This is a genomic window from Glycomyces paridis (assembly GCF_004912155.1).
Classification (GTDB): domain Bacteria; phylum Actinomycetota; class Actinomycetes; order Mycobacteriales; family Micromonosporaceae; genus Glycomyces; species Glycomyces paridis.
In genome coordinates, this window is the sequence record NZ_STGX01000001.1 from 379121 (window position 1) to 435683 (window position 56563).

54 protein-coding genes, 1 tRNA gene and 1 other RNA gene (1 of these 56 only partly in view) are annotated in these 56563 nt (G+C 71.2%); 42 read left to right on the forward strand and 14 right to left on the reverse strand.

The annotated features are described in order from the left end of the window. The 9 genes from E9998_RS01700 to E9998_RS01740 all read left to right on the forward strand — a co-directional run. Positions 1-1690, forward strand: a 1690-nt coding sequence (locus tag E9998_RS01700; RefSeq protein WP_136527957.1) for a fibronectin type III domain-containing protein, incomplete at its 5' end; no start/stop codon positions are given. A 20-nt stretch (positions 1691-1710) separates the two neighbouring features. Next, positions 1711-2736: an AAA family ATPase gene (locus E9998_RS01705; RefSeq protein WP_136527958.1), complete on the forward strand. Its 1026-nt coding sequence runs from the start codon at positions 1711-1713 to the stop codon at positions 2734-2736. After that, positions 2733-4013: a DUF58 domain-containing protein gene (locus E9998_RS01710; protein WP_204745192.1), complete on the forward strand. Its 1281-nt coding sequence runs from the start codon at positions 2733-2735 to the stop codon at positions 4011-4013. The genes E9998_RS01705 and E9998_RS01710 overlap by 4 nt, the downstream gene beginning before the upstream one ends. A gap of 10 nt (positions 4014-4023) precedes the next feature. Continuing rightward, entirely contained in the window at positions 4024-6150 is a 2127-nt protein-coding gene (locus tag E9998_RS01715; RefSeq protein ID WP_136527959.1) for a transglutaminase TgpA family protein, read from the forward strand. 92 nt (positions 6151-6242) lie between these two features. Then, positions 6243-6458, forward strand: coding sequence for a DivIVA domain-containing protein (locus E9998_RS01720; RefSeq protein WP_136527960.1), 216 nt, complete (start codon positions 6243-6245; stop codon positions 6456-6458). Positions 6459-6467: 9 nt separating this feature from the next. Beyond that, positions 6468-6980, forward strand: coding sequence for a DUF4190 domain-containing protein (locus E9998_RS01725; protein ID WP_136527961.1), 513 nt, complete (start codon positions 6468-6470; stop codon positions 6978-6980). Between the two features lie 51 nt (positions 6981-7031). Further along, positions 7032-7445: a hypothetical protein gene (locus E9998_RS01730; protein ID WP_136527962.1), complete on the forward strand. Its 414-nt coding sequence runs from the start codon at positions 7032-7034 to the stop codon at positions 7443-7445. Positions 7446-7567: 122 nt separating this feature from the next. After that, positions 7568-9343, forward strand: coding sequence for an arginine--tRNA ligase (argS, locus tag E9998_RS01735; RefSeq protein WP_136527963.1), 1776 nt, complete (start codon positions 7568-7570; stop codon positions 9341-9343). A 144-nt stretch (positions 9344-9487) separates the two neighbouring features. After that, positions 9488-10888 (forward strand): hypothetical protein, encoded by a 1401-nt coding sequence (locus tag E9998_RS01740; protein ID WP_136527964.1) that lies wholly within the window; start codon positions 9488-9490, stop codon positions 10886-10888. A 181-nt stretch (positions 10889-11069) separates the two neighbouring features. Here the strand turns inward: E9998_RS01740 and E9998_RS01745 are convergent. Together E9998_RS01745 and E9998_RS01750 are read right to left on the reverse strand one after the other, a co-directional pair. Further along, positions 11070-11142: transfer RNA gene (locus tag E9998_RS01745), tRNA-Glu, on the reverse strand. A 217-nt stretch (positions 11143-11359) separates the two neighbouring features. Then, the gene (locus tag E9998_RS01750) at positions 11360-11986 is read right to left on the reverse strand and encodes a hypothetical protein (protein ID WP_136527965.1); all 627 of its coding nucleotides are present in this window, start codon (positions 11984-11986) and stop codon (positions 11360-11362) included. 331 nt (positions 11987-12317) lie between these two features. Here E9998_RS01750 and eno point away from each other — a divergent pair, with 331 nt between their 5' ends. The 4 genes from eno (at position 12318) to E9998_RS01770 (ending at position 15662) form a co-directional block, all read left to right on the forward strand. Next, positions 12318-13604 carry a phosphopyruvate hydratase gene (eno, locus tag E9998_RS01755; RefSeq protein ID WP_136527966.1) on the forward strand — a complete coding sequence of 429 codons (1287 nt, stop codon included), beginning with the start codon at positions 12318-12320 and terminating at the stop codon, positions 13602-13604. Positions 13605-13685: 81 nt separating this feature from the next. Further along, positions 13686-14213: an FtsB family cell division protein gene (locus tag E9998_RS01760; RefSeq protein WP_136527967.1), complete on the forward strand. Its 528-nt coding sequence runs from the start codon at positions 13686-13688 to the stop codon at positions 14211-14213. A 4-nt stretch (positions 14214-14217) separates the two neighbouring features. Then, entirely contained in the window at positions 14218-14745 is a 528-nt protein-coding gene (locus E9998_RS01765; protein WP_136527968.1) for a DUF501 domain-containing protein, read from the forward strand. After that, entirely contained in the window at positions 14742-15662 is a 921-nt protein-coding gene (locus E9998_RS01770) for a Ppx/GppA phosphatase family protein (RefSeq protein WP_136527969.1), read from the forward strand. Before E9998_RS01765 ends, E9998_RS01770 begins: the two co-directional genes overlap by 4 nt. A 49-nt stretch (positions 15663-15711) precedes the next feature. On the opposite strand, the gene E9998_RS01775 is transcribed toward E9998_RS01770, so the two are convergent. Further along, positions 15712-16377 carry a hypothetical protein gene (locus E9998_RS01775; protein ID WP_136527970.1) on the reverse strand — a complete coding sequence of 222 codons (666 nt, stop codon included), beginning with the start codon at positions 16375-16377 and terminating at the stop codon, positions 15712-15714. Between the two features lie 119 nt (positions 16378-16496). On the opposite strand from E9998_RS01775, the gene E9998_RS01780 reads away from it, so the two are divergent. Further along, positions 16497-17189 carry a TetR/AcrR family transcriptional regulator gene (locus tag E9998_RS01780; RefSeq protein WP_136527971.1) on the forward strand — a complete coding sequence of 231 codons (693 nt, stop codon included), beginning with the start codon at positions 16497-16499 and terminating at the stop codon, positions 17187-17189. A gap of 20 nt (positions 17190-17209) precedes the next feature. On the opposite strand, the gene E9998_RS01785 is transcribed toward E9998_RS01780, so the two are convergent. Then, positions 17210-18019 carry a PP2C family protein-serine/threonine phosphatase gene (locus E9998_RS01785; RefSeq protein WP_136527972.1) on the reverse strand — a complete coding sequence of 270 codons (810 nt, stop codon included), beginning with the start codon at positions 18017-18019 and terminating at the stop codon, positions 17210-17212. Between the two features lie 262 nt (positions 18020-18281). On the opposite strand from E9998_RS01785, the gene E9998_RS01790 reads away from it, so the two are divergent. The 9 genes from E9998_RS01790 (at position 18282) to E9998_RS01830 (ending at position 26363) form a co-directional block, all read left to right on the forward strand. After that, positions 18282-19610, forward strand: coding sequence for a serine/threonine-protein kinase (locus tag E9998_RS01790; RefSeq protein ID WP_136527973.1), 1329 nt, complete (start codon positions 18282-18284; stop codon positions 19608-19610). Positions 19611-19861: 251 nt separating this feature from the next. Beyond that, positions 19862-20365 (forward strand): PadR family transcriptional regulator, encoded by a 504-nt coding sequence (locus tag E9998_RS01795; RefSeq protein WP_030155315.1) that lies wholly within the window; start codon positions 19862-19864, stop codon positions 20363-20365. A gap of 119 nt (positions 20366-20484) precedes the next feature. Beyond that, a complete protein-coding gene (gene prfB / locus E9998_RS01800) occupies positions 20485-21600 on the forward strand; it encodes a peptide chain release factor 2 (RefSeq protein ID WP_136527974.1) in 1116 nt (371 codons plus the stop codon). A gap of 257 nt (positions 21601-21857) precedes the next feature. Continuing rightward, a complete protein-coding gene (gene ftsE, locus E9998_RS01805) occupies positions 21858-22538 on the forward strand; it encodes a cell division ATP-binding protein FtsE (RefSeq protein WP_091039738.1) in 681 nt (226 codons plus the stop codon). Between the two features lie 22 nt (positions 22539-22560). Further along, entirely contained in the window at positions 22561-23436 is an 876-nt protein-coding gene (gene ftsX / locus E9998_RS01810) for a permease-like cell division protein FtsX (protein WP_136527975.1), read from the forward strand. A 100-nt stretch (positions 23437-23536) separates the two neighbouring features. Further along, positions 23537-24793 (forward strand): M23 family metallopeptidase, encoded by a 1257-nt coding sequence (locus tag E9998_RS01815; RefSeq protein ID WP_136527976.1) that lies wholly within the window; start codon positions 23537-23539, stop codon positions 24791-24793. A gap of 61 nt (positions 24794-24854) precedes the next feature. Next, entirely contained in the window at positions 24855-25364 is a 510-nt protein-coding gene (smpB, locus tag E9998_RS01820; RefSeq protein ID WP_136527977.1) for an SsrA-binding protein SmpB, read from the forward strand. Positions 25365-25452: 88 nt separating this feature from the next. After that, positions 25453-25826, forward strand: a transfer-messenger RNA (tmRNA) gene (gene ssrA / locus E9998_RS01825). A gap of 87 nt (positions 25827-25913) precedes the next feature. After that, complete coding sequence (locus E9998_RS01830; protein WP_136527978.1) at positions 25914-26363, forward strand: DUF2269 family protein; 450 nt, start codon at positions 25914-25916, stop codon at positions 26361-26363. A 12-nt stretch (positions 26364-26375) separates the two neighbouring features. Here E9998_RS01830 and E9998_RS01835 read toward each other — a convergent pair whose 3' ends face one another. Both E9998_RS01835 and mca read right to left on the reverse strand, forming a co-directional pair. Next, positions 26376-26960, reverse strand: coding sequence for a YqgE/AlgH family protein (locus E9998_RS01835; protein ID WP_136527979.1), 585 nt, complete (start codon positions 26958-26960; stop codon positions 26376-26378). A 264-nt stretch (positions 26961-27224) separates the two neighbouring features. Continuing rightward, the gene (gene mca / locus E9998_RS01840; protein WP_136528066.1) at positions 27225-28076 is read right to left on the reverse strand and encodes a mycothiol conjugate amidase Mca; all 852 of its coding nucleotides are present in this window, start codon (positions 28074-28076) and stop codon (positions 27225-27227) included. Between the two features lie 215 nt (positions 28077-28291). Between mca and E9998_RS01845 the strand changes: the two genes are divergently transcribed. Then, positions 28292-28747, forward strand: a complete 456-nt coding sequence (locus E9998_RS01845; RefSeq protein ID WP_136527980.1) for a DUF4307 domain-containing protein — start codon at positions 28292-28294, stop codon at positions 28745-28747. A 141-nt stretch (positions 28748-28888) separates the two neighbouring features. Continuing rightward, the gene (gene greA, locus E9998_RS01850; protein ID WP_136527981.1) at positions 28889-29383 is read left to right on the forward strand and encodes a transcription elongation factor GreA; all 495 of its coding nucleotides are present in this window, start codon (positions 28889-28891) and stop codon (positions 29381-29383) included. Positions 29384-29456: 73 nt separating this feature from the next. Here the strand turns inward: greA and E9998_RS01855 are convergent, their stop codons facing one another. Continuing rightward, positions 29457-30731 carry an ABC transporter ATP-binding protein gene (locus E9998_RS01855; RefSeq protein WP_136527982.1) on the reverse strand — a complete coding sequence of 425 codons (1275 nt, stop codon included), beginning with the start codon at positions 30729-30731 and terminating at the stop codon, positions 29457-29459. Between the two features lie 364 nt (positions 30732-31095). Here E9998_RS01855 and ilvA point away from each other — a divergent pair, with 364 nt between their 5' ends. The 5 genes from ilvA to E9998_RS01880 all read left to right on the forward strand — a co-directional run bounded on the left by ilvA (position 31096) and on the right by E9998_RS01880 (position 34623). Continuing rightward, the gene (gene ilvA / locus E9998_RS01860) at positions 31096-32310 is read left to right on the forward strand and encodes a threonine ammonia-lyase (RefSeq protein ID WP_136527983.1); all 1215 of its coding nucleotides are present in this window, start codon (positions 31096-31098) and stop codon (positions 32308-32310) included. A gap of 3 nt (positions 32311-32313) precedes the next feature. Continuing rightward, on the forward strand, positions 32314-33003 hold the full coding sequence (locus E9998_RS01865; protein ID WP_136527984.1) for a uracil-DNA glycosylase: 690 nt from the start codon (positions 32314-32316) through the stop codon (positions 33001-33003). 23 nt (positions 33004-33026) lie between these two features. Beyond that, entirely contained in the window at positions 33027-33248 is a 222-nt protein-coding gene (locus E9998_RS01870; protein WP_136527985.1) for a hypothetical protein, read from the forward strand. 13 nt (positions 33249-33261) lie between these two features. Next, on the forward strand, positions 33262-33543 hold the full coding sequence (locus E9998_RS01875) for a hypothetical protein (RefSeq protein WP_136527986.1): 282 nt from the start codon (positions 33262-33264) through the stop codon (positions 33541-33543). A 312-nt stretch (positions 33544-33855) separates the two neighbouring features. Next, positions 33856-34623 carry an alpha/beta hydrolase gene (locus E9998_RS01880; protein WP_136528067.1) on the forward strand — a complete coding sequence of 256 codons (768 nt, stop codon included), beginning with the start codon at positions 33856-33858 and terminating at the stop codon, positions 34621-34623. Between the two features lie 335 nt (positions 34624-34958). Here E9998_RS01880 and E9998_RS01885 read toward each other — a convergent pair whose 3' ends face one another. Next, positions 34959-36266, reverse strand: a complete 1308-nt coding sequence (locus E9998_RS01885) for a protein kinase domain-containing protein (protein WP_136527987.1) — start codon at positions 36264-36266, stop codon at positions 34959-34961. 338 nt (positions 36267-36604) lie between these two features. Here E9998_RS01885 and chvE point away from each other — a divergent pair, with 338 nt between their 5' ends. The 3 genes from chvE to mmsB all read left to right on the forward strand — a co-directional run bounded on the left by chvE (position 36605) and on the right by mmsB (position 40623). Further along, complete coding sequence (gene chvE / locus E9998_RS01890; protein WP_136527988.1) at positions 36605-37678, forward strand: multiple monosaccharide ABC transporter substrate-binding protein; 1074 nt, start codon at positions 36605-36607, stop codon at positions 37676-37678. Between the two features lie 105 nt (positions 37679-37783). Beyond that, positions 37784-39337 carry a multiple monosaccharide ABC transporter ATP-binding protein gene (mmsA, locus tag E9998_RS01895; RefSeq protein WP_136527989.1) on the forward strand — a complete coding sequence of 518 codons (1554 nt, stop codon included), beginning with the start codon at positions 37784-37786 and terminating at the stop codon, positions 39335-39337. Beyond that, positions 39334-40623 carry a multiple monosaccharide ABC transporter permease gene (gene mmsB / locus E9998_RS01900; RefSeq protein ID WP_136527990.1) on the forward strand — a complete coding sequence of 430 codons (1290 nt, stop codon included), beginning with the start codon at positions 39334-39336 and terminating at the stop codon, positions 40621-40623. Before mmsA ends, mmsB begins: the two co-directional genes overlap by 4 nt. A gap of 264 nt (positions 40624-40887) precedes the next feature. On the opposite strand, the gene E9998_RS01905 is transcribed toward mmsB, so the two are convergent. The 3 genes from E9998_RS01905 to mce all read right to left on the reverse strand — a co-directional run bounded on the left by E9998_RS01905 (position 40888) and on the right by mce (position 44739). Further along, the gene (locus E9998_RS01905; protein WP_136527991.1) at positions 40888-42696 is read right to left on the reverse strand and encodes a DivIVA domain-containing protein; all 1809 of its coding nucleotides are present in this window, start codon (positions 42694-42696) and stop codon (positions 40888-40890) included. 174 nt (positions 42697-42870) lie between these two features. Next, a complete protein-coding gene (locus E9998_RS01910; protein ID WP_136527992.1) occupies positions 42871-44082 on the reverse strand; it encodes a coiled-coil domain-containing protein in 1212 nt (403 codons plus the stop codon). Positions 44083-44310: 228 nt separating this feature from the next. Further along, a complete protein-coding gene (gene mce / locus E9998_RS01915; protein ID WP_136527993.1) occupies positions 44311-44739 on the reverse strand; it encodes a methylmalonyl-CoA epimerase in 429 nt (142 codons plus the stop codon). A gap of 33 nt (positions 44740-44772) precedes the next feature. On the opposite strand from mce, the gene E9998_RS01920 reads away from it, so the two are divergent. From E9998_RS01920 to E9998_RS01945, 6 genes are all read left to right on the forward strand, one after another. Continuing rightward, positions 44773-45948, forward strand: coding sequence for an acetyl-CoA C-acyltransferase (locus tag E9998_RS01920; protein ID WP_136527994.1), 1176 nt, complete (start codon positions 44773-44775; stop codon positions 45946-45948). After that, a complete protein-coding gene (meaB, locus tag E9998_RS01925; protein WP_136527995.1) occupies positions 45948-46892 on the forward strand; it encodes a methylmalonyl Co-A mutase-associated GTPase MeaB in 945 nt (314 codons plus the stop codon). The genes E9998_RS01920 and meaB overlap by 1 nt, the downstream gene beginning before the upstream one ends. 42 nt (positions 46893-46934) lie before the next feature. Further along, positions 46935-49553 (forward strand): valine--tRNA ligase, encoded by a 2619-nt coding sequence (locus E9998_RS01930; protein WP_136527996.1) that lies wholly within the window; start codon positions 46935-46937, stop codon positions 49551-49553. Between the two features lie 110 nt (positions 49554-49663). Beyond that, positions 49664-51001, forward strand: a complete 1338-nt coding sequence (locus E9998_RS01935) for a bifunctional folylpolyglutamate synthase/dihydrofolate synthase (protein ID WP_136527997.1) — start codon at positions 49664-49666, stop codon at positions 50999-51001. Continuing rightward, a complete protein-coding gene (locus tag E9998_RS01940; RefSeq protein WP_204745194.1) occupies positions 50994-51398 on the forward strand; it encodes a DUF4233 domain-containing protein in 405 nt (134 codons plus the stop codon). Before E9998_RS01935 ends, E9998_RS01940 begins: the two co-directional genes overlap by 8 nt. Beyond that, positions 51395-51913, forward strand: coding sequence for a GNAT family N-acetyltransferase (locus E9998_RS01945; RefSeq protein ID WP_136527998.1), 519 nt, complete (start codon positions 51395-51397; stop codon positions 51911-51913). The genes E9998_RS01940 and E9998_RS01945 overlap by 4 nt, the downstream gene beginning before the upstream one ends. A gap of 4 nt (positions 51914-51917) precedes the next feature. On the opposite strand, the gene E9998_RS01950 is transcribed toward E9998_RS01945, so the two are convergent. Further along, positions 51918-52172: a hypothetical protein gene (locus E9998_RS01950; RefSeq protein ID WP_136527999.1), complete on the reverse strand. Its 255-nt coding sequence runs from the start codon at positions 52170-52172 to the stop codon at positions 51918-51920. A gap of 32 nt (positions 52173-52204) precedes the next feature. Further along, positions 52205-52378, reverse strand: a complete 174-nt coding sequence (locus E9998_RS25105) for a hypothetical protein (RefSeq protein ID WP_158299665.1) — start codon at positions 52376-52378, stop codon at positions 52205-52207. Between the two features lie 201 nt (positions 52379-52579). Between E9998_RS25105 and E9998_RS01955 the strand changes: the two genes are divergently transcribed. The 3 genes from E9998_RS01955 to E9998_RS01965 are packed head-to-tail and all read left to right on the forward strand — an operon-like array spanning position 52580 to position 56384. Then, the gene (locus tag E9998_RS01955) at positions 52580-54445 is read left to right on the forward strand and encodes an SCO2524 family protein (protein WP_136528000.1); all 1866 of its coding nucleotides are present in this window, start codon (positions 52580-52582) and stop codon (positions 54443-54445) included. 2 nt (positions 54446-54447) lie between these two features. Further along, on the forward strand, positions 54448-55392 hold the full coding sequence (locus E9998_RS01960; protein WP_136528001.1) for an SCO2523 family variant P-loop protein: 945 nt from the start codon (positions 54448-54450) through the stop codon (positions 55390-55392). Then, positions 55389-56384 (forward strand): SCO2522 family protein, encoded by a 996-nt coding sequence (locus E9998_RS01965; protein ID WP_136528002.1) that lies wholly within the window; start codon positions 55389-55391, stop codon positions 56382-56384. The genes E9998_RS01960 and E9998_RS01965 overlap by 4 nt, the downstream gene beginning before the upstream one ends. Before the next feature lie 19 nt (positions 56385-56403). Here the strand turns inward: E9998_RS01965 and E9998_RS01970 are convergent, their stop codons facing one another. Beyond that, on the reverse strand, positions 56404-56563 hold the final stretch of the coding sequence (locus E9998_RS01970; protein WP_136528003.1) for an SCO2521 family protein. 893 nt of this gene lie beyond the right edge of the window; only the last 160 of its 1053 coding nucleotides appear in the window; the start codon falls outside the window, past its right edge — the gene reads right to left on this strand; it ends in the stop codon at positions 56404-56406.

The window sequence follows — 56563 nt, forward strand, 5'->3', positions numbered from 1 at the left end:
TACCGAGCTGACCCGGATCGAACTCGACTCCGGGGGCGGCCCGATCGAGCTGTACCACCCCGGCGACACGCTGTTCGCCAACGCCGTCAACACCAACCAGGCCGTCGTCGTCTCCTCCGACGGCAACGCCCGACTCGCCGACAAGAACCGCGACGACATCCTCGGCGGCGACGCCCCGCCGGACGAGGACCAAGGCGGCGACGACGAAGGCGACGAAGAGGGCAACGAGGAGGCCGCCCCCGAGGTCGGCCCGCCCGGCGCGGTCACCAACCTCGGCGGCACCGTCGGCGACGGCCTCATCAACCTCTCCTGGGACGCCGCCCCGAACAACGGCTCGGCCCTGACGAAGTACGTGGTCGAAGGCGCGGGCGAGACCTGGGAGATCGCCGCGGGCCAGCGGGTCCTGGAGATCAAGGACCTGGAGAACGGCACCCCGTACACGTTCACCGTGACCGCCCACAACGCCGAGGGCGAGGGCGACACCGCGACCTCGCCGTCGATCACGCCGTCCGCCGAGGTCCCCGACCCGGTCGGCGCCGTCGAGGCGACCGCGAACAACGACGGCACGGTCACCGTCTCGTGGGACGAGGCGAACGGCCAGGGCAACGAGGTCAGCGGCTACCAGGTCGCGGCCGTCGCCGCGGGCGGCGAGCAGTCCGTGGTCGGCGAGGCCACCGGCACCACCTTCACCGCACCGGCGGGGAGCCTCGACTACGGCACGCAGTACGTCTTCGAGGTGACGACGCTGTCCGGCACCGCCGCCTCCGAGCCCTCCGCGCCGTCCGGTTCGGTCACCCCGTTCAACGTCCCCGACGCCCCGGGCGCCCCCTTGGCCGTGACGGCGAAGGACGCGGCCGGCGCCATCGAGGTGACCTGGACTCAGCCGTCCAACAACGGCCGCGACATCCAGAAGTACATCGTCAGGGCCGGAGGCAAAGAGGTCGAGGCCACCACGACCTCGGCCCGCATCGAGGGCTTCAGCAACGGCGAGACCGTCCCGGTCTCGATCGTCGCCGTGAACGAGGCGGGCGAGTCCGCCCCGGCCGAGACCTCCTCGAACACGATGGTCGCCCCGCAGGTCGCCATCTCCGGCAGCTCCAGCACCACCAGCGTCATGACCGTGAACTTCACGTACGACGACGGCGGCGGCCAGGCCACCTGCAAGCTCTTCCGCTCGACCGCGACGAGCGCCGAGGTCACCGAGCCGTGCGACGGGTCGATGAACACCCTCCAGCACTACGCCTCGACCGACCACAGCCTGCGCATCGAGATCACCAACCCGGTGGGCACGGCCAAGAGCGACACCGTGACCGTCCGGACCCAGAACATCAACGGCGAGGTCTTCTTCGGCTGCTCCGAGGTCGACAGCATCTACTGCAACGCCGGGTCCGAGGACAACGGCGGCGCCGACGGCGTGGCGATCATGTCCGGGCCCGGCTCCGGCAAGGCCCTCGGCTACGTCAAGACCGGCAAGGCCCTCACCGCGATGTGCTACACCACCGGCACCACCGTCACCCCGCGCGGCGACGAGCAGGACGGCTACCACGAGTACCACAAGGGCAAGGACTCGACGAACAAGTGGATCCGAGTGAACTACGGCGACAACGACGTCGCTTACATCTCGTTCGCCTGGTTGAACATCGCCGGCGAGGGCAAGAACTCCGTCGGCGCGCTGCGAGACTGCGGCTAGACGAATGAAGAAGGACGACCATGCACGACACCGAGCAGACACACCCGCTGCACGTGCCTAGGCGCCTCCAGCAGCCGGTGCAGCTCGGCGCCCAGCAGGCCGAGCAGTTCGCCGCCACGTTCGAGCGGCTCGCCGCGGCCGTCGACACCGTCGTGCTCGGCAAGCAGGAGGTGGTGCGCCTGGCGCTCACCGCCATGTTCGCCGAAGGCCACATCCTGCTGGAGGACGTGCCCGGGACCGGCAAGACCACGCTGGCCCGGGCCATCGCCGCCGCCGTCTCGGGCCAGTGGCGGCGCATCCAGTTCACGCCCGACCTGCTGCCGTCCGACGTCTCCGGCGTCACGATCTTCAACCAGGCCAGCGGCGCCTTCGAGTTCCACCCCGGCCCGGTCTTCGCCAACATCGTGATCGCCGACGAGATCAACCGGGCGAGCCCGAAGACGCAGTCGGCGCTCCTGGAGGTCATGGAGGAGGGCCGGGTCACCGTGGACGGCCACCCGCACCAGGTGCCGCAGCCGTTCCTCGTCGTCGCCACCCAGAACCCCGTCGAGATGGACGGCACCTACCGCCTCCCCGAGGCCCAGCTCGACCGCTTCCTCGTGAAGCTCTCGGTGGGCTACCCGGTCGAGGCCGCCGAGATCGAGGTCCTGCGCGGCACGCACCAGCGCTCGCCCGAGCACCTGCCCGCCGTGGTCGACACCGACACGGTGGCGCAGATGGCCGACCTCGCCAAGCAGGTCTACATCGCCGAGCCGCTGTACGCCTACCTCGTGCAGCTGGCGAACGCGACCCGCAACCACCCGCAGGTCGCCGTCGGGGTCAGCCCCCGCGGGCTCATCGCCCTGACGAAGGCCGCGAGCGTGTTCGCCCTCTCCCAGGGGCGCACCTACATCGTCCCCGAGGACGTCAAGGCCCTGGCCGGACCGGTGTTCGCCCACCGCATCCAGCTCGCCCCCGACGCGGCGATGCGCGGGGCCAACGGCGCCGCCGTCGTCGCCGACGCCTTCGACCAGGTCCCCGTCCCGCTGCCCGCCTCGGCGGCATGAGCGGGCCCGGTGCGACCGCCGGGCCCGAACCGGTCCCGGCGGACCGGCCCGCCCCGCGGGGGACCGCGGCCCGGCTCGCCGACCTCGCCCTGGCCGTGCCGGTCACCTCGCGCGGCGTCGGCCTCGCCGTCGCCGCGGTGGCGCTCCTGGCCGCGGGCTGGACCTGGGGCTACCCCGAACTCGCCGCCGTCGGCGCGGTCGCGGTGCTCGCCTGCGTCGCCGCCGCGTCCGTGATCGCCGCCAGGCCGCGCCTCGAAGTCGAGCGCGGCGTCACCCCCGACCGCGTCTCGGTCGGCCACACCGCCGAAGTGGCCCTCACGATCCGCAACACCGGGCGCTGGCGCTCGGTCAACGCCCGCACCGTCGACACGTACGGCGGCACAGCGCACACTTACGGCTCGCAAGCGTCGCCGAGGGGCGTCCCGGCCCGCCGCGTGGCCGTGCCGCTCGCGCGCCTGCGCCCCGGCAAGAGCGCCGCGGCGAGCTACCGCATCGAGGCCGAGCGGCGCGGCGTGATCGACGCCGGGCCGCTGAGCATCGGCAAGCGCGACCTCCTCGGCCTCGCCGCGACCGCCGGGAACTTCGGCCCCACGGCCCGGCTGTGGATCCACCCGCGCCTCCACCTCCTCGGCCGCACCCCCGACGGCCTCGCCCGCTCCCTCGAAGGCACCGCCGACAAGGTCGAGCAGGGCTCGCTGACCTTCCACGCCCTGCGCGAGTACGTCATCGGCGACGAGCTGCGTCACGTCCACTGGCGCACCTCCGCGCGCATCGGCAAGCTCATGGTCAAGGAGCACCTCGACACCTCGCTGCCCACCGTGGCCATCGCCGTGGACGACCGGCCCGACAGCTGGCCCGAGCCCGAGGCGTTCGAGGCGGCCTGCGAGGCCGCCTACTCGGTCCTCACCGCCTGCTTCCGCGCCGAGTACCACGCCGCGCTCGTGCCCGCCTCCGGCGCGACGGTCTCGGGCGCGGGCCGCGACTCCTACGGCGACCTCCTCGCCGAGCTCGCCCCCGACGCCGCCGACACCCTCGACGCCTATGTCGCGCGTCTCTCGGCCGCGAAGTACGGCGACACGCTCGTGTGGATCACCGGGACCGAGCCGCCCACCGACCGCCTCGCCGTCCTCAAGCGGGCCTACCCGACCGTGATCGCCGTCCACCTCGCGGCCGGGCTCCCCACCTCCGCCGCGCTCGCCGGCGGACTGCCGACCATCCGCGCGGCAGACGGCGAGCAGTTCGCCGCCGCCTGGAACAACGGCGGCACCCGGCTATGAACGGCACCCCATGAGACGCACCCGCTACCGACTCCGGGTCGCCGCCGTCGCGGCCGCCCTCACCCTCATGTGCGCCCTCGCGGGCGCCGTCGCCGCCCGCGTCTACCACGGGCAGCTCCTCACCCTCCTCGTCGCCGGGGCGGCCCTGGGCGCCTTCGCGATCGGCTTCGCCTTGCGCAACCGGCCCGCGTTCCTCGCCCCGAGCGTCTCGGCCACCGGCCTCGCCGCCTACCTCCTCGGCGCGATCGCGCTCACCGCCGACGGCACCGAGCCGCTCGGCACCGTCATCGTGGACGCGCTCGTCAACGCCGTGCCCCGCACGCTCACCGCGCTCATCCCCGTCGAGCCCGCGCCGGACACCGTGATCGTCCCGGTCTTCCTCACCTGGCTCGCCGCGACCCTCGCCTGCGAGTTCGCGATCCGCTACGGCCGCACCCTCCTCGGGTGCCTCCCGCCGACGCTCCTGTACGGCGCCGGGCTCTACCTCGTGGGCCCCAACGCCGCCGCCGGGACGCTCTGGGCGATCGCCTACTGCGTCCTGGCCGCCCTCGCGCTCGCCGTCACCGCCGCCCCGCCCGAGCGGCGCCCCGACCGCGACGCGAAGGTCGACGGCGCCGCGCCCTCGCGCACGCCCGCCCTCATGGGCGCGGTCGTCACCACCACCGTCCTCCTCGCCGCGGTCGCCGTCCTCGGCCCCGCGGTCGCCCGCCTCGTCACCGCGAGCCCCGGCGACCCCCGCGAGTACGTCGAGCCCCCGCAGCTCACCGACATCGACCTCAACCCGCTCGTGCGCATCGCCGAATGGGCGAAGTACCCCGAGCAGGAGCTGTTCCGCGCCGACACGAGCGCCGACGCGTGGATGCGCCTGGCCGTCCTCACCGAATACGACGGCACCACCTGGCAGGCCTCCGGCGACTTCCGTACCGCCGGCACCGTCATCCCCGGCAGCGGCGAGGCCACCTACACCGCGGACGTCGAGATCATCGAGCTCGGCGGCAAACTCGTGCCCGCCGCCGCCGACCCGACCGCCGTCACCGACCTCCCGATCGCCGTCAACCTCCACACCAGGTGCCTGCTCACCCCCGACGGCCTCGCCACCGGCTCGGCCTTCAGCGTCGACTCCGCGCTCGTCCAGGTCGACGCGGCCGCCGCCGAGAGCGCCCGGCCCGACCTCGGCGACGGCGCCACCGTCGTCGTCCCGCCCGGCACCCCCGAGGTCATGGCGACCATCGCCGACTACATCCGCACCGAGTTCGACACCCCTTACGAACGCGCCCAAGGCCTCGCGGACTTCCTCGCCGAGCACTACGCCTTCGACGCCGAGGCGCCCTCCGGGCACGACCTGCCCGCCCTCGGGTTCTTCCTCGGCGACCCGATCGCCCTCGGCGGCCAGCGCGGCACCAGCGAGCACTTCGCGGCCTCCTACGCGGTCATCGCGCGCCTCGTCGGCCTGCCGAGCCGCGTCGTGGTCGGCTTCGACGTGCCCGCGGGGGCCAGCACCGTCACCGCTTCCCAGGGCATGGCCTGGCCCGAGATCGCCTTCGACGGCGTCGGCTGGGTCCGCTTCGACCCGCTGCCGGCGGCCGGCTCGGTGCCGTCCCCGCCCGAGGACACCCTGGAGAAGCTGGAGGAGGAGACCCCCAGCGAGGAGGAGGAGTCCGGTGGCGGCGGCGAGGCCGAGGACTACAACGACGAGGCCCTCGAACAGGACGCCGACTTCGCCGAGGAGGCCGCCGCGGAGGACGACGCGCTGCCGCGCTGGGTCTGGTACGCCGCGGCCGCGCTGGTGCTCGCGTGCGTGCCGCTGGTGCTCAAGGCGCGCCGGGCGCTGCGGCGGCGCAGGCGCCTGTCGCGGGGGAGTCCCGCCGAGCGTGTGGCGGGGGCCTGGGCCGAGGTGCTCGCGGCGGCCGCCCGCGCGGGGGTGAAGGTGCCGGGCCATCTCAACGCCGAGGAGGCGGCCGCCCGGCTCGCGTCACTGGAGGCGGACATCGGCGCGCTGCCGCGTCTGGTGAACGCCGCGGCGTTCGCTCCCGAAGCGGTCTCCGAATCGGACGCGAAGGCCGCCACGGCGATCGCGAGCGGCTATGCCAAGCGGATCCGACACCAGGTGAAACGGTGGAAACGCCTCATTCTGTGAAATGCACCAATTGCTCATCGACAATTCCTGACAAATACACCTGGTGCCGGGCCGAACCCGTGGAGTGGTGGTGATCTGGCAGACTGTGACGTATGGAGAACCCCTTCTTCTCTGTCCGTTTTCGCGGATACGACCGAAGTCAAGTCGACCGCGCCGTTGCCCGGATCCGGAAGGCCACCGACGCCGGCTCGCCCCCGCACCCCGATTCGCTGACCAATCTCGGATTCCAGTTGACGTTGCGCGGCTACGACACCGGTGAGGTCGACGAGTACTTCACCGAGGTCGCGCGTTCACTGCGCGGCGGCTAGTCTGGGGGCGTGACCTCGCAGGACCCGTACCAACCTCACATGCAGCCGCCCCCGCACCCGGTGGGGCCGCAGCCGCCCGGGTACTCGCAGGCCCAGCCCCCTTACCCGTACTCCCACCCCCAGCCCCCCTACCCCGCCCGCCCGGCCCCGCCGGGCTGGCCCCACTTCGCCTTCCCCCCGCCCGTCCTGGTCGACGGCTACCAGCTGGTGCAGCCGCGGCTCAAACCCATTCCGTCCGGCCCGGCCATCGGTTCGCTGGTGGCGGGCATCGGCGGCGTCCTCGGTGCGATCCCCGGCCTCATCGCCGCGGGCTTCAGCCCCTGGACGGGGTTCACCTTCTTCATGTTCGCCGCGCTCACCGGCATCGGCTCGGTCGGCCTCGCCCTCTACGCGAAGCGCCAGATCAACGCCGCCCGCGGCGGCGTCTCCGGGCGCGGCCTGGCGACCACCGGCCTCGTGATCGGCATCGTGGCCTGCTCCTTCGCCGTGATCACCGCCCTCATCGCGCTGGCGGCCTCCTGAGGCGAGGCCACGACTCGTCCGACAAGACGGACGAATCGGTACAATATCGTCATGACTATCAGTGGGACTGAAACGCTGCTCGACGGACTCTCCATCGGCCACCTGCCCGACCGCCTCGGCACCGCCTCCGACTTCGAGTTCGAATGGGGCGAGGTCAAGTTCGTCCAGCGGGTCTGGGAGACCGAGATCGAGCCCGGCTCCTGGCGCGTCGACCTTCAGGTCCAGGTGCTGCGGAGCGACGCCCTCGCCGACCTCGTCTCGCTGCGCGCGTTCCTCGCCGAGTACCACGAGCGCGACGTCGACTGGGCCACCGAGCCGTTCGGGCAGGACGGCTTCAAGACCGAGCGCGAGGCCGCCCGCCTCCTCGCCCCCGGCCTCGCCGTCGAGGTCCGCGACCCCTTCGGGCGCCAGGGGCCCGGCCAGATCGACGCCGTGGCGGCCGCCGTCCACCGCGTCGAACGCTGAGGCGCCCGCGGCCCCGGCGCGACCGGGGCCGCGACCCGACCGGCCTTCCGCCCCGCCGCCCCGGCCCCTTTTCGACCTCGGATACCCTTACCTGCGAAAACATCCGCTCTTCGCGGGACCCGATGTCGAAGGAAGCATTCGTGAACGTCGAACCAGTGACTCCGCTCGTAGAGGCCGTCGAGACCGCCGTGGTCGACGCCCTCCGACGAGCCCTGCCCGAGACCGGCGGGCCGGAGCCACTGGTGCGACGAAGCGACCGCGCCGACTACCAGGCCAACGGCGCCCTCCCGCTCGCCAAGCGGCACGGCCGCAACCCGCGCGAACTCGGCGAGGCCGTCGCCGCCGCGATCGACGCCCCCGACCTGATCGCGACGGCCGAGGCCTCCGGTCCCGGCTTCGTCAACATCGCGATCACCAGTGAGGCCGTCTGGAAGCAGGTGGCCGCGCGCCTCGACGCCGACCGGCTCGGCGTCGGCCTCCCGCTGGCGGGCGAGCGGATCGTCGTCGACTACTCCGGCCCGAACGTCGCCAAGGAGATGCACGTCGGCCACCTGCGCACCACGATCATCGGCGACGCCCTCGCGCGCCTCGCCGAAGCGTTGGGCGCCACGGTGATCCGCCAGAACCACCTGGGGGACTGGGGCACCCAGTTCGGGATGCTCATCCAGTACCTGAGTGAGCACCCCGAGGCCGAATGGCACCGTGCCGACGAGGCCGACCCGACCGCGAACGTCGCCGTCCTCGACAGGCTCTACCGCGAGGCGCGCGCCGTCTTCGACGCCGACCCCGCATTCAAGGAGCGCGCCCGCGCCCGCGTCGTCGCCCTCCAAGGCGGCGACGAGGACTCGCGCCGCGTCTGGGGCGACCTGGTCGACGTCTCCGCGGCGGCCTTCGACGCGATCTACGAGCGCCTCGGCGTCGGCCTCACCGCGGCCGACCTCGCGGGCGAGTCGACCTACAACCACCTCCTCGACGGCGTCGTCGCCGAACTCGTGGAGGCCGGGATCGCCGTCGAGTCCGAAGGGGCCCTGTGCGTCTTCTTCGAGGACGTCACCGGCCCCGACGGCGAACCCGTCCCGTTGCTGCTGCGCAAGGCCGACGGCGGCTACGGTTACGCCGCCACCGACCTCGCCGCGATCCGCCACCGCATCGGCGACCTCAAGGCCGACCGCATCCTCTACGTCGTGGACGCCCGCCAGGCTCTCCACTTCAAGCAGGTCTTCGCCACCGCGCGCCGCGCGGGCTGGCTCTCAGGCGACGTCGAGGCCGTCCACGTGCCCTTCGGCACCGTTCTCGGCCCCGACGGCAGGCCCTACAAGACCCGCTCGGGCGGCACGGTCCGCCTCATGGGCCTCATCGACGAGGCGATCGCCAAGGCGGGCGCGGTCATCGCCGAGAAGCACCCCGCAGGGGAGGACCTCGCCGAGCTGGCCGCCGCCACCGGGATCGGCGCGGTCAAGTACGCCGACCTGTCCAACAACCGCATCAAGGACTACGTCTTCGACAGCGACAAGATGGTGGCCCTCACCGGCGACACCGGCGTGTACCTCCAGTACGCCCACACCCGCCTCGCCTCGATCCTGCGCAAGGCGGGCGCGATGACCGCCCCCATGGCCCCGGCCGCCCCGATGTCCCGAGAGGAGCGCGCCCTCGCCCTCCACCTCGACGCCTACGGCGCGGTCCTCGCCGAGGCGATGGCCGAACGCGAACCGCACCGCCTCTGCGGGTACCTCTACGCCCTCGCCCGCGCGTTCACCGGCTTCTACGAGGCCAACCCGGTGCTCAAGGCCGAGTCCGACGAGGCCCGCGACAACCGTCTGGCCCTCGTCCGCCTCGCCCGCGAGACCCTCGCCCACGGCCTCGGGCTCCTGGGCATCGCAGCCCCCGACCGCATGTGACGCGACGGAGGGCGCCTCCGGGCGCCCTCCGTCCTCTTCGGTGCCGCGGGTGTTGACCGCTCACACCGGGTCGGTAAGGTCGGTCTCCACGACCCTTTACCGTCTCCCGGACGGGCGGCGGCCGTTTGAAGGACGAAACCGGCAATGAGTAGACCTTCACCCCGCGCCAGCATCCATTCGCACCGGATACCCCGCCCTGCGGACTGGCGGCGCGTGCTCGTCGTCGCGGGCACCGCCCTCGGCCTCGTCGCGGCCACCACCGTGGGCGTCGCGTTCGCCATGTCCTCCGGCGGCGACAGCGGCGCCGGAGGCGGTGAACCGGCCGCCCGCGGCTCCGAGTCCGCCTCGCCGTCCCCCTCTGAATCGCCCGAGGCCTCGCCCGAACCCACCGAGGCCCCCACGACCGCCGCCGAAGCCGACGACGGCCTGTGCAACCGAACCGCAACCGGCGCACCGGAAGTCACATTGACCGAAGTGGACGCCAACGTCATCGGCAACGGCTCCGAAGGCGACACCGAACCGCTCCCGGCCGCGATCGCCGCCACGCCCTCGGGCACCTCCTGGCTCGCCTGGGACGGCACCGACGAGCGCATCCACCTCGCCCGCCTCGACTGCGACGACGCGATCGAGGGCGACCCGATCGACTTCGAGGGCGTCGACCTCCAGGACGTCATCGCCGACGCCGAGGGCGTCACCGTTCTCGTCACCCGCGAAGGCGACTGCGGCCCGGGCGACCTGTGCGGCGGCGAGTCGAGCCCGTGCCGCACCACCCACATGATCCGCTTCGACAACGCGGGCGAGCAGCAGTGGAACCGCCAGGTCACCAACCTCGGCGACGGCCTCGCCGGCTACGACGACGGCGCCCGCTTCACCTGGTGGTACCAGCACCACGGCCGCCTCGCCTCCGACGGCGAGCGCACCGCCGCCTACTTCGGCGTCGCGATCACCGTCGCGAACGGGGGCTGCGTCGACATCCACCAGGGCGACCGCATGCAGGTCGTCGACGTGGACGGGAACCTCGCCGACCACCCCGACGCCTTCGCGGTCGGGTGCAGCCACTCCTGGACCACCCGCATCGCCTGGAACCCCGACCGCGACGAGTTCGGCATGGTCTGCGCCACCGACAACGCCTGCCGCATCGCCGTCCCCGCCTACACCACCGTCGCCGAAGGCACCTGCGACGGCACCCTCTTCGGCGGCGACCTCGTCGCCTCCGGCGACGGCTACTGGACCGCCTGGAGCCAGGGCGGCGAGGCCCGCCTCGAACACTTCACCGACGGCCCCTCCGACACCACAGTCGACACGGGCGCCCAGACCTCCCACCCCCACCTCGTCGCCTACGCCGACGGCCTCCTCCTCGCCTGGGAATCCGGCGGCGCCCTCACCGCCCAGGCCTACGACACCACTGGCGAACCCCTCGGCGACCGCTTCGACATCGACGTCCCCGACCACGATTACCAGGCCTTCAAGCCCTACCCCGACGCCAGCGCCGCCTACCCCGCCGCCACCGGCGACACCATAACCATCGCCCGCGTCCTCCCATAGAAAGACGGCGAGGGCCGATCCGCCCTCGCCGTCACGACTGGTGCGGTGCCGCGGCCCTCGCAACCGCCCTCGTCCGCACCCGCAAGAGCCGACACACCACGATCTGACCCCGGCCCCCGCCGCACCCGAAAAGCAAAATAGCCCCGACAAAAGTCGAGGCTACGAACTGCATATCTACTTGTACTCCCGAGCGGATTCGAACCGCCGTTTCCGCCTTGAGAGGGCGGCGTCCTAGGCCCCTGGACGACGGGAGCTTGCCTTGTTTTCGCGGCGTGCCGCGGCAACGACGACAACTTTACACACATGACCCCCGGGGTGCGCAAGCGGGATAGGGCTTGTGATGCGGCCGACAGGGGTCGGGGGTGTTGGCGGGCCGGGCCGGCGCCGACACCTTTGCAGGTGTACCCCCGTGGCGCCGGGCCCGGCCCGCCGAGCGACTGTAGCGCGCCGCGTGCGGCGGCGGCGGTGGAATCACTGGTTGTCGGTCGGGGCCTGGCCGGTGAGTTCGTCGAGCCAGGAGGCGTCGACGCCGTCGTGGTAGTTGACGAGCTTGGCGGTGTAGGCGGTGTCGCCGACCTTCGCGGCGACGGAGGCGATGACGCCGCCGGTGGTCAGGCACACCTCGAAGGAGCCGACCGGGGAGTCCTTCGCGCCCTGCACGTCGACGCAGTCGGCGAGTTCCCCGGCGAGCGTCGTGTCCGTGAACACCAGGGACGCCGAGGCGTCGACCGCGGCCGAGGCGAGCCAGGACGCGACGTCGGCCTCCGGGGGCAGCTTGCCCTCCAGGCGCTGCCCGAGCCACACCTCCATGTCGCCCTCGCCGGTCCAGCGCTCAGGCCGGTCGCCGACGACCACGGCGGCCGTCCCGGACTCGGGGTCCACAGCGACCAGCACCGACACGCCCGAGTCCTCCATCAGGTACTCGGCGGTGTAGGCGTGGTCCTCCGCCTCCAGCAGCCGGTCGCTCAGCTCCGTGAGCGCCACCTGGTCCTCCGAGGACTGCTCCTCGCCGCCGCCTCCGCCCGAGCAGCCGGCGAGGGCCAGCAGCGCCGCGGCGCCGAGCACGGCGCAGCGTCGAAGGGGGTTGTGCACGATCATGGGGCTCCACTTCCGTAGTGCCCGGGCGCGAGCCGCCGGGGCGGACTCGGCGGGGCGAGCCGTGAATCCGTCCGGCGGCAGCCGGGGGGCGCGCCCGGCACGGGTGTCCGATCTGAGGTCGGCCTTCACCATATAGCGTTCCGGCCAGCGCTCATGCTACGTCAGCGGCGGGGTCGCCGCGGCTGCATTTTCGCGGCTCGGGAGCACCGCGCTCCCGGCCGGGGCGTAGCCTAAGGAGCTGTGGCCGGCGCAGTGTCGGGTCGGCCGAAATCCTTCGGACACGGACCCGTCATCGGTCCGATCGTCAGATTCGGCTATCTCAGGAGTGACAGTGGCTGCAATTGAAGACATCCGGGCAAGGGAGATCCTCGACTCCCGCGGCAATCCCACCGTCGAAGTGGAGATCCTGCTCGACGACGACACGCTCCAGCGGGCGGCCGTCCCGTCGGGTGCCTCGACCGGCGCCTTCGAAGCCATCGAGCTGCGCGACGGCGACAAGGGCCGCTACCTCGGCAAGGGCGTCGAGAAGGCCGTCGACAACGTCAACGGCCCGATCCGCGACGCCCTGATCGGCCTGGAGGCCTCCGAGCAGCGCCTGGTCGACCAGGCCCTCCTGGACGCCGACGGCACCCCCGACAAGTCGAACCTCGGCGCGAACGCGATCCTCGGCGCCTCCCTCGCCGCCGCCAAGGCCGCGGCCGACGCCGCCGAGCTGCCGCTGTACCGCTACGTCGGCGGCCCGAACGCGCACCTCCTGCCGGTGCCGATGATGAACATCCTCAACGGCGGCTCCCACGCGGACTCCAACGTCGACGTGCAGGAGTTCATGATCGCCCCGATCGGCGCCCCCACGTTCAAGGAGGCCCTGCGCTGGGGCGCGGAGACCTACCACGCGCTCAAGTCCGTCCTCAAGGACCGCGGCCTCTCCACCGGCCTGGGCGACGAGGGCGGCTTCGCCCCCAACCTCGACTCCAACCGCGCCGCGCTCGACCTCATCACGGTCGCGATCGAGAAGGCCGGCTACAAGCTCGGCACCGACATCGCCTTCGCGATGGACGTGGCCGCCACCGAGTTCTTCACCGACGGCGCCTACCTCTTCGAGGGCCAGAAGAAGACCGGCGAGGAGATGAGCGCCTACTACGAGGAGCTCATCGGCGCCTACCCGTTCGTGTCCATCGAGGACCCGCTCTCCGAGGACGACTGGGCCGGCTGGTCCGCGCTCACCGCCAAGGTCGGCGACCGCCTCCAGATCGTCGGCGACGACCTGTTCGTCACCAACCCTGAGCGCATCCGCCGGGGCATCGACGAGAAGGCCGCCAACGGCCTCCTCGTCAAGGTCAACCAGATCGGCTCGCTCACCGAGACCACCGACGCCGTCGAGATGGCCCACCGCGCCGGCTTCGGCTGCATGATGAGCCACCGCTCGGGCGAGACCGAGGACACCACCATCGCCGACCTCGCCGTCGCGATGTCCTGCGGCCAGATCAAGACCGGCGCCCCGGCCCGCTCGGACCGCGTCGCCAAGTACAACCAGCTGCTGCGCATCGAGGAGGACCTCGGCGACGCCGCGCGCTACGCCGGCGCCTCGGCGTTCCCGAAGTTCGCCAAGGCCAAGTAAGGCCCGCTCTCACGCGAGTGGAAGGCCTCCGCGCTTCGGCGCGGAGGCCTTCGCCGTCCCCGCATCGACTAGGCTGGGCCCGTGAACGCGAGCCGCCGACCCAGCCGCCCCGGAGGGCGATCCACCGGCCCCGGCCGCACCCGCGCCGCCCGCCGCCCCGCCCCCGGGACGGTCGCCCGCGCCGAGGTCAAACGCGTCCGCTACCGGCCCGACCGCAAGCTCTCCCGCCGCGCCGCCGTCCTCGCGCTGGTCCTGTCGGCGCTGGCCCTCGCCTACGCGTATCCGCTGCGGACCTACGTCGAGCAGCGCATCGAGATCAACCGGCTCGAAGCCGAGCAGTCGGCGCAGCAGGAGCGCATCGCCGACCTGGAGGCCGAGCGCCTCAAGTGGGACGACCCGGAGTACGTCAAGGCGCAGATCCGTTCGAGCCTGCTGCTGGTGCCGCCCGGGGAGGACCTCGTCATCGTCATCGACGAGGACGACCCGAAGCACACCGGTGGCGCGGACGACGCCGAGGGGGCCGACCCGGCTTGGTACGACGAGCTCGCCGCTACCTTTGAAGACGCCGACCGGCTCGACCCAGACGAAACCGAGGAACCAGCGGAGTGACCAAGTGAAGCCCGAAGCGTGGCCCCAAGAACCCGAAGCGGTGACCGAGGCCGACGCCCGGGCCGTCTCCGCGCAGCTCGGCCGCCCGATCCGCGGCGCCCGCGCCGTGGCCTGGCGCTGCCCGTGCGGGCAGCCCGCCGTGGTCGAGACCGAGCCGCGCCTGCCCGACGGCTCGCCCTTCCCGACGACGTATTACCTGACCTGCACCAAGGCCGCTTCGGCGATCGGCAGGCTGGAGGGCGGCGGGGTCATGAAGGACATGAACGAGCGGCTCGCCGCCGATCCGGAGCTCGCCGCGCGCCACCGCCGCGCCCACGAGGACTACCTCGCGCGCCGCGCGCGGCTCGGCGAGGTCCCCGAGATCGCCGGCGTCTCGGCGGGCGGCCTGCCCGACCGCGTCAAGTGCCTGCACGCCCTGGTCGGCCACGCGCTCGCGGCCGGGCCGGGCGTCGACCCGATGGGGGACGAGGCGATCGCGATGCTCCCCGAGTGGTGGAAGAGCGGCGGCTGCGGGACGGAGGCCGGCGAATGACCCGACGCGTTGCCGGGATCGACTGCGGCACCAACTCGATCCGCCTGCTCATCGCCGACCTCGACGAGGCCGGGCGCCTGCACGACGTGGTGCGCCGCATGGAGGTCGTGCGCCTCGGCGAAGGCGTCGACCGGACCGGCCGCCTCTCCGAGGCCGCCCTGGAGCGCACCCGGGCCGCCCTTGCCGACTACACGGCGCAGATCCGCGAGCACGGCGCCGAGGCGGTCCGCATGGTCGCCACCTCCGCGAGCCGCGACGCGGCGAACGCCGCCGACTTCACCGCGATGGTCGCGTCCGTCCTCGGCCGGGAGCCGGAGGTCATCACCGGCGACGAGGAGGCCCGGCTCTCCTTCACCGGCGCGGTCGCGACGCTGCCCGCGCACGAGGGCCAGCGCCTGCTGCTGGACATCGGCGGCGGCTCGACGGAGTTCGTGCGCGGCGACGGCGCCGAGGTGCTCGCGGCGATCTCGGTGGACGTCGGCTGCGTGCGCATGACCGAGCGCCACCTCCACTCCGACCCGCCGCTGGAGTCCGAACTGGACGCGGCGGTCGCCGACGTGACCGCCGTGGCGGACAAGGCGCTCGCGGTGGCCGACGCGGACCGGCAGGCGACCGAGCTCGTGGCGGTCGCGGGGACGGCGACGACCATCGCCGCGATCGCGTTGGGCCTCAAGGCGTACGACGCCGAGGCGATCGACGGGACGCGGTTGACGTACGCGCAGGTCGCCGCCGTGGCCGCGGATCTGGCCGCGGCCGGTCACGCCGAGCGCCTGGCGATCCCGGTCATGCACCCGGGCCGGGCCGACGTCATCGTCGGGGGCGCCGTGGTGCTGCGGACCATCATGGAGCGCAGCGGGATCGACGAGGTTCTCATCAGCGAGCACGACATCCTCGACGGCATCGCACTGTCCGCTTGAGACGGTGAAGGAGGGCCCCGCGATCGCGGGGCCCTCCTTCATGTCCGGCCTAGGCCTTGCGGCCCGCGGCGCGCCACAGTTCGGCGGCGAGCCACAGCGCGGCGACGGCGACCAAAGCGCCCCAGGCGATGCGCCCGGCGTGCGGCAGGAAGTACTGCGGCAGCATGGCGACCAGGAGCGCGGCGAGCGGGACGGCGCTCCAGCGGTTGAGGACGCCCGAGCGCCAGACGGCGACGGCGGCGAGGACGGCGGCGACCGCGATGAGCGCCAGGCCGATCGCGAACACGGTCATGGCGGTGGCGTCGTAGCGGAAGGCGTCGCCGACCTCGGTGAGGCTCGCGTCCCCGTCGGCGACGGCGCGGGCGCCGATGGCCTTGAGTCCGTAGACCTCCGCGCCGTAGTAGGAGATCGTCAGCGCCGACCCGATGTAGCCGACGGTGGCGGCGAGGAACGCGGTCTTCTCGTTGCGCGTCCCTTCAAAGAATCCACGGAGGGCGCCGTAGCCGAGCGGGACGAGGATGAGGGCGACGATGGCGGCGACGTGGGCGACCGACCAGCCGACGGAGGTCCAGGACTCGGCGCCTTCGAGGGTGGTCTGGTCGGCGCGCGGCGCGGCGGCCTCGTAGAGGGCGAACAGCAGACCCGCGAGGCCGAAGGCGAAGGCGCCCATGCGGGCTCGGGGGTCGGGGGAGGCGGGTGCGTGGGGGAGGGACATGGGGGCTCCTAGGTGGTTCACCGCTCCATTATGCGAGCAGTGCTCTCTGTTGTGAGCAATGATTGCACACCCGTCCCGAAGCCGCAAGAGCGGTGCTCTCGTTTCGGTACACTGAGGCGATGAACGCGCCGAGAACCGCCAGAGAACGCGCCCGCATCGAACTGACCAGGGAGATCCTCCAGGCCGCCCGCAGGCAGCTCGGCGAGGTCGGCGCCGTCGGCCTCTCACTGCGATCGGTGGCCCGCGAACTCGGCATGGCCTCCTCGGCGATCTACCGCTACTTCGCCAGCCGCGACGAACTCCTCACCGCGCTGCTCGTGGAGTCCTACACCGAGATCGGCGACGCCGCCGAAGGCGCCGACGACCCGGCCGCCCGCCCCGCCGAGCGCTGGCTGGCCGTCTGGCGCGGCGTGCGCGAATGGTCCCTCGCCAACCGGCACGAGTACGCGCTGCTCTTCGGCACCCCCGTCCCCGGGTACGCCGCACCGCACCTCACCACGCAGATCGCCGGGCGGATGCCCCTGACCCTCGCCCGCATCACCGCCGACGCCAAGCGCGCGGGCCTGCTCGACCCGCCGCCGGCCCCCGTCTGCGACCCGTCCGCGATCACGCCCGAGATGCTCGTCCTGTTGGAGGGCATGGCGTTCAGCGTCGACGAGACGGCACGGCTCATCCTCGCCTGGAACCGCCTGGTCGGCGTCATCGGCTACGAACTCCACGGCCACCTGGAGAACGTCACCGCCGACGACGCGGCCTTCTTCGACTACACCGCCCGCACCGCCGCCGCCTTCAACGGCATCGCGACCGGCTGAGCGCTCAGCCGCGCAGGTACTCAGCCCCTGAGGTACAGGGCCGCCACGATCACCGCGATCACCAGGACCACGCCGGCCGCCGCGACCGCCCACGGCCAGCGCCGCGGCTGCCGGTGCTCGGCCACGTCCCCCACGACCACCGTCACATTGTCGGGCCCGCCGCCCTCCAGGGCGAGGCGCACGAGCTCCTCGGCCGCGCCCTGCGGATCGGCGAAGTCGCGTAGCACGTGCTCGATGACCGTGTCGTCCACGACGTCGCTCAGCCCGTCCGAGCACAGCATGTACCGGTCGCCCAGCAGCGCCGGGCGCGTCTCGAAGTGCGCCGGGGCCGGATTGGCCTGGAGCACCCGCGTCACCACGGACCGGTAGGGGTGGTCCTGGGCCTCGGCGGGCGTGATCGCACCCTCGTCCACGAGGTGCTGCACGTACGAGTCGTCGACCGTGACCTGCACGAAGTCCTCGCCGCGCACCTGGTAGGCGCGCGAGTCGCCGATGTGGACGATGTCGACCGCGTCGTCGCCGAGCCACAGGCCCGTCAGCGTCGTCGCCATGCCCTCCGACTCGGGGTTCTCGGCCACCGCCGCGCGGATGCGGTCGCGGGCGGCCTCGACCACCTCGCCCAGCTCCGCCTGGGCCTCGACCGGCGAGCGCCGGGCCAGGCGCGTCACCTCGGCGATGGTCACCCCGCTGGCGACCTCGCCCGCCGCCGCGCCGCCCACGCCGTCGGCGACCGCCAGCAGCCGCCGCGACGCGAGATGGGAGTCCTCGTTGAGGTCGCGGACTTTGCCCACGTCGGTGGCGGCGCCGTAGCGCCAGCGCAATTCGGTCACGGGCGATCACCACTGATTCGGCACCGGGATTCGGCTGTCTGTGCAAAGCTTGGCCGTTCGAGGGACATGGGCGCAAGTGTAGTGGCCCCGCACTCACAGCACGCGACCGTCGAAGCGCCCCCGCGCCCGCCGGGGCCCCCGCGGCTGTATCCCTGGATCGTGCCACCCTGCCATCCCGCCGCTGAGCTGCGATGACGCCCCCTTTACAGTGGAATCAGCCAGTCTTCGCGACCACCCGCCCTCATCGATCTCGGGAGCAGCCATGCAGACCGTCCTGGCCGACCGGTACGTCCTGGAGCACGAGATCGCCCGCGGCGCGGTCGGCGTCGTCTGGCGCGGGCTCGACCGGGTCACCGGCGAGACGGTCGCCGTCAAGGTCCTGCGCCCCGAACTGCGCGGCGAGGCCGAGATCTTCGAGAGCTTCCGCGCCGAGGCCGGCATCCTGCGCACCATCGACCACCCCGGCGTCGTCGGCGTCAAGGACTTCATCGTCACCGACACCGTCTGCGCCGTCGTCCTCGAATTCATCGAAGGCCTCGACCTGCGCGAGCACCTGCGCCTCCACGGGCCCCTCCCCGCCGCCGAGGCCGCCCTGCGCTGCGCGAACGCCGCCGAGACCCTCGACGCGATCCACCGCGCCGGCTACCGCCACTCCGACGTCAAGCCCGGCAACCTCATGCTCGCCGGCCCCGAAGGCCTCAAGTTCGTCGACTTCGGCATCGCCCGCGCCGCCGCCTCCCGCACCGCCCCCTCCCACGGCACCCCCGAGTACATCGCCCCCGAGGTCGCCTCCGGCGACTCCGCCAGCACCGGCGTCGACAACTACGCCCTCGGACTCGTCCTCTACGAGGCCCTCACCGCCCACAGCGCCTACCGCGGCGGCTCCATCACCGACGTCGTCGAACGCCACCTCACGCGCATCCCCGTCAAGCCCGCCGCCGTCGACGCCGAGCTGTGGCGCGTCGTCGAGATGCTCCTCGCCCTCGACCCGGCCGCCCGCGGCGACCTCAACGCCGTCGCCGCCGAACTGCGCCGTCTCGCCCCCGGCCTCTCCCGCCAGGCGACCGCCCCCATCGAACCCGAACTGCGCGAACGGGACGCGACGGCGACCTTCACCTACGAACCGGTGACCCCCCACGCTCCCGAGATCGACCGCGACGCCCTCGGCGCGCTCATGACCGCAGAAGCCGCCGAAGAGCGCCCGGCCCGCCCCCGCCGCGGCCTCCTCGTCCTCGGCATCGCCTGCGCCCTCGTCCTCGCCGCCGCCGTCGTCTCGGTCGCCGTGGTCTTCTCCGGCACGGACACCCCGAACGGGGACGATATGGCCGACCCCTCCGAAGACGCCGCCACCAGCGCCCCCGCCGAGGACGAGACCACCGGCGAGCCAACGGAACCGGCCACCGAGGACAGCCCCACGCCCGAAGCGCCCTCCGCCACACCCCAAGGGCCCGAGACGGATAGCGACACTCCCGGCCCCGATTCAGATGATATGTCCGAATCATCGGACGACGGCGGAAACTCCACTGAGGGCACTTCCGACGACGACTCCCCCGGATCCGATCTCATCGGATCACCTATGCCCGGCAACTGAAAGCGATCACGACAGTCGATAATGATCCGTGACCGTCGGACAACGCTGCGTCTTCGCATCCGAAGGGGCGATCGGGATCACATGATTGGGATTCTCTGAACAGGCGTTGCAATTCCGCCGAGGGCTGCGACCGATCTGCATGGCTCACAGTGCTTTCCACGGTCGCAACCCCTGAAGCATCGGCTCCGGTCTATCGACACATTGGAGCTGTCCACTTGTCAGGGAGGCATCCACATGGCATCCTGTCGGGCATGGCAGGAAAAGAACTCAACGCAACCTCAGCAGCATTGCTGGGCTTGCTGCACGAAGGACCGATGACCGGCGGACAACTCATGGCGGAGGCGACCCGTCGCCTCGGTCCGTACTGGACCATGACGCGATCGCAGGTCTACCGCGAACTCCCGGCGCTGGCAGAGGGCGGCCTCGTCCGCGTCGGGAAGCCGGGGCCCCGCGCCTCGGTGCCCTACACGATCAGCGCCAACGGCAAGCGGGCGTTCACCCGCTGGCTCAACGAGCCGGCCCGGATCGGCCAGCTGCGCGACCCCGTCGCGCTGCGCACGGCCTTCCTTGACTACCTCTCCAAGGACACCGCCGAGGAGATGTTCGCCGACGCGACGGAGCAGCACCAGGAGGCCTTGGCAGAGGCCCGCGCCGCCGCGAAGGACTACGCGGACGAGGACCCGAACGCCGCGATCGCGATGGAGTTCGCGATCGGCTACCACCGTTCGGCGCTCAGCTGGCTGAAGAAGCGGTAACCGAAATGCCCGGGCGCTGACCCGGGCGACGACCATCAAGCACGGAACGGGACGCTGGGCCTTCACGGCCCCGCGTCCCGTTTCGTATGAGCCCGAATACAGGCGTACCCTGATCTGTTGTGACCAGTGTCGATGTTTCCGCAGACCTCCGCGAACTCAGAGCGACGCTTGCCAGCGTCGAGGCCGTACTCGACCTCCCCGCGCTGCGCCGCGAGCTCGCGGAGCTCGAGGCCGCGGCGGCCGACCCCGGGCTGTGGGACGACACCGACCAGGCCCAGAAGATCACCTCCCGCCTCTCCTACGTCCAGGCCGAGCTGAAGAAGCTCGCCGCGCTCCACGAGCGCATGGACGACGTCGAGGTCCTCTTCGAGCTCGCCGAGGCCGAGTCCGACCCGAGCGCCGAGGCAGAAGCCGTCGCCGAGCTCGGCTCGATCCGCAAGTCCGTGGACGAGTTCGAGGTCCGCACCCTCCTGTCGGGGGAGTACGACGAACGTGACTGCGTGCTTACCGTCCGGTCCGGCGCCGGCGGCGCCGACGCCTGCGACTTCGCCGAGCAGCTCATGCGCATGTACCTGCGCTGGTCGGAGGCCCACCACTTCGGCACCGAGGTGTACGACGTCTCCTACGCCGAGGAGGCCGGCATCCGCTCGGCCACCTTCGCCGTCAACGGCGCCTACGCCTACGGCCACCTCTCGGTCGAGCAGGGCACCCACCGCGTGGTGCGCATCAGCAAATACGACAACCAGGGCCGCCGCCAGACCGGCTTCGCCGCCGTCGAGGTCGTGCCGGCGCTGGAGCAGACCGACGAGATCGAGGACATCCCCGAGGACGAGATCCGCGTGGACGTCTACCGCTCCTCGGGCCCCGGCGGACAGGGCGTCAACACCACCGACTCGGCGGTGCGCCTGACCCACCTGCCGACCGGCATCGTCGTCTCCTGCCAGAACGAGCGCTCGCAGCTCCAGAACAAGGCCACGGCCATGGGCGTCCTCAAGGCCAAGCTCCTTCAGCGCAAGAGGGACGAGGAGCGGGCGAAGGTCGACGAGCTGCGCGGCTCGGCCACCGCCTCCTGGGGCGACCAGATGCGCTCCTACGTCGAGCACCCCTACCAGATGGTCAAGGACCTGCGCACCGGCTTCGAGACCGCCGACGTCAAGGGCGTCTACGACGGCGCCATCGACGGCTTCCTGGAGGCCGGCATCCGCTGGCGCAAGAGCGGCGAGAAGCAGGAGTAGGGCCCGCGCCCGCGCGGCAGGGGAGGACCCTCGGGCCGCCGTGCCGGTCCGTCCGAAGCGGACCGCTCCGTGGCCGCCCGGTGACCCTTCGCGGCGCCCGCATGGGCCGCCTGACCATGCCGACTTCCCCCGTTCGGCTGAAATCGTGCCGTAACCCTTTCGTGGTCGTGACATATGGGGCGGAAACTGCGGAATATGCCACGCTTGTACTGGAGCCGCCCGACCGGCTCCGGTTCTCGGCGGATAGACTCCGGCTCGTGATTCAGCTTGAGGGTGTAACCAAGCACTACCCCCGGTCGAACCGCCCGTCGGTGGAGGACGTCAACGTCTTCATCGACAAGGGAGAGTTCGTCTTCTTCATCGGCCCGACCGGTGCGGGGAAGTCCACGATGATCAAGCTCCTGCTGCGCGAGGAAGTCCCGGACAAGGGCAAGATCTCGGTCGGGGACATCGACGTGACGCGCCTGCGGCGCTGGAAGGTCCCGGCCTACCGGCGCAGCATCGGCTGCGTGTTCCAGGACTTCCGGCTGCTGCCGAACCGGACCGCCGCCGAGAACGTCGCGTTCGCGCTGGAGGTCATCGGCAAGCCCCGCTCGGTCGCGCGCCGCGTCGTCCCCGAGGTCCTCGAACTGGTGGGCCTGGGCGGCAAGGAGCACCGGTACCCGCACGAGCTCTCTGGCGGCGAGCAGCAGCGCGTGGCCGTGGCCCGCGCGTTCGTCAACCGCCCGCTGCTCCTGCTGGCCGACGAGCCCACCGGCAACCTCGACCCCGACACCTCGATCGAGATCATGCGGCTCCTCGACCGCATCAGCAGGACGGGCACGACCATCCTCATGGTCACCCACGACTCCAACATCGTGAACCAGATGCGCCGTCGCGTCATCGAGATCGAGAACGGCCAGATCGTCCGCGACCAGGCTCGCGGCGTCTACGGCTAAGCGGAAGGCAGATTCAGAGCACATGCGCGCGAAGTACGTGATGTCCGAGGTCTTCCTCGGACTGTGGCGCAACATCTCCATGACCGTCGCCATGATCATCACCATGGCCGTCTCGCTGACGATGCTCGGCGCGGGCCTGCTGCTGTACAACCAGGTCGACGTGATCGAGGACTACTACCAGACCAACCTCGAAGTGGTGGTCTACCTCCAGCGGGACATCTCCGAGGAGCGGACGGCGCAGCTCGAGTCCGAGCTCAAGGCGAGCCCGTACGTCGAGACCGTCCAGTACGAGTCCAAGGAGAAGGCCTACGAGCGCTTCCAGGAGACGTTCAAGGACACGCCCGACCTGGTGAAGTCGGTGGACGCCGAGGTCCTGCCCTCGGCCTTCCGCATCAAGATGAAGAACATCGACGACGCCGACAAGCTCATCGCCGAGTTCCAGGACGCCGAGGGCGTCTACCAGGTCACCAACCAGCGCGAGATCCTCCAGCAGGTCTTCGACATCCTCGGCGGGGCGCAGCGCCTGACGCTCATCGTCGCGCTCGTCCAAGGCGTCGCGGCCCTCATGCTGGTGGCGAACACGATCCAGGTCGCCGCCTACTCGCGGCGCCGCGAGGTCGCCATCATGAAGCTCGTGGGCGCCCCGAACTGGTTCGTCCAGGCGCCGTTCGTGCTCGAGGCGGTCTTCGCCGGGGTCATCGGCGCGATCTTCGCCTTCGCGACGCTCATCGCGGCGAAGTTCCTCGTCATCGACGGCCAGTTCGAGAACCTGTTCAGTCTCATGCCGCCGATCAGCATGCAGTCGATCCTGATCCTGCTGCCGATCCTGGTGGGCGTCTCGGCGTTCATCAGCGCGGTCACCGCGTGGATCACCTTGCGGTTCAACATCAAGGTCTGATCCCGCAGGGCCCGGAATCCGGACGGGCGGTGTCACCGTAAGGGGGGCACTGCCCGGAATTCCCCGAATGACCGTCGCAGATGGACTAGATTCGGGCCCTATGAGGCGAATCGGATGGCTGCTCGCGGTCCTGCTCCTGGCAGGGTCCGCGAGCAGTCCCGCTTTCGGGGTCTCGCAGTCCGAGCTCGACGCCGTGGAGCGCGACAAGGCCGAGATGGCCGCCGAGCTGGAGGACGCCTCCGACGAGGTCCGCGCGGCCGGGCAGGTCCTGGCCGACACCGAGGCCCGCCTGCCCGTCGCCGAGCACGCCGTGGACGTCGCCGAGGGCAGGGTCGCCGCCGCCGAGACCGAGTCGGCCCGGGCGCAGCGCGAGGCCGATGCGGCCCGCGAGGCCCTGGACGCGGCTGAGGCCGAGTACGAGGCCGCCGCCGCGGCGGTCGAGGCCGTCCGCGAGTCGCGCGCCTCCATGTTCGCCGCCACCGCCCGCGGGGTCGAGCTGCTCACCGTCGACGCGATCCTCGCCTCGGGCGAGCCGCAGAAGGCCGTCGACGGCCTGTCGTACCTCGAGTTCATGATGGAGGGCAAGAACCGGGCCGTCGAGGAGGTCACCCTCTCGCGCCGCGAGGCCGCCAACGCCGAGAACGCCGCCACGGTCGCCGAGACCGAGGCCGCCGAGGCGGAGGCCGCCGCGGCCGACGCGCTCGCCGCGGCGCAGACCCGCTTCGACGAGGCCGAGGAGGCCCGCCTCGCCGTCGAGTCGCTCGTGTCCGACCGCACCGCGGCGCTGGCCGTCGCCGAGGACGCCCGCGACCAGGCGCAGTCGGAGTACGACGAGCTGGAGGCCGAGTCCGAGCGCCTCGCCGACGCACTGCGCCAGGCCGAGGAGGACCGCAAGTCCCGGGAGGACTCCGGCGGCTCGTCCTCCGGCGGCGGCTCGTCCTCGGGCGGGTCCTCCGGTTCGGGCTTCGTCGTGCCGGTGGACGGCTGGAAGTCCTCCGACTACGGCTGGCGCCACCACCCGATCTACAACACCGCCCGATTCCACGGCGGCACCGACTTCGCGGCCGGCTCGGGGACGACGATCCACGCCGCCGACTCGGGCACCGTGGTGTACGCCGGCTGGAACGCCGGGTACGGGCAGCTCACCTGCATCAGCCACGGCGGCGGCCTGACCACCTGCTACGCGCACCAGTCGAGCATCTGGGTGTCCTACGGCGAGCACGTCTCGCGCGACGAGGGCATCGGCGCGGTCGGCACCACCGGCGACTCCACCGGCCCGCACCTGCACTTCGAGGTCCGCGTCAACGGCGAGCGCGTGGACCCGCTGGGCTACCTGCCCTCGTGCCTGTGCCGCTGACCACGGCCGGAGGCGGGAAATCGGCTTCCCCATACGTCTGTTCGATCGTTAAGCTTGCTGCGTGTCCAAGAAGCAGCAGGAGAAGGTCAAGCACTCGGGTCCCGAGCGCTCGGTGGTGACGAGCAACCGCAAGGCCCGCCACGACTACGAGATCCTGGACACCTACGAGGCCGGCATGGTCCTGTCCGGGACCGAGGTCAAGGCCCTGCGCCAGGGCAAGGGGAACATCGTCGACGCGTACGCCGAGATCCACAACGGCGAGGCCCGCGTCCACAACCTCCACATCCCCGAGTACGACTACGGGACGTGGACGAACCACCCGCCGCGGCGCATCCGCAAGCTCCTGCTCCACCGCGGCGAGATCGACAAGCTGTCGGTCAAGCTCGACGAGGCGGGCCTGACGCTGGTCCCGCTGTCGGTGTACTTCATCAACGGCTACGCGAAGATGGAGCTCGGGCTGGCCCGGGGCCGCAAGAACTACGACAAGCGCCAGGCCATCGCCAAGCGCGAGTCCGACCGCGAGATCGAGCGGGCCATGGGCCGGGCGGCCAAGCGCGGCGGCTCCCGCTAGCGGGAATATCGCCTCGCCGCCGGTCGTTCCACCGGTGTACGATTTGCGAGCACAACTGAACAGGGTGAAGTACTCACTCAACAGACCAGGGGCTGATCGGTTTCGACTCCGTATGTTGAAGTGAGGGAAGCGGGTCGAGGAAGCCGACGCTGTCTCGTAAACCAATGTCGGAAACCAATAAGTGCCAACGCAAAACGCACTGACTTCGCTCTCGCTGCTTAAGCGACCGTGAAGTTGCCGCTCCAGGGGCGCATCCGCCCTGGGTTCGCGGCATCATTTAAGGATGCTGGGCCGACGTCTTGATCGCTGGGACGCCCGGCCGAGATCTTCGGCGATTAGAGCCCGTCCCACCGACTCGTCCGCGTGATCGGCGGGGCTCGATAAAAGGCACAGCGGACTGCACCCGGAGAAGTCTCACAGAAGCAGCGGAGGACCAGGGTTCGATTCCCTGCAGCTCCACCAGCACGGCGCCGGCCACATGGCCGGCGCCGCTTCGCGTCCGGGCGGCGTTCCCGCGTCACCCGTTCGGTATGTCCGTAAGATCACGTTATGCACACTCTGCTATCGATCCTGCACGTGCTGTTGGCGGTGATCACCGTCGGGCCCGCCATGCTGCTGCCCTGGCTCGGCGAGCGGGCGCTGCGCGAGCGCGACGGCGAGCGGGTGCACCAGGCCGGGCGCCGCTGCATGGCCTTCAACGCCCTCACGCTGGTCGCGGCCCTGTTCGGGGCGCTGACGACGGTCACGAGCGACCGGTACTCCTTCGCCGACGCCTGGCTCATCGTCGCCTCGACCCTCTACGTGATCGCGGTCGTCAACGGCACCGCCGTCATCCCGGGCGTGCTCGCGCGCATCGGCAAGGAGCTCCAGGACTCCCACGGGGTCATGGGCGGCGAACTGCTCGAACAGCACCGCGGCAGGCTCCTGGCCCTCGCCGGGCTCAACCTCGTCTTCTACACCGCCGTCGTGATCCTCATGGCCTGGCGGCCGGGCGCCTGAGGGCGCCGCGGCTCAGTTCATGACCGGGTCGGCCGGGTAGTGCGCGACGGCCGAGAGCATCCCGCCCTGGCGCCGCCACACCATGCCCCACAGCTCCTCGGGGTTGGCCGAGAACGGGTCGGCGGGCAGTGCGTCGAAGACCATCCAGGCGCCCGCCTCGATCTCGTCCTCCAGCTGCCCCGGCGCCCAGCCGGCGTACCCGGTGAAGACCCGCATCCCTTCGAGCAGGGGCGCGACCTCGTCGGGGTCGCGGGCGAGGTCGAGGGTGCCCAGGCGCCCGAGGACCGGCCGGAACGCGTCGGAGAAGGGCGCGTCGGCCTTCCGCCAGCCGAGGCCGATCGCGGCGTCGGGCTGGACCGGCCCGCCCTCGAAGAGCACGGCCGGATCGCCCGCGAGCTCGGCCCACTGGTCGAGGTAGTGGACGACCTTGCGCTCGGTGGCGCGGTTGAGGACCACGCCGAGCACCCCGTCCGACTCGTGGCCGACGCCGATGACGACCGTGCGGTCGAAGTTGGGGTCCTGCAGCGTGGGAGTGGCGACGAGGAGACTGCCGACGAACGACTTGGTTCGCGCCGGCGACGTTTCGCGACTGACCATGGCTCCACCTCCGTTCTGCGCCCGCCTCCGCTGGTGAACCGGACCCGGGTGCGGCCCGGCTCTCCCCGGCACGGTAACCCGCGGGAGCGCGCTTGCAGCAAGGTTCCCGCACTTTCCAGGGAAATACACCGTGGTGTCGGGAGCCCGACAGTTGTTTCCTCACGGAGGGTGCGCGAGAGCGGACGATCCGGCGCCGCCGATGTCGTCTCAAGTGGAGGGAGTTGCCTCGGTGTGTGTTGTGGCCCTTGGGGTCGGGTCGTGCGGCTATCGCAGTCCGGCGAAGAGGTCGTCCTCGGGGAGCCGGGACTCGATGCGGGACTCGACGAGTTCGTAGTCCTCGGTGGGCCACGCCTTCTGCTGGATCTCGCGGGGGACGGCGAACCAGAACCCGTCGGGGTCGACCTGGGTCGCGTGGGCCTTGAGGGCGGCGTCGCGGATGTCGAAGTACTCGGCGCACTCGACGCGGGTGGTCACCCGCTCGCCCTTGTCGCGGGTCCAGTCGCCGGCGTCCATCCACTCCCTGTACGGGGAGTCCAGGCCCGCGTCGACCATCGCGTAGTGCAGTGCCTCGATGCGCGCCTTGCCGAACGAGTGGTTGTAGTAGAGCTTGAGCGGCTGCCACGGCTCGCCGCGGTCGGTGTAGCGCCCGGGGTCGCCGGCGGCGTCGAAGGCCGCGACGGAGATCTCGTGGGTCTTGACGTGGTCGGGGTGCGGGTAGCCGCCCTCCTCGTCGTACGTGGTCACCACGTGCGGCTTGAAGGAGCGCATGATCTCCACGAGCGGCGCGGCCGCGTCCTCGGTGGGCACGAGGTAGAAGGCGTCCTCGGGCAGGTCGATGCCGGAGTCGGGGAGCCAGCCGTCGGGCAGGCCGGAGTCGGTGAAGCCGAGCCAGTGCTGCTCGACGCCGAGGATCTCGCGGGCGCGGGCCATCTCCTCGCTGCGGATGCGGGGGAGGTTCTCCTGGACTTCGGGGCGGTCCATCTTGGGGTTGAGGACGTCGCCGCGCTCGCCGCCGGTGCAGGTGACGACGAGGACCTCGACGCCTTCGCGCACGTAGCGCGCCATCATGCCCGCGCCCTTGCTCGATTCGTCGTCGGGGTGGGCGTGCACGCACATCAGGCGCAGTTTGCTGGACGGATTCGTCACGTCGGTCGACCTCACTGGCGGGTGTCAAGCGGAAGGCGGTTCGGCGCTCGAACCGACTCGCGCACCGCGATGGTTGTCGGCTCTGGCATTCTGTGCAACGATACTCGATAATCATTACTTCCCGGTTCTTCCCGGAACCCGGGCTCCCGGCGGTGAATCCGCTGATCGCGAACGGAAGCGACGCAATGACTGAGACACAGACCACGGACGGGCGTGCGCCGAGCGCGCCTTCCGGCGTGGCCGACGTGTCCTTCCCCGCGGGCCGCTACGGCCGCCGCCGCTCCCCGTCGCGCCACCGTCCGGCGCTGACCGCGCTGCTCACCGTCGGCGTCGTCGCCGCGGGCCTCGTGGCCGCCTGGCGGCTCACCGAGGTGTACGGGCAGGACGAGGTCTCCGAGCGCCTGCTCGCCTTCGACGACTCCGTGGCCGGCCAGGTCGCCATCACCTTCGAGGTCTACAAGCCGGCCGGCGAGGGCGCCGTGTGCGCCGTCCGGTCCCGCGACCTCGCCGGCGCCGAGATCGGCTACGCGGAGGTCGCCGTCCCGGCGGACGAGGCCACCCACGTCGAGATGACCTACGCCCTCGCCGTGGAGGGCGAGCCCAATACCGGCGAGGTCCTGAGGTGTTGGCAGGCGGACTGAACGTTGACTTTCGGCCCGTCGCACCGCGTTTCGGTCGGCGGGCCTTTCGCTATCCCGGACCGGCCCGGGCGGCGGCCCTTCGGTTCGGCCCTCGCGGCCGGGCCCCACAGCACGGATCGCACTATTCGGAGGATCAGAAACATGGCTACGGACGCTAATCAGGGCACTTGGCTGACCCAGGAGGCCTACGACCGCCTCAAGAGCGAGCTGGACGAGCTCATCGCGCACCGTCCGCTGATGGCCGCCGAGATCAACGCGCGCCGCGAGGAGGGCGACCTCAAGGAGAACGGCGGCTACCACGCGGCCCGCGACGAGCAGGGCAAGCAGGAGGCGCGCATCCGCCAGCTCGAAGACCTGCTGCGCAACGCGAAGGTCGGCGAGGCGAAGGACAGCGACGAGATCCAGATCGGCACGGTCGTGACCATCGCCTTCGACGGCGACCCCGACGACACCGAGAAGTTCCTGCTGGGTTCGCGCGAGATCGCCGCGACGACCGAGCTGACCGTGTACAGCCCGGACTCGGCGCTGGGCTCGGCCATCCTGGGCCACAAGGTGGGCGACACGGTCGCCTACCGCACCCCCAAGGACCTCCAGATCTCGGTGAAGATCATCGACGCGGAGAAGTTCCTGGGCTGATCCGTCGCCCGCGAGCCGGGCGGGCGCGGCGCCGCGGGGTCCTCTTGCGAGGGCCCCGCGGCGTTGTTCGACGTCAGGCCCGCTGGGTCCAGCCGACGTCGATGCGCTTGCCGTACTTGTCGAAGTAGTGCAGGGCGTCCATGTGGACGGCGACGGTGATGGGCTGCCCGGCCGAGACGGGGATGTGCGGGGGCAGCCGGAAGACGAGGTCGGCCGGTTTGCGGATGGGGCCGGTGTCGGCCTCGCGGTGCTCGACGGCGGCCTGGCCGAAACCGGAGAACAGGCCTCCGAGGCGGCGGCGCGGCTTCGAGCCGCCGCGGGCGAGGTCGGGCTTGTCGCCGATGCCGTCGGGCACGACCGCGGTCGCGCCGATGTCGAGGAAGACGAGCGTCTCGTGGCCGTGGTGCTCGTAGAAGCGCACGCGGCCCTGGATGGACTGGCCGGGGTGGCCGTCGGCCACGGGCGCGAGGGCCTCGGCCCGCATCCCGACGACGATGTTCTCGCCGTGGTAGCGGGCGACGGCGCGGCCGCGCAGGTCGTGCCAGGGCAGGCGCAGCTCCTGGTCGCCGAAGTCGAGGGCGACGTACCGGTCGAGGTAGACGTTGACGCGCGCTTCGAGCAGGTTCATGCGGGGCGTGCCGAGGAACGCGGCCACGTACATGGTCGCGGGGCGCTCGTACACCTCGTCGGGGGTGCCGACGTCCTGGAGGACGCCCTTGCGCATGACCGCGACCCGGTCGGCCATGGTCAGCGCCTCGGTCTGGTCGTGGGTGACGTAGAGGGTGGTGGCGTCGTGGCGGCGCACCAGCGAGGAGATCTCGGTGCGCAGCTCGGCGCGCAGGCCCACGTCGAGGTTCGACAGCGGCTCGTCCATGAGGAACAGCCGGGGGCGGCGCACCAGCGCGCGGCCCATGGCGACGCGCTGCTGCTGGCCGCCGGAGAGCTGGCTCGGCTTGCGGTCGACGAGGTCGGAGATGCCCAGGGCGCCGGCCATGTCGCCGACGGCCTCGGGCACGGACTGGGCGCCGTTGTTCTTCCCGAGCTTGAGGGGGAAGCCGATGTTGTCGCCGACGGACATGTGCGGGTACAGCGCGAAGGTCTGGAAGATCATGGCGGCGTTGCGTTCGCGAGGGGGCAGGTCGTTCGCGTACTCGCCGTCGAGGAGGATCTCGCCGTCGGAGGGGGTCTCCAGGCCGGCGACCATGCGCAGGACGGTGGACTTGCCGCAGCCGGACGGGCCGAGCAGGACGAGGAACTCGCCGTGGTTGACCTCCATGCTCAAGGAGTCCACGGCCAGGGTTTCGCCGGGGAACACCTTCGAGACGTTCTTCAGCGTGACAGCAGTCACCGTTGACTCCAGGGGTTCTAAAGGGGATGGACGGGCGAGTCGGAGAGGGCTATGCGGACCGGTCATTGCCCCCGCATGGCTTGCAGGCTTCGCCATGGTTAAGGGATGACTGTTCGTAGCTTAAGCCTTCCGGTCTCTCTTGGTAACGGGGGTCACCCTTCATCGCGCGAGGTGAACGCGGGTTCACACTTGGTGCCACCTGCGGTTTCAGGCGCCGCACGCGTGTCGCCCACCGCGGTCCAAGGGCGGCATTTCGGTCGACTGCAACCGTTTTCAGACACCGTTTCGGCATGCGCCGCGCTCCCACTCCCGCCGCCGCGCCGTGCGCCACCGACCCCTCCGCGACGGGCACTACGATCGAGGCGTGACGGAGCTGGTGACACTTTCCGACGTCCGCGCCGCGGCCGCCGACCTCGCCGGGGTAGTGCGACGCACCCCCCTCGAACCCTCCCGCGACCCCGTCCTCGACGGCGTCCACCTCAAATGCGAGAACCTCCAGCGCGCGGGCTCGTTCAAGATCCGCGGCGCCTACATGCGCGTCTCCCGCCTCACCCCCGACGAACGCCGCCACGGCGTCGTCGCCGCCTCCGCCGGCAACCACGCCCAAGGCGTCGCCCTCGCCGCCTCCACCCTCGGCATCCGCTCCACCGTCTTCATGCCCGAATCCGCGCCCCTCCCCAAGGTCGCCGCCACCAAGGGCTACGGCGCCGAAGTCATCCTCGGCGGCCTCACCGTCGACGACGCCCTAGAATCCGCCCACCGCTACGCCGCCGAGACCGGCGCCACCCTCATCCACCCCTTCGACCACCACGACATCGTCGCCGGTCAGGGCACCATCGCCCTCGAGATCCTCGACCAGCTCCCCGAGACCACCACCATCGTCACCTCCGTCGGCGGCGGCGGCCTCATCGCCGGCATCGCCGCGGCCGCCAAGCAACTGCGCCCCGACATCCGGATCGTCGGCGTCCAAGCCGAAGGCGCCGCCTCTTACCAGCACTCCCTCGCCGCCGGCACCCCCGTCCGCCTCGACAAGATGCAGACCATCGCCGACGGCATCGCCGTCGGCCGCCCCGGCGACGTCCCCTTCGCCCACGTCGCCGCCCTCGTCGACGAGATCGTCACCGTCACCGAAGAGGACATCAGCCGCGCCCTCCTCTCCCTCCTCGAACGCAACAAACTCGTCGTCGAACCCGCCGGCGCCACCGCCTACGCCGCACTCCTCAACTACTCCGTCGCCTACGACGCCCCCACCGTCGCCGTCCTCTCCGGCGGCAACATCGACCCGCTCCTGCTCATGCGACTCATCGAACACGGCCTCGGCGCCTCCGGCCGCTTCATGCGCGCCAACCTCCGCTGCGCCGACCGCCCCGGCGCCCTCGCCTCCATCCTCCGACTCGTAGGTGCCTACGGCGGCAACATCGTCGACGTCTACCACCAGCGCTCCGACCCCCGCCTCGGCGTCGGCGAAGTCTCCGTCGACCTCTCGATCGAGACCCGCGGTTCCGAACACGCGGCCGAAATCGTTGCGTCCCTGCGCGACGCGGGTCATTTCGTGTCGGTGGAGGGCCCTAGCATCTGAGACATGACAAAGACCCTTGATGAACTGATGGAACCCGGCTGGGCCAAAGCGCTCGCCCCCGTCGCCGACGACGTCGCCAAGATGGGCGAGTTCCTCCGTGCCGAAGTCGCCGCCGGACGCACCTACCTCCCCGCCGCCGAGCACATCCTCCGCGCCTTCCAGCAGCCCTTCGACGAGGTCAAGGTGATCATCGTCGGCCAGGACCCCTACCCCACCCCTGGCCACGCCATCGGGCTCTCCTTCTCGGTCGCCCCCGACGTGCGACCCCTCCCCAAGAGCCTCGTCAACATCTACAACGAATACCGCGACGACCTAGGCCACCCCCTCCCCGCCAACGGCGACCTGACCCCTTGGGCGAACCAGGGCGTCCTCCTCCTCAACCGCTCCCTCAGCGTCGCCCCCGGCGCCGCCGCCTCGCACCGCGGCAAAGGCTGGGAATCGGTCACCGAGCAGGCCATCCGCGCCCTCGCCGAACGCGGCAGCGCCGCCGTCGCCATCCTCTGGGGCAACGACGCGCGCAAACTCAAGGTCCTCCTCGGCTCCATCCCCGCCATCGAATCCGCCCACCCCTCGCCCCTGAGCGCCCGCCGCGGCTTCTTCGGCTCCAAGCCCTTCAGCCGCGCCAACGAGCTCCTCGTCGAACAGGGCGGTGAGCCGGTCGACTGGCGCCTCCCCGCGCTCGAGCAGTCCTAGCGGCCCCGGGATACGGTTGCTAGGTGGGAATCGACATCCTGGCCCAAGAGTTCGGGCCCGAACGCGACCAGGCGCTGGCCGGGCCGCTCGGCCTGTTCGTCACCGTGTTCCTCGTCGTCGTGACGATCTTCCTCATCCGGGGGATGAACAAGCACGTCAGACGGCTGAACGACCGGCTCGCCCGCGAAGCCGCCGCCGAGGCGGCCGCCGCGAGCGCCGAGCGGGACGACACCGCCAAGGCCTGACCGGACCGAGACGATGCCGCGCAAGAACCGCCGCCGGAACGAACCCGGACGGTCCACCTCCGGCGCCCAGGACCCGAGCCTGATCGACGGACCCAACGGACCCGTCCGAGTCCGGCGCATCCCCGGCGCGAGCGCGGAGAAGATCTACCGGTGCCCCGGCTGCGACCTGGAGATCCAGCCGGGCACACCGCACGTCGTGGCCTGGGCCGACGACGGCGACGGCGACGACCGCCGCCACTGGCACGGCGGCTGCTGGAACGCCAGGGACCGCCGCAGGCCCGGCCAATGGCGCTGAGCCCCAACTGAACACGAGGTGTGGGACGGAACCGAAGGTGCCGTCCCGCGCCTCGTGTGGTGACTCGTGTGGTGACTCGTGTGGTGACTCGTGCGGTGACTCTTTCGAGTGACACGACCGCCGCGAACCCGGCTTCCTGTCGTACCCGCGGGGAAGCATCGGCGATACGGTCCCCAGGGTGGGTAGGGGTTAGGGATGGTAGACGCGACGGCCCCCGCATTGGCGCCCGCAGTGCCAGGTGCGCCACAGGCGGTGTACCCGCGGCCGCATTCCGGGGATAATTCCGGCGTGGCTGTCATCAGATCCGCGAGCATGCTCCCCGCCCGACGCGAGGCGCTCACGCTCCACACCGCCGACGGGCTCGAACTCGTCGGCGACATCGCCCTGCCCGCCGACCGCGCGCCCGAGGCGACCCTCATCTGCGTCCACCCGCTGCCCACCCACGGCGGCATGATGGACTCGCACATCTTCCGCAAGGCCGCCTGGCGGCTGCCCGCGCTGGCGAACATGGCGGTGCTGCGCTTCAACACGCGCGGCACCGAGTCCCAGCAGGGCCGCAGCCAAGGGGAGTTCGACCACGGCGTGGGCGAGCGCTTCGACGTCGCCGCCGCGGTCGAGTACGCCGAGTTCGCGGAGCTGCCGCGCGTGTGGTTGCTCGGCTGGTCCTTCGGGACGGACCTCACCTTGAAGTACGGGCTCGAACCCGGCGTGGAGGGCGCGATCCTGCTGTCGCCGCCGCTGCGTTACTCCAAAGAGGAGGATCTGGAGCGCTGGGCCGATGACGGACGCCCACTCCTCGCGCTCATCCCCGAGCAGGACGACTACCTCCAGTACCCCGAGGCCAAGCGGCGCTTCGCCGCCGTCCCGCAGGCGGAGGTCGAGGAGATCGACAAGGGCGGCCACCTGTGGGTCGGCAAGGCCGAAGAGGCGCTCGACCGCATCGTGGCCCGCATCCTGCCCGAACACGCCCCGCTGCCGACTACTTGGGACGGACCGATGGAGCGCGGCGACACCTCCGCCTACGCGAACAAGACCGTGGCCGCCTTCGGCGGCTTCCTGCCCAAGCCCGACCGAGACTGAGGGCCGGCCCTCCCGCGGGAGGGCCGTTCGCCGCGACTCACCAAGGGCCGCAACACTCTTCATGCGCGAAAGCGCCCGTGGTCGGGTGCCCGTACGGGCACCCGACCACGGGCGCTTTCGCTGACGTCTCCAACCTGAAGCGGGCTTCAGGCGTCTTCAGTGTGGCTTCAGGTTCGCCGTCCCATCATGGGAAGCACGCCGGAACGGTCCGGCGGGAAGGAGGCGAAGATGTCGGGAATGAAGCAGGTCGAGCAGGTCCGAGAAGTACTGCGATCGCAAGCGGGGCAACGACAGTGGCACTCACGAGCCACCGGCTCTGTCGGCGCGGGGCGCCGTCAGATGCAGCCGATGAACTCCAGGACGCTCGCCGGCAGCGAGGGGTCGTCGCAGTCGCCCACGGCCACGAGGTTCTCGCCCTCGATGCGCCATGCGAGACGTTCGTGCCCGCCGTCGCCGTCGCCGCCCGATCCGCCCTGATAGTCCACAGTGGCTACAACGTAGTCGCCGTCGCCGGCGCACCAGCTGTCGACGATCGTGCCTTCATCGAGCTGCTCGCCGATCCATCCTGCGAGCGCGGCGGGGTCCGTGCACACCGAGCCGGTGCTCTCAGGGTTGGTCGCGGCGTAGGTCGCGAGGGCGGCGCCGCCGAGCAGCGCTCCCGTCAACGCCACGCCGGCGGTTGCGGTGGCGATGGAGCGCAGTCGTGGGCGGAGGCCGACCCGCTCGCGGCCGGGCCGGTAGGGCGCGAGTTCGGTGGAGACGGCCACGGTGACGGGCCTGAGGCCGCGGCGGGGGAGGAGGCCGGCGGCGACGGTGTCGGGGCGGCGCCCGTATGAGGGCGGTCCGGCGAGGGGAAGGCGGGTGAGCTGCTGGCGAAGGGCGGCGGCGGTGGGGCGGCGGCGCGGGTCGGGGCTGAGGGCGGCGCCGATGAAGTCGGTGAGTTCGGGGTCCACGCCGGGCACGTGCGGCACCGGGGCGGCGCGCAGGAGGGGGTCGGCGGCGTCCTCGCGGGCGTGGCGCACCCAGGGGAGGCGGCCGCCGAGGGCGGCGTAGAGGACGGTGGCGAGGGCGTAGACGTCGCCGGCGGGGCTGGCCGCCACCTCGCCCGCCACGGCGGCGTCGAGGTGCTCGGGGGCGGTGTAGGGGGAGGGGGGGGGGGGGGCGGCCAGGACGGGGGCGGTGACGTCGTAGGCGGTGAGCTGGAGGTGGTGCCCGGTGCCCACGAGGATGTGGGAGGGCTGGATCGCGCCGTGGATGAGCCCGGCGCGGTGGTAGACGGCCACGGCGTCGCTCAGGGCCACGCCGAGGGCGCGGACCTGTCCGGGGGGCATGGGGCCCTGCTCGCCGAGGAGGTCGGCGAGGGTGCGCCTGGCGGTGCCCACGGCCAGGTACGGGCGTCCGTTCTCGGTGAGGCCGACTGCGGTGCAGGGGGAGAGATGGGGGTGGGCGGCGAGGCCGGTGAGCTTCGCGGCCCATTCGAGGAAGACTTCGCGCCGGGAGCCGTCGACGCGCTCATGCGCGACGGTCACGCACAGGAGGTCGGTGGGGGCGGCGGCGACGGTGCCGCTGAAGACGCTGCACACCGTGTCCCGGTGCAGTAAACGGTGCACGGCTGCGGGTCCGATGGTCTGGGTGTTCGACATCCTCACCTCCTCAGGGGGTCCGCTGTTCGGTGTCGTGATTTGGCACTAAATGTGAGGCTATCCCATCCGTTCGGTCGAGCGGTAGTCGGTCGCGGGGTTGTGGACCGAACGGGTGATCGCATCGCTACACATGGTCATTTCTGACGGAATGCCTGTGTCCGTTGTGACCTCCGGGGGCTCCGTGTCGGATTTCGGGGAGCTTGAAAGGCAACGATTCGGACACGAGACCCATCCGCTGTTGACGGTTGTGGAAAAACGTTGAACTATCGAATCCGTCTTGACCCCAGGGCGCCGTCGGTCGTGCACCGGCGCCGTCCGGTACGAAGGAGTACTAGCAGATGAACGTCAACCGACGCCACCTGATCACCGGAACCGTCGGCGCGGCCGCCGTGGCGCTCACCGCCTCGGCCTGCGCGTCCGAGGACGGCGGCGACGCCAAGAAGACCGTCGGCATCGCGATGCCGACCAAGACCTCCGAGCGTTGGATCCTGGACGGCGACAACCTCAAGAAGGCGTTCGAGGACGAGGGCTACAAGGTCAGCCTCCAGTACGCCAACGACGTCCCCGACGACCAGGTCGCGCAGGTCGAGACCATGGTCAGCCAGAACGTCAGCGCCCTCGTGGTCGCCGCGATCGACAACAAGTCGCTCAACGGCCCGCTGGCCCAGGCGAAGGAGGCCGACATTCCGGTCATCGCCTACGACCGCCTGATCCTCGGCACCCCGAACGTGGACTACTACGCCACCTTCGACAACACCCAGGTGGGCACCCTCCAGGCCGAGTACCTCGTGACCGCCCTGGACCTCGCGAACCAGGCCGGCCCGTTCAACATCGAGCTGTTCGCGGGCGCGTTGACCGATAACAACACCAAGTACTTCTTCGGCGGCGCCTGGGCCGTCCTGGAGCCCTACATCACCGAGGGCAAGCTGGTCGTCAAGTCCGGCGAGGTCGAGCTCGACCAGATCGCGACCGAGAACTGGGACGGCGCCGTCGCCCAGGACCGCATGGACAACCTCCTGTCGACCCACTACAAGGGCGAGCAGGTCCACGCCGTGCTCTCCCCCTACGACGGCATCAGCCGCGGCATCGTCTCCTCGCTGGAGTCCAACGGCTACACCGAGCTGCCGTTCGTGACCGGCCAGGACGCCGAGGTCGAGTCGGTGAAGTACATCATCGAGGGCCGCCAGGCCATGACCGTCTACAAGGACACCCGCGAGCTGGCCGCCACCACGGTCGACATGGTCCTGGCCCTGCTGGACGGCAAGACGCCCGAGGTCAACGACGAGGAGACCTACGACAACGGCGAAGGCGTCGTCCCGGCGATGCTGCTGACCCCGGTCAGCGTCGACGCCACCAACTACCAGGAGATCGTCGTCGACTCCGGCTACATCGACGCCGCCGACCTCCAGTAGCGACCGCTCTGAGCGCGCCGTACTCCCTCGCGGGGCGCCCTGGACACCGGGGCGCCCCCGTACCTCTCTCCCCAGAGCACTCAGCTATTCCACATAGGACCAGCCATGTCTGAAGACATCCTCCGCATGAGGGGGATCACCAAGCGATTCCCGGGCGTGCTCGCGCTGTCCGGGGTCGACATGCGGGTCAAGCGGGCCACGATCCACGCACTCGTCGGCGAGAACGGCGCCGGCAAGTCCACGCTCATGAAAGTCCTGTCGGGCGTCTACGCCCACGGCGACTTCGAGGGCGAGATCGAATTCGAGGGCCGCCCCGCCCGATTCCGGAACATCCGCGACTCCGAGTCCGCGGGCGTCGTCATCATCCACCAGGAGCTCGCGCTCGTCGGCGAGCTCTCGATCGCCGAGAACATCTTCCTCGGCAACGAGCAGAAGTCCGGCGGGTTCATCTCCTGGGCCAAGACCAACACCGAGGCCTCCCGCCTCATGAAGCAGGTCGGCCTCCAGGACAACCCGCAGACCCTCGTCGAGAAGATCGGCGTCGGCAAGCAGCAGCTCGTCGAGATCGCCAAGGCCCTGTCCAAGAACGTCAAGCTCCTGATCCTGGACGAGCCGACCGCCGCGCTCAACGACACCGACTCCGAGAACCTGCTCGACCTGCTCCGCGCGCTCCGCGACGAGGGCGTCACCTGCATCATCATCTCCCACAAGCTGGGAGAGGTCCTGTCGGTGGCCGACTCCATCACGGTCCTGCGCGACGGGCAGACCATCGAGACGCTCGCCACCGAGGCGGACGGCGTCACCCAGGACCGGCTCATCAAGTCCATGGTCGGCCGCGACCTCGAGCACCTGTACCCGCCGCACGAGCCCACGATCGGCGAGGTCTTCTTCGAGGTCAAGGACTGGACCGTCCACCACCCCGACCAGCGCGAGCGGGTCATCGTCAACAACGCCGAGATCAACGTCGCCCGCGGCGAGATCGTCGGCCTCGCCGGGCTCATGGGCGCCGGCCGCACCGAGTTCGCCATGAGCGTCTTCGGCCGCAGCTGGGGCTCGGACATCTCCGGCACCGTCACGCTCGACGGGAAGCGGCTGCGCATCAGATCCGTCCCCGAGGCCATCGAGGCCGGACTCGCCTACGCCACCGAGGACCGCAAGCACTACGGCCTGCACCTCGACTACGACCTGCGCGAGAACTTCACCCTGCCCGGCCTCTCCAAGCTCTCCAAGTACGGGGTCGTCGACCAGCACGGGATCAACGCCGTCTCGGAGCGCCTGCGCACCGAGTTCGGCGTCAAGGCCCCGTCGGTCTACTCGCTCGCCGGGAACCTCTCCGGCGGCAACCAGCAGAAGATCGTGCTCGGCAAGTGGGTCTTCACCGAGCCCGAGCTGCTCATCCTCGACGAGCCGACCCGAGGCATCGACGTCGGCGCCAAGTACGAGATCTACGAGCTGATCCACAAGCTGGTCGACCAGGGCAAGGGGGTCCTCATGATCTCCTCCGAACTGCCCGAGCTGCTCGGCATGTGCGACCGCATCTACGCGATGAGCGCCGGTCACATCACCGGCCAGGTCGACCGCGCGAACGCCACACAGGAAGAACTGATGCGCCTCATGACCCTTGAGACCGCATCCGGGGGAGAAGAACTACGCCAATGAGCACCGTCCAGACCAAGTCGCGCCCGAGCCTGATCTCGGGCCTGCGCAACTTCAACCTGCGCGCCTACGGCATGATCATCGCCCTGGCGCTCATCATGCTGCTGTTCCAGGTCCTCAGCGTCGTCGTCCAGAACCAGGACTTCATCACGCCGCTGAACCTGACCAACGTGATCCTCCAGAACTCCTACATCCTGATCCTCGCGATCGGCATGATGCTGGTGATCGTCAACGGCCACATCGACCTCTCGGTCGGTTCGGTCCTCGCCTTCTGCGGCGCGGTCTCCGCCATCGCCCTCTCGGACTGGGGCCTGCCCTGGTACCTCGCGGTGCTCGTCGCCGTGGCCGTCGGCGCCCTCATCGGCGTCTGGCAGGGCTTCTGGATCGCCTACGTGCGCATCCCCGCCTTCATCGTGACCCTGGCGGGCATGCTCATCTTCCGCGGCCTGACCATCATGGTCCTGGACGCCGAAACCCTCGGCACCTCCGGCACCTACAATCAGCTCGCCTCCGGCTACCAGCTCTTCGGGTACGACCTCAAGCTGCTGACGCTCGTCGTCGGCATCGCCGGCGCGGTCCTGTACGCCTTCTTCGAGGCGCGCAGCCGCTCCCGCCAGCTCAAGGCCGGCATCGCCGGGTCCTCGCAGCTCGCGTGGATCGCGAAGGTCGTCGTGGTCGTCGCCGTCATCGCCGGCGCCGCGTTCGTCTTCTACTCCCACAAGGGCCTGCCGATCATCGGCTGGATCCTGCTGGCGCTGGTCCTGCTGTACTCGTTCATCGCCAACCGGACCGTGTTCGGCCGCCACGTCTACGCGGGCGGCGGCAACGAGAAGGCCGCGCTGCTCTCGGGCGTCAAGACCAAGCAGACGACGTTCTGGGTGTTCGTCAACATGGGCGCCCTGGCCGGCCTCGCCGGCGTCATCGTCACCGCCCGCCTCCAGTCGGCGGCCCCCGGCGCCGGTGAGATGTTCGAGCTGCACGCCATCGCCTCCTCGTTCATCGGCGGAGCCTCGGTCACCGGCGGCGTCGGCACCATCATCGGCGCCGTCATCGGCGGCCTGGTCATGGGCGTCATGAACCAGGGCATGTCGATCCTGTCGGTCGGCCAGGACATGCAGAGCGTCATCCTCGGCCTCGTCGTCCTCGCCGCCGTCCTGTTCGACGTGTGGAACAAGAAGCGCTCCAGCGGCGGCGGCCTGCCTCTGGTGGGCACCACCTCCGGCGGCTCGGGCGAGGCCAAGCGCAAGAAGGACGCCGAGAAGGCGCCCGCCAAGGCCTCGGCCGAATAACCGCGGACCGGCCCGCCCCACGGGGGGCGGCCCCGGCCCGTCCGATCAGTGCGACAGGGCCCGCGACGCTCCGGCGTCGCGGGCCCTGTCTTGTCCTTGGCCCTACTGGATGCGGTTCAGCGCCGGGCTCGGCCGTGCGGGTCTGCCGGTCGTCCCGGAGGCGATGCCTTCCGACCGCTTCCGCCGCCGATCGCGCCGCCCGGCGCACCTCCGCAAAGCAGCAGGGCCCGGTGCCGAAGCACCGGGCCCCTTCGCAACGCTCGCTTACGTGGTGGGCACCTTCTGCGCCGCCTCGCTGCTGGCCTGCTTCCCGCCGGCCTGCGGGCGCCCCCGGCCCTTGTTCGCCGGAGGGTTCACCGGAGCCTCCTTGGCGGGCGCCTCGGCGCCCTTCTCGGCGGCGCGGTTCGCGCGGGCCTCCTCCACGAGCTTCTTCGCCTGCGCCCGTGCGGTCGCCAGGATCGCCTCGGAGTCGCGCCGCGCGGTCTGCTTGGCGGACTTGGAGAGCTCCTCGGCACGGCGCTTGGCGTTCTCGGCCTTCTTCTCGGCCTCGGAGACGTACTGGTCGCGCTGGCTGCGGACCTCCTCGGCCTCCAGGCCCGCCTGGTCGAGGATGCGCGCGGCCTCGGCCTTCGCGTCGGCCAGCAGCCGCTCGCGTTCGGCCTCGATCGCGGCGACCTCGGCGCGGGCGCGCTTCACTTCGGCGGCGGCGTCCGCCTTCTCCCGGTCGGCGTTCTCGCGCAGCGCCTTCGCCTCGGCGGCGGCCTCGGCGGTGAGGCGCTCGGCCTCGGCCGCGGCGCCCTCACGGAGGCGCCGGGTCTCCTCGGCGGTCTCCTCGGTGAGCCTGCGGGCGGCGCCCTCGGCGGCCTCCCGCTCCTTGCGGCCCGCGTCGGCGGCCTCCTCGCGCAGCCGCAGCGTCTCGCGCTCGGTCTCCTCGGCCAGTCGCAGCGCGGCGGCCTCGGCGTCCTCGCGGGCCTTGCGGGCGGCCTCCTCGGCCTCGGCGGCGAGCTTCGCGGCCTTCGCGTCGGTCTCGGCGGTGATCCGCTGGGCCTCGCCCTCGGCCTCCTCGACGCGGCGCTGCGCGTCCTGGCGCAGCCGCTTGGACTCGTCGGCGGCCTCGGTGCGCGTCAGGGTCGCCGAGTCGGCGGCCTCGGCCCGCACCCGCGTGGCCTCGTTCTCGGCCTCGGTGCGCACCGACTGCGCGAACGTCTCGGTCTCCTGCTTGAACTTCTCCAGGTTCTCGACGGCCTCGGTGCGCAGGTCCCGCAGTTCCGCCTCGTGCTCGGCGCGCTTGCGCTCGGCCTCGGCGTCGGCCTCGGCCGCGATGCGGTCGGCCTTCTCGCGGGCCTCGGCGACGGCCTGCTCGGCCGCGACCGTGGAGTCGTCCTTGAGCTGCTGCGCCTCGGTGCGCAGGCGCTCGACGTGAGCGACCAGCTGCCGGGTCTGCTCGTCAGCGGCGGCCCGCTTGTTCTCGGCGTCCTGCTCGGCCTCGGCGACCAGCGTCGCGGCCCGCTCCTTCGCCTGGTCCACGAGGGCCTGCGCCTCGCGCGCCCGCTTGTTGATCTCGGCGTCGATGATCGCGCGGCGGTCGGCCTCGGCCTTCTCCGCGGCGGCGCGGCGCGCCTTCAGCGTGGTCTCGAAGTCCTTGCGCGCCTGCTCGATCTGCGCCTCGGCGTCGCGCAGGCGCTGGTCGGCGTGCAGGTGCAGGTGCTGGGTCTGCGTCTGGGCGTTCGCCTTGATCTCCTCGGCCTGCTCCTCGGCGAGGGTGAGCATGTGCTCGATGCGCACGCCGAGGTGGCGGTAGGAGGCCTTGTCGCCCGCGGCGCTGCGGCGGCGCAGCTCCTGGATCTGCGCCTGCAACTGCTGGATCTGCACCACGAGCCGGTCGATCTGCGCGAGCGCCTCGGCACGCTCGCCCGCCAAGGTGTCCATCTGGAGCTGCATCTGCTGTAGGTACCGGTCGACCTGCCGCTTGTCGTAGCCGCGCAGGGCGGTTTCGAACCCGCGGTCGACGGGGCCGACCTCGTCGAATCCGGTCAGCAGTTCCGAGTCGTCCAGTCTGTCTTCACGCGCCATGCCCTCATCCTCACGTAAGCCGCGTCCCGCCACCCCCGGCAAGGGACCGGATGTGACGGGACGCGGCCGAAGCTGTGGTTCCTCCACCGTCGACCTACGCCTGCGATCATTCTTCACTGTCACAGGCTTCGACGGTAACGCGGATTCGCCAGGTTTACTCGTTGTCGGGCTTTTCTACTTGTCGTCCGACGTATCGCCCACGGCGCCGTCGAGGGCCCCGCTGAGGGCGCCGGAGACCAGACCGCCCAGGTTGCGCAGGGTCGCCTGGACCTGGTCGCGCTTGGCGGTGAGGTCGGCCACCTCCGACTCGGCCTTCTGCGTGACGCTCTCGGCGTCCGCCTTGGCGTTCGCCAGCAGCCGCTCGGCCTCCGCCTTGGCGTCGGACACGAGCTTGTTCGCGTCGCGCTTGGCCTTGGTGGTGGTCTCCTCGGCGTAGTTGTCGGCCTCGGAGCGCTTCTCCTCGGCGCGCGTCTCGGCGGCCTTGGCGCTCTCCTCGGCGTCGCGGGCGCGGTTCTCGGCGTCGGACACGAGCTTCTGGGTCTCGGACACGGCCCGGGTGTGGCGGTCCGACTCCTCGCGCTCGGCCTTCTCCTTGCGCTCGGCCAGTTCCAGGTCGAGGGCCTGAAGGTCCTTGTCGCGCTTCTCCTTCGCCTCGGCGAAGAGCTTCGCGGCCTCCGCGCGCTTCTCCTCCGCCTCGCGGGCGGCCTTGGCGCGCAGCTGGGTGATCTCGCGGTCCGCCGTGGCGCGGAGGGTCGCGACCTCGCGCTCGACGGAGGCCTTGAGCTCGGCCACCTCGTGGCCGGTCGCGGTGCGCAGCTGCTTGGTCTCGCGCTCGGCGTCGGCGCGGAGGGTCTCGCACTCGCGGCGGGCGTTGGTCCGCAGCTCCGCGACCTCGCGCTCGACCTGGGTGCGCAGGGTGTTGGCCTCGCGCTCGGCGTTCTGCTTGAGGCTGCCGGCCTCGCCGCGCGCCGCGTCGGTGATCTCGCGCGATTCGAGGCGGGCGGCCGAGAGGATGCCCTCGGTCTCGCGCTTCGCCTCGGCGCGGTGCTCGTTCGCCTGCTCCTCGGCCAGCCGCAGGATCTGCTCGACCCGGGTGCCGAGCCCGGAGAGCGTGGGCCGGGTGTTCTCCTCGAGCTGCTTCTGCTGCTCGCCGAGACGCTGGTCCAACCCCTGGATGCGCTGCTCCGCCTGGCGCAGACGACGTTGGGCGTCGGTCATCCGCTGCTCGGCCTCGGTGCGCTGCTGCTCGGTCTGCGTCAGCTTGGCGAGGTTCTTCTGGATGAAGTCATCCACCTGGTGACGGTCGTAACCGCGCAACTGCACGGGGAACTCCGGCACCGATTGGTCGTTGTCGAAAAAGGTACTGCTGGAGGGCTGCTGCGACATGGACCAATACTTGCAGACGCGACTGCGAATGTCGACAGCAAGGTCAGGGGTTTATGGAGGTCGGACCACCTGTAACTCTAGCCGCAAAACGGGCGAAATCCTTGAAACGACACGGAAGTCGAAAGCGGTGCCGTTCGCCCGCCGCGGCCCCTTCACCCGAACGGCGTCGGGAATCCGACAGCGCCGGTAGCGGTCCGGCGACGCTGCGGCACCCTCCCAGCAAGGGCCCTATGCGGGTTCGACCAGTTCCACCAGGACGCCGCCCGCGTCCTTCGGGTGCACGAAGTTGATCCGCGACCCGCCGGTCCCTTGGCGCGCTTCGTCGTAGAGCACCCGGGCGCCCCGCTCCCGCAGCGCCGCCGCCGCCGCGTCCACGTCCGCGACGGTGAACGCCAGCTGCTGGAGGCCCGGCCCCTTCGACCCGATGAACTTCGCGATCGGCGAGGTCTCGTCGAGCGGGGCGAGCAGTTGCACCTGCGCGCCGCCCTCGGGCCACGCGACCATCGCCTCGACCACGCCCTGCGCCTCGTTGACCTCGCGGTGCACCTCCCGGCCGCCGAGCGCGCCCTCGTACCATTCGAGCGCGGCGCCGAGGTCGGGAACGGCGATTCCCACGTGATCGATGCGCCGCAATCCGATTCCCTCAATGAACGTCATACCATCGAGCGTATCGACCAACGGAGGTCCGCCATGAGCGACAACACCGTCGTTACCGAGAGCACTGTCATCCTCGCAGCCGCTCGCACGCCCATCGGGCGCTTCAACGGAGCGCTCGCCGACATCCCCGCCACCGACCTGGCCGGGACCGCCATCAGAGCCGCCCTCGAACGGGCCGGCGTCGCACCCGAACAGGTGGACCAGGTCCTCCTCGGACAGGTCCTGCCCGCCGGGGCCGGCCAGAACCCCGCCCGCCAGGCCGCCGTGGCCGCCGGGCTCCCGATGCGCGTCCCCGCGCTGTCGGTCAACAAGGTCTGCCTCTCCGGGCTCACCGCCGTCGGCCTCGCCGACCAGCTCCTGCGCGGCGGCGCCGCCGACGTGATCGTCGCCGGCGGCATGGAGTCCATGAGCCGCGCCCCCCACCTCCTGCCAGGTTCGCGCCGCGGCTTCAAGTACGGCGAGGCCGTCCTCGTCGACCACCTCGCCCACGACGGCCTCACCGACGCCTACGACGGCATCTCCATGGGCGAGTCCACCGAACGCCACCTCAAGGGCCGCACCATCACCCGCGAGGACCAGGACCGCTTCGCCGCCGAGTCCCACCAGCGCGCCGCCAAGGCCGCCGAGCGCCTCGCCGAGGAGATCACCCCCGTGGAGACCCGCAAGGGCCTCGTCGACGCCGACGAGGGCGTGCGCCCCGGCTCGACCGCCGAGGGCCTCGCGCAGCTGCGCCCGGCCTTCACCGAGAACGGCACCATCACCGCCGCCACCGCCTCGCAGATCTCCGACGGCGCCAGCGCGCTCGTCCTCGCCCGCAAGTCCGTGGCCGTGGCCAACGGCTGGTCCTGGACCGCCGAGATCCTCGCCTACGCCGCGGTCGCCGGGCCCGACAACTCGCTGCTCGACCAGCCTTCGAACGCGATCGCCAAGGCCCTCGGCCTCGCCGGTCTCGAGGCTGCCGACCTCGACGTCGTGGAGATGAACGAGGCCTTCGCCGCGGTCGTCCTCGCGTCCGCCGAGAACCTCGGCGTCGACCTCGCCCGCGTCAACCCCGACGGCGGCGCGATCGCCCTCGGCCACCCGATCGGGGCCTCGGGGGCCCGGCTCGTCCAGACGCTCGCCCGACAGCTCGCACCCGGGCAGGTCGGCGCGGCCGGCCTGTGCGGCGGCGGCGGCCAGGGCGACGCCATCGTCCTCAAGGGAGCTTGATGGCGCCCGTCCGGACGCCGGCGGAACTGGTGGCGGCGGCCCGCGCGGGAGACCGCCGGGCCACCGCCCGCCTCCTCACCGTCCTGGAGAACCAGCGCGCCGACGACGACGGCACCGCCTCGGCCATCGCGGGCCTGGTCAAGGGCGGCGACGCCCAGGTCGTGGGGATCACCGGTTCGCCCGGGGTCGGCAAGTCCACGCTCGTGTCGGCCCTCATCGGGGCCTGGCGCGCGGCCTCGCTGCGCGTGGCGGTCCTCGCCGTCGACCCCTCCAGTCCGTTCACCGGCGGCGCGATCCTCGGCGACCGCGTCCGCATGGCCGACCACGCCCTCGACCCGGGCGTCTACATCCGCTCGGTCGCCACCCGCGGGCACCTCGGGGGCCTCGCCGCGACCACGGGCGCGGCCGTGCGGCTGCTCGAAGGGCTCGACTTCGACGTCGTCATCGTCGAGACCGTGGGCGTCGGCCAGGCCGAGGTCGAGATCGCGAGCCTCGCCGACACGACGCTGCTGCTCCTGGCGCCGGGCATGGGCGACGGCATCCAGGCGGTCAAGGCCGGGGTGGTCGAGATCGCCGACGTGTACGTGGTGAACAAGGCCGACCGGCCCGGCGCCGACGCGGCCGTCCGCGATCTGCGGGCCATGATGAGCCTGGTGCGGCGCGAGCCGTACGAGTGGCGCCAGCCGATCTGCACCACCGTGGCCTCGGAGGGGAAGGGCCTGGAGGAGCTGGTGGCGGCGATCGGGAAGCACCACGACTGGCTCGCGGGCGGCGACCGCCTCGCCGAGAAGCGCCGCGCGAGGGCCGCCGCGGAGATCCGCGCCCGCCTCGACGCGGCCCTGCGGGTCCGCTTCGCCGTGCCCGAAGCGCTGGCCGCGGCCGTCGCCGACGGCGAGGTCGACGTGGCGAGCGCCGTTCGGAGGGTCCTGGGCGACACCGGCTAAACCGCTTCGCGAACAGGCCCGCGCGCTCTCTACACTTGACGGGTGACAGACGCAGCTCAGCAGACACCGGACCTGGAAACCCAACTGCCGAAGACGTACGCGCCCGTAGAGGTAGAGGCGCGACGCTACGCCAAGTGGGTAGCCGACGGTCGCTTCAAGGCTGACGACGACTCCGACCGCGAGCCCTACGCGATCGTGATCCCCCCGCCGAACGTGACGGGGCAGCTGCACCTGGGCCACGCGCTCGACCACACCCTCATCGACACCCTCGTGCGCCGCGAGCGCATGCGCGGCAAGGAGGCCCTGTTCCTGCCCGGTACCGACCACGCGGGCATCTCGACCCAGAACGTCGTGGAGCGCCAGCTCGCCGACAAGGAGGGCCTGTCGCGCCACGACCTGGGCCGCGAGGCGTTCGTGGGCAAGGTGTGGGAGTGGAAGGACGTCTACCACGAGCGCATCACCTCGCAGATGAAGAAGATCGGCGACGGCGTCGACTGGGACCGCGAGCGGTTCACGCTCGACGACGGGCTCTCCAGCGCCGTGCAGACGATGTTCAAGCGCATGTACGACGACGGCATGATCTACCGCGCCGAGCGCATCATCAACTGGTGCCCGCGGTGCATGACGGCGCTGTCGGACATCGAGGTGGAGCACCAGGACGACGCGGGCGAGCTCGTGTCGATGCGCTACGGCGAGGGCGAGGCGTCGATCGTGGTCGCCACGACCCGCCTGGAGACGATGCTGGGCGACACGGCCGTGGCCGTCCACCCCGACGACGAGCGCTACGCGCACCTGCTGGGCACGACGGTGGAGGTGCCCTTCACGGGGCGCCGCATCCCGGTCGTGGCCGACGCGCACGTCGACCCGGAGTTCGGGACCGGCGCGGTGAAGGTGACCCCGGCGCACGACCCGAACGACTTCGCGATCGGCCAGCGGCACGGCCTGGAGTCGATCCTCATCATGGACGAGCGCGGCGTGATCACCGCGCACGGCCCGTTCGAGGGGCTCGACCGGTTCGAGGCGCGTTCGGCGATCGCGGCGGCGTTGCGGGCCGAGGGCCGCATCGTGGCCGAGCAGCGCCCGTACATGCACGCGGTCGGGCACTGCGAGCGGTGCGACACGACGGTGGAGCCGCGCCTGTCGAAGCAGTGGTTCGTGAAGGTGGAGCGGCTCGCGAAGTCCGCGGGCGACGCGGTGCGCTCGGGCGAGACGAGGATCCACCCGCCGGAGATGGAGAAGCGGTTCTTCTCCTGGGTGGACAACCTGCTCGACTGGTGCATCTCGCGCCAGTTGTGGTGGGGGCACCGCATCCCGATCTGGTACGGGCCGAACGGCGAAGAGGTGTGCGTGGGCCCGGGCGAGACCGCCCCGGAGGGCTACGTGCAGGACCCCGACGTGCTCGACACGTGGTTCTCCTCGGGGCTGTGGCCGTTCTCGACGTTCGGCTGGCCCGAGGACACGAAGGCCCTGGAGAAGTTCTATCCGACGGCGGTCCTGGTGACCGGCTGGGACATCATCTTCTTCTGGGTGGTCCGGATGATGATGTTCGGGACCTACGCGATGGGCAGAGCCCCGTTCGGCGAGGTGTTCCTGCACGGCCTCATCCGCGACAAGCACGGCAAGAAGATGTCGAAGTCCTCGGGGAACGGCATCGACCCGCTCGAAGTGGTCGACCGGTACGGCGCGGACGCGCTGCGGTTCATGCTCGCGCGCGACGCGAACCCCGGCGCCGACTCGATCGCCTCGATCGAGCTGGCCGAGCTGTCGCGGAACTTCTGCAACAAGCTGTGGAACGGGACCCGGTTCGCGCTCATGAGCGGCGCGACGGTGGAGGGCGACCTTCCCACGGACCTGTCGCTCATCGACCGGTGGGTCCTCTCGCGCCTGTCGGCGACGATCACGTCCGTCGACGCGCTGTTCGAGCAGTACGAGTTCGCGAAGGCGATGGACGCGCTCTACCACTTCGCGAAGGACGACGTCTTCGACTGGTACCTGGAGCTGACCAAGCCCGTGCTCGCCGCGGGCGGCCAGCGCGCCGAGGACACCCGCCGGGTCATCGGCCACGTCTTCGACCAGCTGCTGCGCCTGCTGCACCCGGTGATCCCGTTCGTCACCGAGGAGCTGTGGCTCACGCTCAACGGCACCGAGGCGGCGGGCGGGTCGCTCACCGTCGCCGCCTGGCCGACCGCGGCCGGCACCGACGCCGAGGCCGAACGTGCCGTGGCCGCGCTCCAGCACCTCGTGACCGAGGTGCGCCGCTTCCGCTCCGACCAGGACCTCAAGCAGAGCCTGCCGCTCCCGGCCCGCCTCACGGGCCTGGCCGCAGTCGGCCTCGCCGACGAGGAGCCGTTCATCCGCGGCCTCGTCAAGCTGGCGCCGGCCGGGGAGGGCTTCGCGCCCACCGCCGACCTCGCCGTGTCCGACGAGGTGAGCGTCGCGCTCGACACCTCCGGGTCGATCGACGTCGACGCCGAGCGGGCCCGCCTCGACAAGGCCCTCAAGGCCGCCGAGAAGGAGCTCGAAGGGGCCGTGAAGAAGCTCGGCAACGAGGCGTTCCTCGCGAAGGCCCCCGACGCCGTGGTCGACAAGATCAAGGCCCGCAAGGCCACCGCCGAAGCCGACATCGCGCGCGTCACCGCGCAGCTCGACCGCCTCGCATAGGCGGAGGAGCGGACCACAGGGCGGCCGTCGCCTGCGACGGCCGCCTTCGTTCTGGGATAGGTTGAACGGCGCGGCCCCCCGGGGCGGCGCCGCATGAGGGGGACACCACGTTGAACGCCGAATTCGCCCAGGTCGAGGCCGCGCTGGAGTCGCGCGGCTTCTCCCGCTGGGACTTCACCCTCGACCGCATCAGGCAGCTGCTCGACATGATGGGCGACCCGCAGCGCGCCTTCAGGTCCGTGCACGTCACCGGCACCAACGGCAAGACCTCGACCACCCGCATGATCGAGCGCCTCCTGCGCGGCCACGGCCTGCGCACCGGCATGTTCACCTCGCCGCACCTCAACACCGTCAACGAGCGCATCTGCATCGACGGCGAACCGATCTCCTTCGACCGCTTCGCCGCCCAGTACTACGAGATCGCGCCGCTCGCCGACCTCGTCGACCGCGAGGCCTCCGAGCCCCTCACCTACTTCGAGATGACCGTGGCGCTCGCCATGGGCGCCTTCGCGGACACGCCGATCGACGTCGGCGTCGTCGAAGTGGGCCTCGGCGGGGAGACCGACTCCACGAACATCCTCGGCGCCGAGGTCGCCGTCATCACCCCGATCGGCATCGACCACACCAAGTGGCTCGGCGAGACCCTCGCCGAGATCGCGACCATGAAGTCCGGCATCGTCCACGAGGGCTCGACCCTCGTCACCTCCGTCCAGGAGCGCTCGGCGATGGAGCCGCTGCTGCGCCGCGCGAACGCCGTGGGCGCCAAGCTCGTCCCCGAAGGCCGCGGCTTCGAGGTCACCTCCCGCGAGGTCGCCCTCGGCGGACAGCTCGTCACGATCGAGACCCGCGCCGCCCGCTACCAGGACCTGTTCGTGCCCCTCCACGGCGAGTACCAGGCGCACAACGCCGCGCTCGCGCTGGCCGCCGCCGAGGTCCTCCTCGGCGCCGGCGAGGCGAAGGCCCTCGACGCCGAGGTCGTGGGCGAGGCCTTCGCCGACTTCTCCTCCCCGGGGCGCCTCGAGGTCGTGCGCAACGCGCCCGCGGTCATCCTCGACGCCGCCCACAACCCGGCGGGCATGGAGGCCATGACGAAGGCCGTCGAGGAGGAGTTCAACTTCCGCAAGCTCGTCGGCGTCGTCGGGATGCTCGCCGACAAGGAGGTCGACCACATGCTCGAACTCCTTGAACCGATTCTCGACGAGATCGTGATCACGAAGTCCTCCTCGGACCGGGCGATGCCCGCCGCGTCCCTCGCCAAGGCCGCCCGCGAAGTCTTCGGCGAAGACCGCGTCATCGTCATCCCGCACCTGCGGGACGCCATCGCCCGCGGCATCGAGCTCGCCGAAGAGGCCGACGACATCTACGAGTCCGGCGGCGGCGTCCTCGTCACCGGCTCGGTGTTCACCGTCGCCGACGCCCGCAAGATCCTGGTGGGCCGCCGTGGCTGAGCACGAGGAACCCGAAGCGGCCGAAGCGCCCTGGACCGAACCCGACCCCGACCGCTCCGGCCTGCGCGACCCCGCCCGCGCCGCCCGCTCACTCGCCGCGATGGCGCTGAGCTTCGAGGCGCTCGCACTGCTGCTCGCGATCGTCCCGATGCGCATGATCCTCGACGAGCCCGCCGCCGCGACCATCGCGATCGTGGTCCTCACCCTCGCCTGCGTCGTCCTCGCCGGGATGTCCCGCCGCGCCTGGATCTGGCCCGCCGGGGCCGTCCTCCAAGTCGCGGTGATCGCCTGCTGGCCCCTGCACTGGGCGCTCGGCGCCGCCGGGGTCGTGTTCGCGCTCGTGTGGGCCTACTGCTGGTACGTGAAGATCCAGCTGGCGAGGCCGCCGAAACGATGATCATCGAGACCGAACGGCTGCTCCTGCGCCCCCTCGCCGCCACCGACGCCCCCGCGCTGGCGCCCATCAACGCCGACCCGGAGGTCATGCGCCACATCGGCAACGGTCAACCGCTGACCCCCGAGGCGACCGAGGCGCGCACCGCCGCGGCCGCCGCGCACTGGGCCTCGCACGGCTGGGGCGTCTTCGCCGTCGAGGAACGCGACGGCGGCGCCTTCGTCGGCTGGGCCGCGCTCGCGACCCCGACGTTCCTGCCGGAGATCCTGCCCGCCACCGAGGTCGGCTGGCGCATCGCCCGCGACCGGTGGGGCCGCGGCTACGCCCCCGAGGCCGCCCGCGCCGCGATCGGCTTCGCGTTCGGCGAGATCGGCCTCGACCGGCTCGTCTCCTGCGTCAACGCCGCGAACGCCGCCTCGATCCGCGTCACCGAGAAGCTCGGCATGACCCTGGAACGCGAGACGGTCGTCCCCGGCTACGAAGTGCCCTGCCGCGTCTACGAACTGCACCGCGGCTGAGGAGCTAGTCGCAGCCGTCTCCGCCGCCCGAGTCGCCTCCGCCACCGCCGGAGTCCCCGCCGCCCCAGCCGCCGGAGTCGCTCGGGCCGCAGTCGTCGTTCGAGGAACTCCCGGAGGAGTCGCCGTAATAGGTGCCGGTCGAGCCGGAGTAGTACGAAGACGAGCGGTGAGTCCTGCCGCCCGACCTGGTGGGGCGGTTGACGGACACCAGGAGCGCGATGAGGCCGCCCACCACGAGCAGTCCGATGAAGACACCCATGCATCCTCCTCAGGGGGTAGGGGATCGGGCGCTCAGCGTACTGCGCCGCCGCCAGATCGGGGTGCGGCCCAGCCGCCGGGGATCGGCTCGCCTCGAGGCGGGCGGGGGACGGGCCGCCGCCGAGCGCGGCGTTCGCGGAGGCCGGTGACCGCGGCGACGGCCGCGACCGCGCCGACGATGACGCCGGCCAGGATCATCTCGACCATCTCGCCTCCTCGTGCGCGCCTTGCTTCGTCCGGTTCGCGGACCTCACTGATATGACGCCGCCGAACTCCCGCGCGGACGCCTTCAGCTTGTCGGGTAAGCGACAAAACACGTTCTGCGTGACGGTTCGCGTCGCATGGCCGTGCCATAGTGAAGCTGTCCGATTCGGTACCGAGCGCACTCGGCGGTGGTCCCCTGTGAAGATGCAGCCCCGGCAACAGCTTCTCGACATCTGGAAGGCCCAGATCGCCTACAGCTGGCGCCCGGTCGAGGGCGGCGGGCGCGCCAAGGTCTGGCACTGGGGCGGGCGCAACGACTCCGACGCCGTCGGCGACGCCCAGCAACTGCTGTGCCTGCTCTTCCCCGCGCAGGAGCTCCCCGAGCTCAACTACGCCGACCCCGACGCCACCGGCGACGCGGTGCTCGACGCCCTCGCCGGGCTCGGCGACGCCGTCGAGATCCCCATCCGCGTCATGCGGCTCATCGAGAGCTACATGGAGAAGCACGTCGACGCCGAAGGCGTGCCGGTCTACTCCGGCGGCTCCAACATGCACCGAGTCGACCGCACCGTCGAGGCCAAGCCCGACCAGCGCGCCGTCGACGTCACCGAGGGCTTCGCACTGGCGATCCCGCTGTGCCTGACCTCCCTGACGTTCCTCGCCGACTTCGGGCCGACCGTGGTCCGCATGGGCCGCGAGGATCTCATCGACGAGCTCGAACTCGTCGAGCAGAGCGTGCACCGCCGCCTCCTCGGCGCCGTCACCGGCCTGCTGCGCTCGTTCGCGGTGTCCACCTTCGACGTCGACGACGAGTTCGGCCGCCAGCTCATCGCCCTCATCAACGTCGACGGGCAGCCCGACCGCAAGATCGTGCGCCGCTTCCGCGAGTCGGCCGAGGAGATCATCGCGACCCTCCGCACCATCACCGTCGGCTCCGGCGGCACCGCGGGCGTCGAGGCCCCCACGAAGCTCTTCGAGATCGGCTGGTCCTGGTCGGTGGTGGAGAAGGCCCCCGACATCCCCGAGGTCTCCGACACCTCCACCCAGCGCCCCGGCCGCGCCGAGGACGCCCCCTACCTGTACTTCACCGTGGTCGCCCTCGAAGCGATCGCGACGCTGTTCTCCGACAGGGTCATGCGCCGGAACCTCCTCACCGAGGAGGAGCGCCGCCTCGCCCAGTCCCTCCAGATCCGTCTCGACGTCACCCGCCGCTACTGGGCGATGGTCGCCTCCTTCGGCGGCGGCTCGAAGTGGCCGCTGGAGGACGTCCCCTGGCGCACCACCGACGGTCTGGAGTACGACTACTACAGCCTCCTGGTCTGCGCGGTCGCCACCGAGACCTTCGGCGCCTCCCGCGGCGGCGACGACGACCTGATCCGCCTCGGCGAGGTCCTCGTGGAACTCGCCAACCGCGGCCGCATCACCCGCCGCGCCCTCGCGGGGGACCGCGCCATCGAGACCCACTTCCCCGGCGTCAAGGCCGAGCTGGCGGGCATCGAGAAGCCCGACGGCCCCGCGATGGTCTGGAACATGGTCGACTTCGCGCCGCTGCTGCTCAAGCGCCTCTACCACGCCGCGGGCCTCCTGGTCACCATCGAGGCCCGCGCGCAGCTGCTCGACGTGGCCGACCAGGTGTGGGAGCACCTGGCGCGCAGGCGCATCCGCGAAGGCCGCTCCTCGCGCCTGTGGGACCAGCCGCAGCAGGTCTACCAGGAACTGGTCTACCGGTTCGACGACCCGTCGTGGCACTTCACCATCCGCGTCGTGGAGGCGATGGTGATCGCGGCGCAGTTCGCCTCCGCCGAGCCCGCGCGCTCCCGCAGCCTTGAGGGCCTGACGCACGAGCTGCTCGTGGAGGCCGAGCACGTCTACGACCAGGAGCTGCTGCGCGGCTCGGGCAACGCCGGTCCCGCACTGGCGCAGGAGATCAGCGCGGTGGGCATGACGATCCGCCACGCCAAGGACATCGTGGACGAACGCCCGGGCACCGCGTTCGCCCTGGGGGTCAAGGCGCTCATCGACCTCGACCGCCTCATCGCGGCCGGCCGCGACGCCGAGACCGGAGTGTGACCATGCTGCTGTTCGCGACCTCCGACAAGGGGGGCACGGGCCGTTCGGTCTCGTCCTGCAACCTCGCCTACCGGCGCGCGATCCAGGGCTCCAACGTGTGCTATGTGGACTTCGACTTCGGTTCGCCCACGGCCGGAGCGGTCTTCGCCATCAACGACCTGGACCACGGCACGCCCGGCAACGGCATCCACGAGTACCTCCAAGACCTCGCCTCCGAGCCCGAGCGCCACTCGGTGTGGGCCGAGAGCGACCGCCGGGAGCTCCAGGCCCGCCCCGACGGCGCGGGCGAGCTCGTCCTGTGCCCCGGGGACGCCGACGGCTCGGAGTTCCCCGGCGACAACACCACCGTCGACCGCTGCGTCAAACTCCTCCAAGAACTCTCGCGCGAGTTCGACCTCGTCATCGTGGACCTGTCCGCGGGCCGCTCGCACGCCACCGAGATGGTCATGGCCGCCACCGCCCGCCCCGAGCTCGCGAACCTGCCCTGGCGCTGGATCGTCTTCCACCGCTGGACGAAGCAGCACGTCATCGCCGCGCACTCCCTCGTCCACGGCGAGCGTGGCCTCATCGAGACGAGCAAGGCCCTCGGCGATGAATACCAGCGCAAGCTCATCGCCTCGATCCGCTACGTGCGCACCGCCGTCGTCGACCCCGACGGCGCCGACCTCTCGGGCCTCAAGGCCACCCAGGTCCGCTGGCTGCGCAAGATCGACGCCGACCTCCACCAGATGGCCGCCCGCCTCAAGCTCGGGCGCATGAACCTCCTCGGCTCCGTCCCGCTCGACCCCGTCCTCCAGTGGCGCGAGCAGATCATCACCGACGCCGACACCGTCACCCTCAACATCGCCAACCAGGAGACGGTCAAGGCCTTCTCGGACCTGGCGCTGCGCTCCGCCGAGGAGCTGTTCGTGCCCGGCCTCGAAGCGATCGCGCAGGGGATCGAATGACGTACGAGGAGACCAGCGCCAAGCAGCGCACCGAGCGGTTCGCCATGTCGCACCTGTCGATCGAGGTCGGCCACCTCTACGCCGAGGGGCTCTCGCGCCCCGACGTCCTCAAGGAGGAGATGGCCTCCGCGGCCGCGTGGGTCCACGGCACGACCGAGGCGCTGACCAAGCGCCTCGGCGGGCGCACCCCGCGCGTGAGCACCTGCTACCTCGTGGACGACTACTTCCACCAGGACCTGCCCGAGCCCGAGCGGCTCATCGCCGTCATCGCCGAGGCCGCCGCCGACGCGGGCCTGCGCATCGACTACCTCGCCCGCGAGTCCGCTTGCGCCGACATGGGGAGCCTCGACCTCGCCGCGCTCGTCGCCGACCGGATCGTGTTCGAGCCCTCCCCGGGCACCAACGGCTCCCGCCCGCCCGTGGCCCGCTCCGGCTGGCTGTGCAACGGCGTCCCCAGCCCCGAACCGAAGCGGATCGCGATGGGCGCGGCCGAGCAGTGGTCGCCGCCGAGCCAGAACTCCCGCCGCGAGCACTCGGTGTTCCTCGACGTCGAGCTGTGGAACGACACCGGCCGGGGCCGCCGCTGGTCGTGCCCGATGCTCGCCGCCGTCTGGCAGTTGGTGCGCCTGGGCGTCCTGCGCGACCAGGGCCGGCGCATCGGCGTGCCCGAACCGGTCGAGAACGTCGTGCCCGCCGAGCACGGCCACGACCCCGACCGGCCCGCCGGCGCGCGCTTCCCCGAGACGTGGGCCGCGATGCCCCCGATCCTCCAGCTCAACGCGAAGGCGTTCCCGTTCCCCGCCTACCGGTCCGTCTCGGTCCTGTCGGTCGACTTCCTGGAGGTCGAGCACGCCGTGCGCGTCATCTGCGGCGCCGTCCGACCCGACCCCGGCGCGATCGACTCGATCCGCCGCTCGGCCGAACGCGAGGGCATGACCCTCCCGGACGAGCTGGTCGACCGCCTCTCCTACATCTTCCAGGGCCGCATCTGACCGCGGCGGCCCGCCCGCCTCAGCGGTAGTGCGGCTCGCCAGCTCCGCCGGTCTGCTTCTGGCGCTCCTCCATCATGTCGAGCATCTTCGCGGCCAGGTCGGCGGCGCCGTAGTCGATCTGCGATCGCACCCGCTCGGTCATCGTCGTCCACTGCCGCGTCAGGCCCGGGCGCCGCTCC

Excerpts from the sequence above, each read along its gene's own strand:
- E9998_RS01780 (WP_136527971.1), top strand. The coding sequence starts at position 16,497 with ATGAACGCGCCGAGAACCGCCAGAGAACGCGCCCGCATCGAACTGACC.
- E9998_RS01955 (WP_136528000.1), top strand. The coding sequence starts at position 52,580 with ATGCAGCCCCGGCAACAGCTTCTCGACATCTGGAAGGCCCAGATCGCC.
- E9998_RS01775 (WP_136527970.1), bottom strand. The coding sequence starts at position 16,377 with ATGTCCCTCCCCCACGCACCCGCCTCCCCCGACCCCCGAGCCCGCATG.
- E9998_RS01770 (WP_136527969.1), top strand. The coding sequence starts at position 14,742 with ATGACCCGACGCGTTGCCGGGATCGACTGCGGCACCAACTCGATCCGC.
- E9998_RS01950 (WP_136527999.1), bottom strand. The coding sequence starts at position 52,172 with ATGGGTGTCTTCATCGGACTGCTCGTGGTGGGCGGCCTCATCGCGCTC.
- chvE (WP_136527988.1), top strand. The coding sequence starts at position 36,605 with ATGAACGTCAACCGACGCCACCTGATCACCGGAACCGTCGGCGCGGCC.
- mce (WP_136527993.1), bottom strand. The coding sequence starts at position 44,739 with ATGACGTTCATTGAGGGAATCGGATTGCGGCGCATCGATCACGTGGGA.
- E9998_RS01790 (WP_136527973.1), top strand. The coding sequence starts at position 18,282 with ATGCAGACCGTCCTGGCCGACCGGTACGTCCTGGAGCACGAGATCGCC.
- E9998_RS01845 (WP_136527980.1), top strand. The coding sequence starts at position 28,292 with ATGACTGAGACACAGACCACGGACGGGCGTGCGCCGAGCGCGCCTTCC.
- E9998_RS01815 (WP_136527976.1), top strand. The coding sequence starts at position 23,537 with ATGAGGCGAATCGGATGGCTGCTCGCGGTCCTGCTCCTGGCAGGGTCC.
- E9998_RS25105 (WP_158299665.1), bottom strand. The coding sequence starts at position 52,378 with ATGGTCGAGATGATCCTGGCCGGCGTCATCGTCGGCGCGGTCGCGGCC.
- mca (WP_136528066.1), bottom strand. The coding sequence starts at position 28,076 with ATGTGCGTGCACGCCCACCCCGACGACGAATCGAGCAAGGGCGCGGGC.
- E9998_RS01835 (WP_136527979.1), bottom strand. The coding sequence starts at position 26,960 with ATGGTCAGTCGCGAAACGTCGCCGGCGCGAACCAAGTCGTTCGTCGGC.
- E9998_RS01710 (WP_204745192.1), top strand. The coding sequence starts at position 2,733 with ATGAGCGGGCCCGGTGCGACCGCCGGGCCCGAACCGGTCCCGGCGGAC.
- mmsA (WP_136527989.1), top strand. The coding sequence starts at position 37,784 with ATGTCTGAAGACATCCTCCGCATGAGGGGGATCACCAAGCGATTCCCG.
- meaB (WP_136527995.1), top strand. The coding sequence starts at position 45,948 with ATGGCGCCCGTCCGGACGCCGGCGGAACTGGTGGCGGCGGCCCGCGCG.
- E9998_RS01740 (WP_136527964.1), top strand. The coding sequence starts at position 9,488 with ATGAGTAGACCTTCACCCCGCGCCAGCATCCATTCGCACCGGATACCC.
- E9998_RS01830 (WP_136527978.1), top strand. The coding sequence starts at position 25,914 with ATGCACACTCTGCTATCGATCCTGCACGTGCTGTTGGCGGTGATCACC.
- E9998_RS01715 (WP_136527959.1), top strand. The coding sequence starts at position 4,024 with ATGAGACGCACCCGCTACCGACTCCGGGTCGCCGCCGTCGCGGCCGCC.
- E9998_RS01920 (WP_136527994.1), top strand. The coding sequence starts at position 44,773 with ATGAGCGACAACACCGTCGTTACCGAGAGCACTGTCATCCTCGCAGCC.
- argS (WP_136527963.1), top strand. The coding sequence starts at position 7,568 with ATGTCGAAGGAAGCATTCGTGAACGTCGAACCAGTGACTCCGCTCGTA.
- E9998_RS01875 (WP_136527986.1), top strand. The coding sequence starts at position 33,262 with ATGCCGCGCAAGAACCGCCGCCGGAACGAACCCGGACGGTCCACCTCC.
- greA (WP_136527981.1), top strand. The coding sequence starts at position 28,889 with ATGGCTACGGACGCTAATCAGGGCACTTGGCTGACCCAGGAGGCCTAC.
- E9998_RS01910 (WP_136527992.1), bottom strand. The coding sequence starts at position 44,082 with ATGTCGCAGCAGCCCTCCAGCAGTACCTTTTTCGACAACGACCAATCG.
- E9998_RS01750 (WP_136527965.1), bottom strand. The coding sequence starts at position 11,986 with ATGATCGTGCACAACCCCCTTCGACGCTGCGCCGTGCTCGGCGCCGCG.
- E9998_RS01960 (WP_136528001.1), top strand. The coding sequence starts at position 54,448 with ATGCTGCTGTTCGCGACCTCCGACAAGGGGGGCACGGGCCGTTCGGTC.
- E9998_RS01885 (WP_136527987.1), bottom strand. The coding sequence starts at position 36,266 with ATGTCGAACACCCAGACCATCGGACCCGCAGCCGTGCACCGTTTACTG.
- E9998_RS01945 (WP_136527998.1), top strand. The coding sequence starts at position 51,395 with ATGATCATCGAGACCGAACGGCTGCTCCTGCGCCCCCTCGCCGCCACC.
- mmsB (WP_136527990.1), top strand. The coding sequence starts at position 39,334 with ATGAGCACCGTCCAGACCAAGTCGCGCCCGAGCCTGATCTCGGGCCTG.
- E9998_RS01720 (WP_136527960.1), top strand. The coding sequence starts at position 6,243 with ATGGAGAACCCCTTCTTCTCTGTCCGTTTTCGCGGATACGACCGAAGT.
- E9998_RS01730 (WP_136527962.1), top strand. The coding sequence starts at position 7,032 with ATGACTATCAGTGGGACTGAAACGCTGCTCGACGGACTCTCCATCGGC.
- E9998_RS01865 (WP_136527984.1), top strand. The coding sequence starts at position 32,314 with ATGACAAAGACCCTTGATGAACTGATGGAACCCGGCTGGGCCAAAGCG.
- E9998_RS01795 (WP_030155315.1), top strand. The coding sequence starts at position 19,862 with ATGGCAGGAAAAGAACTCAACGCAACCTCAGCAGCATTGCTGGGCTTG.
- ftsX (WP_136527975.1), top strand. The coding sequence starts at position 22,561 with ATGCGCGCGAAGTACGTGATGTCCGAGGTCTTCCTCGGACTGTGGCGC.
- E9998_RS01905 (WP_136527991.1), bottom strand. The coding sequence starts at position 42,696 with ATGGCGCGTGAAGACAGACTGGACGACTCGGAACTGCTGACCGGATTC.
- E9998_RS01880 (WP_136528067.1), top strand. The coding sequence starts at position 33,856 with ATGCTCCCCGCCCGACGCGAGGCGCTCACGCTCCACACCGCCGACGGG.
- E9998_RS01705 (WP_136527958.1), top strand. The coding sequence starts at position 1,711 with ATGCACGACACCGAGCAGACACACCCGCTGCACGTGCCTAGGCGCCTC.
- E9998_RS01965 (WP_136528002.1), top strand. The coding sequence starts at position 55,389 with ATGACGTACGAGGAGACCAGCGCCAAGCAGCGCACCGAGCGGTTCGCC.